The sequence below is a fragment of the Prevotella pectinovora genome, assembly GCF_041323955.1.
Lineage (GTDB): Bacteria > Bacteroidota > Bacteroidia > Bacteroidales > Bacteroidaceae > Prevotella > Prevotella pectinovora.
In genome coordinates, this window is the sequence record NZ_JBGLIV010000001.1 from 1,268,771 (window position 1) to 1,326,441 (window position 57,671).

Annotated in this window: 49 protein-coding genes, 3 tRNA genes and 1 other RNA gene (1 of these 53 cut by a window edge); 37 read left to right on the forward strand and 16 right to left on the reverse strand. The window is 45.3% G+C overall.

Translation table 11 applies throughout. The annotated features are described in order from the left end of the window. Nucleotides 1–87: 87 nt before the first annotated feature. Nucleotides 88–1,275 (forward strand): class I SAM-dependent rRNA methyltransferase, encoded by a 1,188-nt coding sequence (locus ACDC99_RS04985; RefSeq protein WP_044064885.1) that lies wholly within the window; start codon nucleotides 88–90, stop codon nucleotides 1,273–1,275. A gap of 96 nt (nucleotides 1,276–1,371) precedes the next feature. Next, nucleotides 1,372–2,727: a tRNA lysidine(34) synthetase TilS gene (tilS, locus tag ACDC99_RS04990; RefSeq protein ID WP_370756041.1), complete on the forward strand. Its 1,356-nt coding sequence runs from the start codon at nucleotides 1,372–1,374 to the stop codon at nucleotides 2,725–2,727. A 180-nt stretch (nucleotides 2,728–2,907) separates the two neighbouring features. On the opposite strand, the gene nth is transcribed toward tilS, so the two are convergent. The 6 genes from nth to nusB form a co-directional block, all read right to left on the reverse strand. After that, a complete protein-coding gene (gene nth / locus ACDC99_RS04995) occupies nucleotides 2,908–3,555 on the reverse strand; it encodes an endonuclease III (protein ID WP_370756043.1) in 648 nt (215 codons plus the stop codon). A 202-nt stretch (nucleotides 3,556–3,757) separates the two neighbouring features. Continuing rightward, nucleotides 3,758–4,201 (reverse strand): DUF5606 family protein, encoded by a 444-nt coding sequence (locus tag ACDC99_RS05000; protein ID WP_042517531.1) that lies wholly within the window; start codon nucleotides 4,199–4,201, stop codon nucleotides 3,758–3,760. A 91-nt stretch (nucleotides 4,202–4,292) separates the two neighbouring features. Beyond that, entirely contained in the window at nucleotides 4,293–4,853 is a 561-nt protein-coding gene (gene coaE / locus ACDC99_RS05005) for a dephospho-CoA kinase (protein ID WP_370756045.1), read from the reverse strand. A gap of 136 nt (nucleotides 4,854–4,989) precedes the next feature. Next, complete coding sequence (locus ACDC99_RS05010; RefSeq protein WP_042517535.1) at nucleotides 4,990–5,970, reverse strand: CdaR family protein; 981 nt, start codon at nucleotides 5,968–5,970, stop codon at nucleotides 4,990–4,992. Then, the gene (gene yajC, locus ACDC99_RS05015; protein WP_370756047.1) at nucleotides 5,970–6,299 is read right to left on the reverse strand and encodes a preprotein translocase subunit YajC; all 330 of its coding nucleotides are present in this window, start codon (nucleotides 6,297–6,299) and stop codon (nucleotides 5,970–5,972) included. The genes ACDC99_RS05010 and yajC overlap by 1 nt, the downstream gene beginning before the upstream one ends. 150 nt (nucleotides 6,300–6,449) lie before the next feature. After that, nucleotides 6,450–7,385: a transcription antitermination factor NusB gene (gene nusB / locus ACDC99_RS05020; RefSeq protein ID WP_022316351.1), complete on the reverse strand. Its 936-nt coding sequence runs from the start codon at nucleotides 7,383–7,385 to the stop codon at nucleotides 6,450–6,452. A 234-nt stretch (nucleotides 7,386–7,619) separates the two neighbouring features. On the opposite strand from nusB, the gene ACDC99_RS05025 reads away from it, so the two are divergent. The 12 genes from ACDC99_RS05025 (at nucleotide 7,620) to ACDC99_RS05080 (ending at nucleotide 20,827) form a co-directional block, all read left to right on the forward strand. Beyond that, nucleotides 7,620–8,213 carry a 50S ribosomal protein L25/general stress protein Ctc gene (locus ACDC99_RS05025; protein ID WP_044079705.1) on the forward strand — a complete coding sequence of 198 codons (594 nt, stop codon included), beginning with the start codon at nucleotides 7,620–7,622 and terminating at the stop codon, nucleotides 8,211–8,213. 280 nt (nucleotides 8,214–8,493) lie between these two features. Beyond that, on the forward strand, nucleotides 8,494–9,063 hold the full coding sequence (pth, locus tag ACDC99_RS05030; protein ID WP_044072314.1) for an aminoacyl-tRNA hydrolase: 570 nt from the start codon (nucleotides 8,494–8,496) through the stop codon (nucleotides 9,061–9,063). Nucleotides 9,064–9,069: 6 nt separating this feature from the next. Continuing rightward, nucleotides 9,070–9,489: an RNA-binding S4 domain-containing protein gene (locus ACDC99_RS05035; protein ID WP_022316348.1), complete on the forward strand. Its 420-nt coding sequence runs from the start codon at nucleotides 9,070–9,072 to the stop codon at nucleotides 9,487–9,489. 112 nt (nucleotides 9,490–9,601) lie between these two features. Continuing rightward, nucleotides 9,602–10,168: a phosphoribosylglycinamide formyltransferase gene (gene purN, locus ACDC99_RS05040; RefSeq protein ID WP_044072311.1), complete on the forward strand. Its 567-nt coding sequence runs from the start codon at nucleotides 9,602–9,604 to the stop codon at nucleotides 10,166–10,168. An 81-nt stretch (nucleotides 10,169–10,249) separates the two neighbouring features. Further along, a complete protein-coding gene (locus ACDC99_RS05045) occupies nucleotides 10,250–11,512 on the forward strand; it encodes a type IX secretion system plug protein (RefSeq protein ID WP_370756050.1) in 1,263 nt (420 codons plus the stop codon). 442 nt (nucleotides 11,513–11,954) lie between these two features. Then, entirely contained in the window at nucleotides 11,955–12,980 is a 1,026-nt protein-coding gene (locus ACDC99_RS05050; protein WP_042517114.1) for an IS110 family RNA-guided transposase, read from the forward strand. A gap of 239 nt (nucleotides 12,981–13,219) precedes the next feature. Continuing rightward, entirely contained in the window at nucleotides 13,220–14,326 is a 1,107-nt protein-coding gene (locus ACDC99_RS05055; RefSeq protein ID WP_022316550.1) for an MORN repeat-containing protein, read from the forward strand. Nucleotides 14,327–14,535: 209 nt separating this feature from the next. Further along, nucleotides 14,536–14,979, forward strand: coding sequence for a NanQ anomerase/TabA/YiaL family protein (locus ACDC99_RS05060; RefSeq protein ID WP_022316551.1), 444 nt, complete (start codon nucleotides 14,536–14,538; stop codon nucleotides 14,977–14,979). Nucleotides 14,980–15,046: 67 nt separating this feature from the next. Continuing rightward, on the forward strand, nucleotides 15,047–17,113 hold the full coding sequence (locus ACDC99_RS05065) for an alpha amylase C-terminal domain-containing protein (protein WP_278840310.1): 2,067 nt from the start codon (nucleotides 15,047–15,049) through the stop codon (nucleotides 17,111–17,113). A 1-nt stretch (nucleotide 17,114) separates the two neighbouring features. Further along, nucleotides 17,115–18,269, forward strand: a complete 1,155-nt coding sequence (locus ACDC99_RS05070; protein WP_370756053.1) for a DUF6057 family protein — start codon at nucleotides 17,115–17,117, stop codon at nucleotides 18,267–18,269. Between the two features lie 170 nt (nucleotides 18,270–18,439). Further along, the gene (locus tag ACDC99_RS05075) at nucleotides 18,440–19,006 is read left to right on the forward strand and encodes an L-threonylcarbamoyladenylate synthase (RefSeq protein WP_022316554.1); all 567 of its coding nucleotides are present in this window, start codon (nucleotides 18,440–18,442) and stop codon (nucleotides 19,004–19,006) included. A 27-nt stretch (nucleotides 19,007–19,033) separates the two neighbouring features. Continuing rightward, on the forward strand, nucleotides 19,034–20,827 hold the full coding sequence (locus ACDC99_RS05080; protein WP_044072304.1) for a chloride channel protein: 1,794 nt from the start codon (nucleotides 19,034–19,036) through the stop codon (nucleotides 20,825–20,827). A gap of 241 nt (nucleotides 20,828–21,068) precedes the next feature. Here the strand turns inward: ACDC99_RS05080 and fmt are convergent, their stop codons facing one another. From fmt to rfbA, 6 genes are all read right to left on the reverse strand, one after another. Next, the gene (gene fmt / locus ACDC99_RS05085; RefSeq protein ID WP_370756055.1) at nucleotides 21,069–22,046 is read right to left on the reverse strand and encodes a methionyl-tRNA formyltransferase; all 978 of its coding nucleotides are present in this window, start codon (nucleotides 22,044–22,046) and stop codon (nucleotides 21,069–21,071) included. A gap of 4 nt (nucleotides 22,047–22,050) precedes the next feature. Beyond that, nucleotides 22,051–23,901, reverse strand: a complete 1,851-nt coding sequence (gene glmS, locus ACDC99_RS05090) for a glutamine--fructose-6-phosphate transaminase (isomerizing) (RefSeq protein ID WP_288762073.1) — start codon at nucleotides 23,899–23,901, stop codon at nucleotides 22,051–22,053. A 170-nt stretch (nucleotides 23,902–24,071) separates the two neighbouring features. After that, nucleotides 24,072–24,470 (reverse strand): GtrA family protein, encoded by a 399-nt coding sequence (locus ACDC99_RS05095; RefSeq protein WP_316931643.1) that lies wholly within the window; start codon nucleotides 24,468–24,470, stop codon nucleotides 24,072–24,074. A 75-nt stretch (nucleotides 24,471–24,545) separates the two neighbouring features. Beyond that, nucleotides 24,546–24,980, reverse strand: a complete 435-nt coding sequence (locus tag ACDC99_RS05100; protein WP_022316559.1) for a BT0820 family HAD-type phosphatase — start codon at nucleotides 24,978–24,980, stop codon at nucleotides 24,546–24,548. Continuing rightward, nucleotides 24,980–27,490: a GumC family protein gene (locus ACDC99_RS05105; RefSeq protein WP_370756057.1), complete on the reverse strand. Its 2,511-nt coding sequence runs from the start codon at nucleotides 27,488–27,490 to the stop codon at nucleotides 24,980–24,982. Before ACDC99_RS05105 ends, ACDC99_RS05100 begins: the two co-directional genes overlap by 1 nt. A gap of 7 nt (nucleotides 27,491–27,497) precedes the next feature. Continuing rightward, nucleotides 27,498–28,379, reverse strand: a complete 882-nt coding sequence (gene rfbA, locus ACDC99_RS05110; protein WP_042517623.1) for a glucose-1-phosphate thymidylyltransferase RfbA — start codon at nucleotides 28,377–28,379, stop codon at nucleotides 27,498–27,500. Between the two features lie 204 nt (nucleotides 28,380–28,583). Between rfbA and ACDC99_RS05115 the strand changes: the two genes are divergently transcribed. The 9 genes from ACDC99_RS05115 to ACDC99_RS05155 all read left to right on the forward strand — a co-directional run bounded on the left by ACDC99_RS05115 (nucleotide 28,584) and on the right by ACDC99_RS05155 (nucleotide 39,698). Beyond that, a complete protein-coding gene (locus ACDC99_RS05115; protein ID WP_022316562.1) occupies nucleotides 28,584–29,207 on the forward strand; it encodes a hypothetical protein in 624 nt (207 codons plus the stop codon). A gap of 72 nt (nucleotides 29,208–29,279) precedes the next feature. After that, nucleotides 29,280–29,573, forward strand: a complete 294-nt coding sequence (locus ACDC99_RS05120) for a hypothetical protein (RefSeq protein WP_022316563.1) — start codon at nucleotides 29,280–29,282, stop codon at nucleotides 29,571–29,573. 8 nt (nucleotides 29,574–29,581) lie between these two features. Then, nucleotides 29,582–29,878: a cell division protein ZapA gene (locus tag ACDC99_RS05125; RefSeq protein WP_303222501.1), complete on the forward strand. Its 297-nt coding sequence runs from the start codon at nucleotides 29,582–29,584 to the stop codon at nucleotides 29,876–29,878. A gap of 64 nt (nucleotides 29,879–29,942) precedes the next feature. Next, on the forward strand, nucleotides 29,943–31,475 hold the full coding sequence (gene rny / locus ACDC99_RS05130; RefSeq protein ID WP_044073471.1) for a ribonuclease Y: 1,533 nt from the start codon (nucleotides 29,943–29,945) through the stop codon (nucleotides 31,473–31,475). Between the two features lie 181 nt (nucleotides 31,476–31,656). Beyond that, entirely contained in the window at nucleotides 31,657–32,943 is a 1,287-nt protein-coding gene (locus ACDC99_RS05135) for an IS1380-like element ISBf11 family transposase (protein WP_346712761.1), read from the forward strand. 385 nt (nucleotides 32,944–33,328) lie between these two features. After that, nucleotides 33,329–34,246 carry a homoserine O-acetyltransferase MetA gene (gene metA / locus ACDC99_RS05140; RefSeq protein ID WP_302749350.1) on the forward strand — a complete coding sequence of 306 codons (918 nt, stop codon included), beginning with the start codon at nucleotides 33,329–33,331 and terminating at the stop codon, nucleotides 34,244–34,246. Nucleotides 34,247–34,255: 9 nt separating this feature from the next. After that, nucleotides 34,256–36,118, forward strand: a complete 1,863-nt coding sequence (locus ACDC99_RS05145) for a peptidase U32 family protein (RefSeq protein ID WP_370756061.1) — start codon at nucleotides 34,256–34,258, stop codon at nucleotides 36,116–36,118. Next, on the forward strand, nucleotides 36,111–37,139 hold the full coding sequence (locus ACDC99_RS05150) for a hypothetical protein (RefSeq protein WP_022316568.1): 1,029 nt from the start codon (nucleotides 36,111–36,113) through the stop codon (nucleotides 37,137–37,139). The genes ACDC99_RS05145 and ACDC99_RS05150 overlap by 8 nt, the downstream gene beginning before the upstream one ends. 120 nt (nucleotides 37,140–37,259) lie before the next feature. Further along, nucleotides 37,260–39,698 carry a TonB-dependent receptor gene (locus tag ACDC99_RS05155; RefSeq protein WP_370756063.1) on the forward strand — a complete coding sequence of 813 codons (2,439 nt, stop codon included), beginning with the start codon at nucleotides 37,260–37,262 and terminating at the stop codon, nucleotides 39,696–39,698. 115 nt (nucleotides 39,699–39,813) lie between these two features. Here ACDC99_RS05155 and ACDC99_RS05160 read toward each other — a convergent pair whose 3' ends face one another. Both ACDC99_RS05160 and thrA read right to left on the reverse strand, forming a co-directional pair. After that, nucleotides 39,814–41,091 carry a cofactor-independent phosphoglycerate mutase gene (locus ACDC99_RS05160; RefSeq protein WP_370756065.1) on the reverse strand — a complete coding sequence of 426 codons (1,278 nt, stop codon included), beginning with the start codon at nucleotides 41,089–41,091 and terminating at the stop codon, nucleotides 39,814–39,816. A 59-nt stretch (nucleotides 41,092–41,150) separates the two neighbouring features. After that, entirely contained in the window at nucleotides 41,151–43,580 is a 2,430-nt protein-coding gene (gene thrA, locus ACDC99_RS05165) for a bifunctional aspartate kinase/homoserine dehydrogenase I (RefSeq protein WP_044079904.1), read from the reverse strand. A gap of 265 nt (nucleotides 43,581–43,845) precedes the next feature. On the opposite strand from thrA, the gene ACDC99_RS05170 reads away from it, so the two are divergent. The 12 genes from ACDC99_RS05170 (at nucleotide 43,846) to ACDC99_RS05225 (ending at nucleotide 52,268) form a co-directional block, all read left to right on the forward strand. Beyond that, the gene (locus tag ACDC99_RS05170) at nucleotides 43,846–44,220 is read left to right on the forward strand and encodes a RidA family protein (RefSeq protein WP_022316572.1); all 375 of its coding nucleotides are present in this window, start codon (nucleotides 43,846–43,848) and stop codon (nucleotides 44,218–44,220) included. A gap of 2 nt (nucleotides 44,221–44,222) precedes the next feature. Continuing rightward, the gene (gene queC, locus ACDC99_RS05175; RefSeq protein WP_370756067.1) at nucleotides 44,223–44,876 is read left to right on the forward strand and encodes a 7-cyano-7-deazaguanine synthase QueC; all 654 of its coding nucleotides are present in this window, start codon (nucleotides 44,223–44,225) and stop codon (nucleotides 44,874–44,876) included. A gap of 633 nt (nucleotides 44,877–45,509) precedes the next feature. Further along, nucleotides 45,510–46,820 carry an MFS transporter gene (locus tag ACDC99_RS05180; RefSeq protein WP_278840288.1) on the forward strand — a complete coding sequence of 437 codons (1,311 nt, stop codon included), beginning with the start codon at nucleotides 45,510–45,512 and terminating at the stop codon, nucleotides 46,818–46,820. Nucleotides 46,821–46,871: 51 nt separating this feature from the next. After that, nucleotides 46,872–47,420, forward strand: a complete 549-nt coding sequence (locus ACDC99_RS05185) for a bifunctional nuclease family protein (RefSeq protein WP_022316575.1) — start codon at nucleotides 46,872–46,874, stop codon at nucleotides 47,418–47,420. 12 nt (nucleotides 47,421–47,432) lie between these two features. Then, nucleotides 47,433–48,167, forward strand: a complete 735-nt coding sequence (locus ACDC99_RS05190) for a 16S rRNA (uracil(1498)-N(3))-methyltransferase (RefSeq protein ID WP_370756068.1) — start codon at nucleotides 47,433–47,435, stop codon at nucleotides 48,165–48,167. A gap of 101 nt (nucleotides 48,168–48,268) precedes the next feature. Beyond that, nucleotides 48,269–49,582 carry a DUF4836 family protein gene (locus ACDC99_RS05195; protein ID WP_370756070.1) on the forward strand — a complete coding sequence of 438 codons (1,314 nt, stop codon included), beginning with the start codon at nucleotides 48,269–48,271 and terminating at the stop codon, nucleotides 49,580–49,582. Between the two features lie 19 nt (nucleotides 49,583–49,601). Next, nucleotides 49,602–50,246 (forward strand): ATP-binding cassette domain-containing protein, encoded by a 645-nt coding sequence (locus tag ACDC99_RS05200; protein ID WP_370756072.1) that lies wholly within the window; start codon nucleotides 49,602–49,604, stop codon nucleotides 50,244–50,246. Beyond that, nucleotides 50,243–51,442, forward strand: a complete 1,200-nt coding sequence (locus ACDC99_RS05205; RefSeq protein ID WP_370756074.1) for a cell division FtsX domain-containing protein — start codon at nucleotides 50,243–50,245, stop codon at nucleotides 51,440–51,442. The genes ACDC99_RS05200 and ACDC99_RS05205 overlap by 4 nt, the downstream gene beginning before the upstream one ends. Before the next feature lie 53 nt (nucleotides 51,443–51,495). Next, the gene (locus ACDC99_RS05210) at nucleotides 51,496–51,831 is read left to right on the forward strand and encodes a cupin domain-containing protein (RefSeq protein WP_022316580.1); all 336 of its coding nucleotides are present in this window, start codon (nucleotides 51,496–51,498) and stop codon (nucleotides 51,829–51,831) included. 144 nt (nucleotides 51,832–51,975) lie between these two features. Beyond that, nucleotides 51,976–52,063 (forward strand) — tRNA-Ser (locus ACDC99_RS05215). 15 nt (nucleotides 52,064–52,078) lie between these two features. Further along, nucleotides 52,079–52,150, forward strand: a tRNA-Glu gene (locus ACDC99_RS05220). 43 nt (nucleotides 52,151–52,193) lie between these two features. Next, nucleotides 52,194–52,268: transfer RNA gene (locus ACDC99_RS05225), tRNA-Glu, on the forward strand. 133 nt (nucleotides 52,269–52,401) lie between these two features. On the opposite strand, the gene ACDC99_RS05230 is transcribed toward ACDC99_RS05225, so the two are convergent. Continuing rightward, nucleotides 52,402–53,739, reverse strand: coding sequence for a DEAD/DEAH box helicase (locus ACDC99_RS05230; RefSeq protein ID WP_370756076.1), 1,338 nt, complete (start codon nucleotides 53,737–53,739; stop codon nucleotides 52,402–52,404). 123 nt (nucleotides 53,740–53,862) lie between these two features. Next, on the reverse strand, nucleotides 53,863–55,374 hold the full coding sequence (dnaB, locus tag ACDC99_RS05235) for a replicative DNA helicase (protein ID WP_022316582.1): 1,512 nt from the start codon (nucleotides 55,372–55,374) through the stop codon (nucleotides 53,863–53,865). A 436-nt stretch (nucleotides 55,375–55,810) separates the two neighbouring features. Here dnaB and rnpB point away from each other — a divergent pair. Then, an RNA gene (gene rnpB / locus ACDC99_RS05240) (RNase P RNA component class A) lies at nucleotides 55,811–56,238 on the forward strand. Nucleotides 56,239–56,413: 175 nt separating this feature from the next. Beyond that, nucleotides 56,414–57,671 carry the 5' portion of a YihY/virulence factor BrkB family protein gene (locus tag ACDC99_RS05245; RefSeq protein WP_370756078.1) on the forward strand. The gene runs 53 nt beyond the window's last position, so only the first 1,258 of its 1,311 coding nucleotides appear in the window; the start codon lies at nucleotides 56,414–56,416; its stop codon lies off the right edge, out of view.

Sequence of the window (57,671 nt, forward strand, 5' to 3'; positions counted from 1 at the left end):
GCATGATGACAGTCAGTGGGAGTAACTGACTGATGACCGTTTGTGGGATTAACATAAAAATAATATAATATAGAATTCGATTATAGTATGACTCAATACAAGTCTGTTTATTTGAAAAGAGGGAAAGAAGAAAGCTTGAAACGCTTCCACCCTTGGGTTTTCTCTGGTGCCATAGCAAAGATGGACGAAAGTATAGAAGACGGCGACACGGTGAACGTGTACACGTCGGAAGATAAATTCATAGCCGTAGGCCACTACCAGATAGGAAGTATTGCCGTGAGAGTGTTGTCGTTTGAGGAGCGCTCCATCGACAAGAACTTCTGGGAAGAGCGCCTCTCAGAGGCTCTGAAGATGAGACTGGCAATCGGAATTGCCGACAACTATGAGAACAACACCTACAGACTTGTTCATGGCGAGGGAGACAGCCTGCCGGGACTGGTGATAGACTGCTACGGAAAGACTGCCGTGATGCAGGCCCACAGCGTTGGCATGCACATCAACAGGACTGACATTGCCGAAGCATTGGTGAAGGTGATGGACGGAAGAATAGAGAACGTGTTCTACAAGAGCGAGACCACCCTACCCTACAAGGCAGACCTCGGACAGGAAAACGGCTTCATCATCGGAGGCTGTACCGACAATACGGCAGTGGAAAACGGACTGAAATTCCATGTTGACTGGCTGAAAGGACAGAAGACAGGATTCTTCGTTGACCAGAGAGAGAACCGCAGTCTGCTTGAGAAATACGCAAAGGGGAAGAACGTGCTCAACATGTTCTGCTACACAGGAGGCTTCTCCTTCTATGCCATGAGAGGAGGAGCAAACCTCGTACACTCCGTTGACAGCAGCGCCAAGGCAATAGACCTGACCAACGCCAACGTGGAACTCAACTTCCCTGGCGATGAGAGGCATCAGGCTTATTGTGAAGACGCATTCAAATTCCTTGACAACGCAGAGGATTTCTACGACCTCATAGTGCTCGACCCACCGGCTTTTGCCAAACACAGAGCCGCCCTACACAATGCCCTGAAAGGCTATACACGACTGAACGTAAAGGCTTTTGAGCGTATCAAGCATGGCGGAATACTGTTCACATTCAGCTGCTCACAGGTAGTGACGAAAGACAATTTCAGAAATGCCGTGTTCACTGCAGCTGCCATATCAGGACGAAACGTGAGGATACTGCATCAGCTGCACCAGCCGGCTGACCATCCTATCAACATCTACCACCCGGAGGGAGAATACCTCAAGGGTCTCGTGTTGTATGTGGAATAATTAGTTGCATGGTGAACAATATGTTGCATGTGGATTTATTGCTGTATGTGATTAATTGCAGCATGTGGAATAACATATAGAAAAGACAACCGTATCTTGAAAAGTTTTCTAAATAGCGTCAGCAGATTCATAAAGGAAGAAAAGCTGATGGAGGCAGACAGACTATACCTTGTCGCGCTGTCGGGAGGAGCCGACAGCGTGGCACTATTGCTATGTCTGAAAGATCTGGGATACAGAGTGGAGGCCGTACATTGCAACTTCAGGCTCAGAGGAGAAGAGTCTGACCGGGACGAAGATTTCTGCAAGAGGCTTTGCGAGAAAGAGAATGTCATGCTCCACATCACCCATTACGACACCCGGTCGTATGCCTCGCTCCACGGGATAAGCATAGAGATGGCGGCAAGGAATCTGCGCTACAGCTATTTCAAGCAGCTCAGAGAGGACATGGGGGCGGCAGGCATCTGCGTAGGCCACCACATGGAGGACAGCGTGGAAACCATGTTGCTCAACATAATAAGAGGAACGGGAATAAAGGGCGTGACGGGAATAGCAGCCAAAAACGGACATGTGACAAGACCAATGCTCTGTGTCTCCCGCAACGAGATAGAAGACTATCTGAAGGAAAGGGGGCAGACTTACATCACAGACAGTTCAAACCTCGTGAACGACGTGAAGAGAAACAAGCTCAGACTCGACGTCATGCCTCTGATAAGGGGAATAAACCCTTCGGCAGACAAGAAGATGTTTGAGACTACAAGAAGGGTGACAGAAGCCAACAGGGTGTTTGAACACGCAATAGAAAAGGCTGCGGAGGACTCTACAGCTGTAAAGGACAACTATCTATTCATCAATATAGAGAGGCTCAAGCGCCAGGTGTCTCCCGAATACACACTCTACCACATCCTTTCAAGACACTCGTTCTCGTCGGCTACCATAGACGACATATTCTCAAATCTGGACAATCTGAAGAACGGAAGCATCTTCTCTTCCGACACCCACAGACTCGTTGCAGACCGCGGTTTTCTCGTGATAGAACGGAATGAAGACAAGGACAGCAGAAATGAGAAGCCTTTCATATTGCCCGAAAGCGGCACATACATTATCAACGAGACCACGAAAGTAAGAATCAAGGAGGAAACCACAGAAGAGGGATTCACGCCAAGCCGAAGCCAGTTTACCATAAGCGCAGATGCTTCGAAAGTGAAATTTCCTCTCAAAATACGCCGTTGGACCCAGGGCGACTGGTTCATCCCCTTCGGAATGACAGGAAAGAAGCTTGTCAGCGACTATCTGACAGACAGGAAAATGGCATTCTTCGACAAAGAGAAACAGCTTGTCATGACAGATGCCGAAAACAACATCCTATGGCTTATAGGCCAACGCCTGGACAACAGGTTGAGGATTTCTGGAAACACAAAGAAGATCTTGACAATCGAATTTATTTGCAATTGAAATATTGGTAATTGAATATATTAGACAATTGTACAACCAATTGAAGATTCCATATAAACACAACTTACAACCAACAAGTTATGAACAGGCGTTTCACCGGTTTACAATGCAGAAACGCCCTATACCCAAGCAACAAACTTGCGGTTATTGACGAGCAAACAAGCAGACCGCCTCTGATGACTAATAGCCCTTGAAATCCATGATTTTGGGGCAGAACCCTTTAAAGGGACAGTTCTCGCAATGCGGCTTTCTGCTTGTGCAGACATACCTGCCATGGAGCAAGAGCCAATGATGAGCGTCGGCCAGCAACGCTTCAGGGATGTTTTTCGTCAGACACCGCTCCACCGCCAATGGAGTGGCAGCAGATTTCGGCACAAGCCCCATTCTGTGGCTCACACGATAGACATGGGTGTCGACGGGCATTGCAGCCTTTGAAAAGGCAACGGCAAGCAGCACGTTGGCGGTCTTGCGCCCCACACCCGGCAGACTGGTGAGATCGTCGAGTGCCGAAGGGACCTTCCCTCCGAACTTCTCCTGTATGGCCAACGAGAGTTCCACGAGGTGCTTTGCCTTGGAATTGGGATATGAAATGCTGCTGATAAACGAAAGCACATCTTCAGGATCTGCCTCTGCCATTGCCGCCGCATCAGGATAATGCCTGAACAATTCCGGCGTCACCTGGTTCACCCTCTTGTCTGTGCATTGGGCGCTCAAGACTGTAGCCACAAGCAGTTGGAAGACGCTGCCAAATTCCAGTTCCGTGGTGACGTGTGGGGAAACTTCCGCAAAATGTCTCAAGACAGCTTCATAACGTTCAGAGCGTTTCATATCTCAATTTCAATGAATATCCAGGTCGTTGACTTTAATAGTCGAGGACTAATATGTTAAAAGACTATGTGGTCGAAGCATATTGTTGCCGTAGACTATTATTGTCGTAGACTTTGTTATCGTAGACTATTGTTGTCATAGACTTTGTTGTCGCAGACTATTATAGTCAAAACAATATCGTTTTCGAATACTATATTTTGGTTTACTCAGCCTTCTCAGCAGCTTCTGTAGCCTCTTCTGCATTTTCCTCAGGGTCAACGAAATTCGTCACACCGTTGGAAACCAGGATGTTATACCACTGGAGAAGCTTCTTGATGTCGCTGTCGTGTACTCTGTCGCGGTCGTAGTCAGGAAGAATTTCGGCAAAATAAGCGTGAAGTTCGTCCTTGCCACACTTCTTGTAGTCGAGCGAGCATACCTTTCCGTCCTCCTTGCGGAGCACAGAATCGAGAATATTCATCAATGGAACATCCTCAGCCACTGTATACATGGCGATGTCGGAAAGACTTGTCACTCTGTCGCTTGCGAAGATAGGCAGGCGGCGATGGGTTTCGTCCAAGGCTTCAACGATAAGATTCATCTTTGAACTTGACACAAGCTTATAAAGTCCGGGCTTTCCGGAAACTGACAAAATTGTAAAATCCATTTCAAATATTTGTTTAATAATTAATTAATAAGTTCTCATTATCGTCCCGACGATGTCATAGGGACATGACACATCAGCAGACGTTCAGATTTCAGCGTATTCGCAAAGCCGCCAGCGCGTCGTCAATCTGCGGTTCCAAAGGTTTGCTGCCGTCGTTGAGGATAACGAAATCGCTTTTAGCCTCCATCTCCTCCTGACTCATCTGGCAGTTTATCCATTCTCTTGCCTTCTCTCGCGTTATAGAGTCGCGGGCGATGATTCTGTCCACCCTCACCTCTATCGGTGCCGATACGCAAACCACGCAGTCCACGAGCTTGTCGAATCCGCTCTCGAAGAGGATGGCGCACTCCATGAATTGAAGTCCCGAGGCTTTGAAATCGTCGGCCACAGCGGGATGCACGATGGCGTTAATCCTTTTCTTGTTGTCTTCGGCGTCAAGAAGAAACTTTGAGATGACAGCCTTGTCGGGCTTTCCGTCTGCATAGGCATCCTGTCCTATCAGGTCTGTCAAAGCCTTTCTTACGGATGGCGACTCGCGCATTATGCGTTTGGCTGCGCTGTCGCAGTCGTAGACCTCTATCCCCCTGCTTTTCAACAAGGAGCAGACGTATGATTTTCCGCTTCCTATTCCGCCTGTAATGGCTGCTTTCATAATTGTCTCCATTATTATAGACAGCCACCATCGAGGGGCTATACATGCTCTCTAATAGCCGCTGTCAATATTCTACCTATTTATATAATAGCTGCCAGAAAGGGAGTTCCTGTGGTATTTATGACTTTCTTTTCCGCTACTGTTCTTCAATGAGGTAGTCCACATGTTCTATTTCGGTATGCGCATTCTTCACGCCATGCGGCACGGATGCAATCTTGAGCGTGCATTTGTCAGAAGGCGCTGAGAGAATCTCGTTGTAGTCTACCACCACCTTGAACTTGTTGGTGTTTATGGTTCTGAAGATGCTCGCGCCAACGGTGAATACCACTTTAACCCTCGACGGGAATGTTCTCAACACCTTTCCCTCCGGCATGTTGAGCGCCGAGATGGGAACCTCTGCACTTTCCTCGGTCAGCACATCCGGATAGACAGCCATCCTGACACGGGAGGGCACGCATTTCACTCCTCTGATTTCCATGAGGTCAAGGTCGCGTCTGATGGTGTCCTTGAGGTTTTTGATATTGATCCGCTCTGTGTAGATGTACTTTATGCTGTCGAGCATTTTCTGACTGCCGTAAACATCCACCATATCGGGCGAGAATTCTATCTTCGCCAGATAATAGCTTGCGTCAGCCTGTATGGCTCCCGCCAGTCTTACGGGCAGCCGCTTGTGCATTCCGTAATTGTAGAAGTATTCCAGCTTGTCGGGCTTCACTCCTGTCACCTTCGACGAACTGTATAGTTCGGCATAGATCAGCTTGGTGAGTTCCGACGCAGACACGGAGCCATACCCCTTGTTCTTGATGTATGAAGAGAAGGGTATGTCTATCCTTTTCAGTTTGTCACCATATATATATGTACATAGAGTATAGCCTTTGTCTTTCACAGTCACCTTTATCGTGTCTTCGGTGTCGCTCGTCGGTACCACGTTTTTAGGTATGTTCACGATGCGCACGGGAATCCTGAGTTCTTTCTCATAGGTGTCGTTCAGGGCCAACAACAGCCAGAAGGCTCCGCTCAGGGCGAGGAAGAACAAAAAAATCAGGAACTCCTTGTTCACGATATTGAAAAAGGAGTTTCTGACTATACTGTATATACTTTTCAGGATGCGTTTCATTATTTTTCCTTGCTGACGGTTGCAGAAGCTGCGACATCAGCAAATACAGAACCTTTGTCAACTGTTATAACCACGCCCTTTGCGATTTCGAGCTCGATTTTGCCTGTAGCGATGTCCACTTTCTTGATGGTGCCGTAGATTCCTCCGCCTGTCACCACCTTTGAGCCCTCCTGCAGCGAGTTCTGGAAATTGCGTATTTCCTTCTGCTTTTTCTGCTGCGGACGAATCATGAAGAAATACATGATGGCAAAGATCACCACCATTATTATAAGGAACTGCATGCTGTCTCCACCCTGTGGCTTGGCAGCCAAAAACATTGTTGTGTTCATAATTTACTGTTATGTTTGTTTTAAATGTTAATCGTTTGTCTGTTTTTTGGGCGTCTCGCCTGTTTTAATGCCAGGCACTTTACCTGTTTTAATGCCAGGCGCTTTGCCTGTTTATATGCCAGCCGTTATGCGTGCTGAATTACGGATGCGTCATCTTGTCGGCATCACCTTCATCATCTTGCCTGTGTCGATGAGGTAGCGGGCGATGGCGTCGAGCATTCCGTTGATATATGAACCGCTTCTCGGAGTGCTGTAGAGTTTCGCCAGGTCAACGTATTCGTTGATGGTCACGTTCACCGGTATGTTCGGGAAGTTCATCATCTCTGCAATGGCTATCTGCATTATCACCACGTCCATATAAGCCAGGCGCGAGAAGTCCCAGTTGCGCGAGGTCTCGCTCATGAAGCGCTGATACTGGTCGGCGTTGAGGATTGTGGCGCGGAAGAGCTTCACGGCGAACTCCTTGTCTTCCTCGTCCTTATATTCCGGCAGGAGCTCCTGCAGTTCCTTGTTTGCCGGATCAAAGCGCTTGATGGTCTTGAGCACGAAGGTGTCCACGATTTCCTTGTCGTCGTTCCAGTAGAGACTCTTCTCCTCGAGCATGGCGTCAAGGTTGTCGTTGTCCATGATGATTGCCTTGTAGAGCTTGCGCCACGCCTCGCGGTCGGCTTCATACGAGTCGGTCTCGTCAGCCACATAGTCGGCATAAATCTGGCTCTGCTCTATCTGTGTGAGCAGGTTTCTCACGAACTCCACGCTGTCGTCCCATGTCTGCTTCTGATTCTCGAGATACTCGTTGAGCTGCTTGTTAGCTTCGAGCTGAAGGGCGAACTTGTTGTTTGCAAACTTGCCTGAGGGCAGAGTTGTGCCTTCTCTCTTTGCACGGGAGAGCTCCACTTCATAGCGCAGGCGCGACTCTTTGGAAACAGCTACAATCAGGGACAGCAGACAATTATACAGGTCGTATGCCTTGGAGAGGCTGAACAGCAGCTCCTTCTCGGCATTATCCATGTTGTGGTTACCGTTTTGATAATATGCGTAGGTTAACTGGACAATTTTTATCCTTATCAATTCTCTGTTTATCATCTTATAATATTAAAATGAACGTGTATTTCAAAAAAACCGATGCAAAAATACTTATTTTATACGGTACTTGCAAGAAAACCACGGTGTTTTATCTATTTTTATTTATAATATTTGCGTATTAATCAAAAAAGAAATACCTTTGCACCGCTTTTTCGAGCACTACGTGAATAGAATTCTCGTGTGATGGTGAATTAAGCATTAATTATTAACAACTTAATTTAGAGTAACACAATTATGAAAGAAATTGAAGTAAAAGGCCAGAAGAGAACTAATTTGGGCAAGAAGGCAGCCAAGGCTATGCGTAAGGAAGGTCTGATTCCATGCAACCTCTACGGTGAGGCAAAGAACGCTGACGGCGCTCCTGAAGCATTGTCAATCGCTTGTCCTATGAGCGAGTTGAGAAAGATCGTCTACACTCCACACATCTACGTTATCAAGCTCGTCATCGACGGCGAGGAGCGCACAGCGATTCTCAAGGAGCTTCAGTTCCATCCGGTAACAGACGCCCTCCTTCACGTTGACTTCTACGAGGTTAACGACCAGAAGCCTATCACAGTGGGCATCCCTGTCAAGCTCAACGGTCTGGCACAGGGTGTACGCGACGGTGGACGTATGAACCTCTCTATCCGCAAGATCGACGTTACAGCGAAATACCAGGCTATTCCTGAGCATCTCGACATCGACGTTACTGCCATGACTATCGGCAAGAGCATCAAGGTTGGCGACCTGCACTTCGAGGGTCTTGAGATGGCAACAAGCAAGAACGTTGTGGTTTGCTCAATCAAGGCTACACGTAAGTCTATCGCTGCAAGCCAGGCTGAGGCATAATGCCATAGATTTAGCAAGAAAAGAAATTTATCACGGGGTGGTTCTGAATTTTAATTTGGAATCACCTTTTTTTAGATTCAACCCAAATCGGTCATTAGGGCTTGCTTGGATTTTGATTTCTTAGAAGAGTGGATTTTGTTTGGCTTTTAATCAGTAATAACTAGCTATTGCAAATTAAAAACAAGCAAAAGACGCCTTATAAAGAGCAAAAGGCAACAAGCAGTTATAAAATATCACATTGAACGGCATAATGACCGTTTGGAGTTTAAAGCAATACGTAATGGAAAAATTCTTGATTGTAGGATTGGGAAACCCCGGCAGCGAATATTCGGGAACACGACACAACACGGGATTCATGGTGGTAGACGCCATGGCTGAGGAGGCTGGAGCCTCTTTCGACGACAAGAGATACGGATTCGTGGCTGAGACTTCGGTGAAGGGAAGAAAACTCTTTCTGCTGAAGCCTACCACATTCATGAACCTCAGCGGCAACGCCGTGAGATACTGGATGAACAAGGAAAACATACCCATGGAGCACCTGCTCGTGGTGGTGGACGACCTGTCTCTGCCACTGGGAGCCCTCAGACTGAAAGGCAGCGGAAGCAACGGCGGACACAACGGACTGGGAAACATACAGTCGGTGATGGGCACGCAGAAATACGCACGCCTCAGAGTGGGAATAGGCAACGACTTCCCCAGGGGAATGCAGGTGGAATGGGTGCTCGGCAGATATGATTCAGAGGAAATGGAAACCCTCAAGCCGGCGATAAAGACTTCGTGCGAGATAATAAAGAGCTTCGCCCTTGCCGGCATTGACATAACGATGAACCAGTTTAACCACAAGAAATAAGGAAACATGCAAGAGTCTGCGAGAATAGACAAATGGCTGTGGGCGGCAAGGATCTTCAAGACCAGGTCGCTGGCTGCCGATGCCTGCAAGAACAGCCGCGTCACGATAAACGGAACCAACGTGAAGCCTTCTCACATCGTGAAATGCGGAGAGACGGTGAGCGTGAAAAAACCGCCGATAACCTATTCGTTCAAGATACTCCAATGTATTGAAAAGCGCGTGGGCGCAAAACTCATACAGGACATCTACGAGAACGTGACCGACCCGAAACAGTATGAGATACTGGAAATGAGCAGGATAAGCGGATTCGTGGACAGAGCCCGTGGCACAGGACGCCCCACGAAGAAAGACCGCCGCAGCCTCGACGCCTTCATAGAGCCTGCAATGTTCGGATTCGACGAATACGACGACGACCCGGACGACTGAAACCCAACCGCCCGCAAGGGCAAGCTGCAATGAAAACTAACGGCAGGACGACCGTCTGGACGGTTGCCCAGCCAAACCTAACATAATATAATCATAATAACATTTACCCAATATGAAGAACATAGCCATATTTGCATCCGGCAACGGAACAAACTGCGAGAACATAATCAGATACTTCGAGAACTCGGAAACGGTGTGCGTGGCTCTCGTGGTGTGCAACAACAAGAGCGCACAGGTGATAAAGAGGGCGGAGAAATTCGGAGTGCCCGTGGAAATAGTGAACAAAGAGGGATTCAAAGACAGCTCCAGAGTGCTGCCCCTGCTGGCCGGCCACAACATATCACACATAATCCTCGCAGGATTCATGCTCCTCCTGCCCGACTACCTCACGGAGGCTTACAAGAACAGGATAGTCAACATACACCCGTCGCTGCTGCCGAAATACGGCGGAAAGGGCATGTATGGCGACAACGTGCACAAGGCAGTGAAGGAAAACGGCGAAAAGGAAAGCGGAATAACAATCCATCTCGTGAACAACGAATACGACAAGGGACAGATACTGAAACAGTACACCACCCCACTCTCGCCCGAAGACTCCGCCGACGACATCGCCCGCAAGGTGCACGCACTAGAATACGAACACTACCCGGAAGTGATCGAGCAGCTGCTCAGCCGCTGACAGCAGCCATAATTACTGCCGCAGGATTCCGCCACTCCTCCACACCGGAAACGGCTCCGCCCTATAAAGAATAAAGAAAACATGAAAAGAACAATCCTTCTGGTCCCGCTCCTAGCTCTCAGCCTGGTCTCCCGCGCCCAATACAACGAGATACACAAGGCAGGGATAAAGACGCTGCAAGTGGTGTGCGGCGACAAATGGCTCGCGCTCCCGATAATGAAACTCCGTTCTGACAATCCAAGCCAGAACAGGATAAACATATCATTCGACGACCTGACACACACATACCACCGCTACACCTACAGCATCACCCATTGTGAAGCCGACTGGTCGCCGTCGGAGCAGCTCTTCGCAAGCGACTACATAGAAGGATTTGCCGAAGACAACACAATAGACGACATCACGGAATCCATAAACACAAACGTGGACTACACCCACTACGCCTTCTCCATACCCAACGAGAAATGCAGACTGAAGCTCAGCGGCAACTACAAGGTCACGGTTGCCGACGGAGACACGGGCGAAGAGGTGCTCACGGCATGCTTCATGGTGGTAGACCCGAAAGCGGGAATATCTATGGGCGCCACCACAAATACCGACATCGACACCAACCTCGCCCACCAGCAGATCTCCATGAAGCTGTCGTACAACGCGCTGAGAGTGGCCGACCCCGAGACACAGATAAAGACCGTGGTGATGCAGAACAGGAGATGGGACAACGCCAGGCGCAACGCACAGCCACAATACAAGACACCAAGCGGACTGGAATGGCGGCACAACAGGGAGCTCATCTTCGAGGCGGGAAACGAATACCACAAGTTTGAAACCCTCGCCACATCACACGCCACGATGGGGATAGACGAGATATCGTGGGACGGGGAGAACTACCACGCACACGTGTTCGCCGACGTGCCCAGACCGAACTATCTCTACGACGAAGACGCCAACGGAGCCTTCTATATCCGAAACAGCGACAACATAGAGAACGAGAACACGTGCGACTACATGTACGTGCACTTCACGCTCGACAGCAAGCAAAGATACCCCGGCGACATCTATCTGAACGGCGAATGGACATACAACCGCTTCCTGCCCGAATACAAAATGGAATACAACGAGGAGAAACGGCGCTACGAGGCCGCCATCCTGCTGAAGCAGGGCTACTACTCATACCAATACCTGATGGAGAGCAGCGATGCCACCATGAAGACCTCCCCGTCAGAAGGGAACTTCTATCAGACGGAAAACAAATACCAGGCGCTGGTATATTACAGAGGACAAGGCGACAGGACAGACCAACTCGTTGGCTATCAGGAGATTCAGTTAAACCCAAACGGTCATTAGGCCGTTCAATGTAGCATTTTAATACTGCTAGCAGTCTTTTGTTTTTTTATAAGGCGTCATTTGCCTGTTTTTAATTCGCATCAGTCAGCTATTAGTCATTAAAAGCCAAACAAAATCCACTCTTCTAAAATTCCAAAATCCAAGCAAGCCCTAATGACCTCTAAGTTTGCAGAAGATTGCGACGAAGTCGCATAAACTCCAAAATAATCAAGGTAAAACTATGATTGCTAAAGACAGTTTCGTACCTTTGTTGTAAAAAGGTAGAATCGGTCTGTCGAAGAGGTAAACCAGCTAATGACCCAGCCGTAAAGCTATAAATCGTTTAGGTCCTCATCGACATAGTTGCAAAGACCAGATAGAAAGTTATCGGCTCTGAGCCTTGTTAGAGTGTTAGTCCATACAACTATTGACCAATTCTACACAATATAACTCGTACAAAGTTATGAAGAATTTATTTATCGGAGTTGATTTTTCGAAAGAAAAAGTTGATGTGGCTATCCTTTTTGCAGACGGACTGGCAGAAACCGCTGCTAGAGTGTTCAACGAGTTCAAGACAACCGTGTCTGGCTATAGGCAGTTGGTCAAGTGGGTTGAGCAGAATTCCTGCGGTATCGACTCGTCCTTGTGGCTCTTCTGTGGCGAGAACACGGGCGACTACAGCAAGGGACTGTGCAACTTCCTCTACGGTAAAGGCTACGACATGTGGCTTGAGAACGCAAAGAGCATCAAAGACGCATCTGGTCTTAGACGATTGAAGTCTGACCGTGCTGACGCCTCGATGATTGCAGAATACGCCATGAGGAATTACGATAAAGCCGTTATGTACGAGCCTCTTAGCGAGTCGCTTACACAACTGCGTGAGCTGTTCCTATACCGTCAGATGATCGTAAGACACAGATGCAGTTTCCAGGTGCGTAGAGGCGAAAAGCGACTCACTATGGAGAAGTCGCCAGTCAAGACAATGATTTCGCAGAGCGGACGGCACATCGTCTCTGAACTCAATAAGGAGATAGAGAAGATAGATAAGCGCATTGCCGATCTCATCAAGTCGGACGAGGAACTCACCGAGGTGTTCACCATCGTGACCTCGGTGCCTGGCATAGGAACGCAGAACGCTGTGTGCCTGATGGTGTACACCGACAACTTCCGGCGTTTCAACTACGACTCACGCAAGATTGCCTGCTATTACGGCCTAGCTCCATTTGGCAAAGATTCGGGAACCAGTGTGCATTCCGATCCGCATGTACATTATATGGCTAACCGCCAGATAAAGGCCATGCTGACGCAAGCGGCACTAGCTGCCGTCAACTTCAATCCCATTATGGCGAGGTACTACATGCGCCTCGTAGAACGAGGAAAGAAGAAGCAGGTTGCACTGAACAATGTCAAGAACAAACTTGTACATTTGGTCACAGCCATGGTCAGAAATCGCCAAACATTCACCCCTGAATATAAAATCTCAGCATAAATTGAAAATAATGGTCAAAACATTTGGATATTAACATAGAAAGCGATTTGGGTTAAAAGCCAAACAAGATTCGTCCTTCCACAAGAGGAAGGCTTGTCGCTCCAAACCCCAAAGGCAGTCTGAAGCAAGGAGACGCAGCTCTAGTATCGACAGGACCGGCTATTATGAAAAAAGCTGAAAACATTTGGCTGTCTCGAAAATTATCATTACCTTTGGAGTAAATTTTAAAGCGACCTAAAGTGAAGAAAAAATTATACATACTACTGATATCCCTCATGCCGCTGGCAGGCTTCGCACAGAAGATAACGCTCGGCTCATGCGTGACCAAAGACGGAGGGCAATACAAAGGGGAGATGCTCGCGGGAAAACCCAACGGCAAAGGAAACGCCATATATAAGAACGGGGACACCTATGAAGGCGAATACGTGAAGGGAAGACGCCAGGGATTCGGCGTGTACACATTCTCCGACGGAGAGAAATACGAAGGACAATGGTATCAGGACCAGCAGCACGGCAAGGGAACATACCACTTCATGAACAACAACAAATACGACGGACTCTGGTTCAGAGACTACCAGGAGGGGCATGGAGTGATGTACTACTACAACGGCGACAAATACGACGGAAACTGGTATCACGACAAACGTAACGGAAAAGGACGATACACCTACGCCAGCGGAGCATACTACGACGGACAATGGAAAGACGACAAGAAATGCGGCGAAGGGTTCTTCGACTGGGGTGACGGAACCACATACAAGGGAATGTGGCTCGACAACATGCGCTCGGGAAAGGGAGTGAACAAATACTCCGACGGAGACGTGTATGAAGGTGAATGGCTCGAAGACATGCAGAACGGCAAGGGAATATACAGATTCAGAAACGGAGACGTGTATGAAGGAGACTACCTGCACGGCAAACGCACTGGAGAAGGGATATTCAGATTCGCCAACGGAGACAAATACACAGGACACTTCAACGAAGGGAACATGGAAGGAAACGGCACCTTCGCATGGAAAAACGGAGACGTGTATGTGGGCTCATGGAAGCAAGACAAGCAGAACGGACACGGAAAGCTGACAAAGAAAAACGGCGACGTGTTTGAAGGCGAATTCAAAGACGGACTGCAGAACGGAACGATGATAATCCACTTTGCCGACGGAAGGAAATTCAAAGGAGTATACAAAAACGGAAAACGCAACGGAAACTCAATAGAAGTGGACAAAGACGGCAAAAGGACCGAAGGAGAATACAAGGACGACCTGAAAGACGGAAAGTTCATCATAAAAGACCGAAACGGAAACATCACCGCACAGGAGATGTACAGGATGGGCAGAAAGTCCTGACAATCAAAGAGCTGTAACAAAAAGGCACGGAAAACCGACTGCCGAAAGACTGAGTGACCAATGGCTGAAAGGAACAGGAAACCCAATGACTGAAAGGCAAAGAGGCCGCCTGCCCGGAATGACGCAGCGCAAACGGAAAACGAACAACAACGGAGCCCCAAACACGGAGCGACGGACAAACGACAAATCTAACAAAAAAACAAAGCATCATGGTAATTGACACAATCGACAACCTGGAGAAGTACGCGACACTCAACCCGCTCTTCAAGGACGTGGTGGAATTCATCAAAGCAAACGACCTCAACACTCTCGAGGAAGGAAAGCACTTCATCAAGGACAAAGACCTCTTCGTCAACATACAGACCGCAAAGGGCAAGACAAAACAAGAGGCAAAGCTGGAGACACACAAGAGGATGATCGACATACAGATTCCGCTCTCGGCAGAAGAGACATTCGGATACACACCACTATGCAACCTGCCAGAAGAGGAATACAACGAAGAGAAAGATATCACGAAATACGCTATCCTCGCCGACACATATTTCACATGCAAGCCTGGGGAATTCGCAATATTCTTCCCGCAAGACGGCCATGCACCATGCGTGTCGGAAGAACCTCAGTTCAAGAAGGCTATATTCAAAGTGCTGGCATGACGCCTGCATACAGCGGAACAATGAGAGGAGGATAAACATCAACTAACGAAACAACTATCAGTAAATCATGGCAAGCAGAACAACGAAAGCCGATTCGCGGAAAACGGCAACGGCGAAAAAGGACCGGCCCAGACATATAGGCATCGTGCAGAAAGACCCGTATCTCGAACCATACGAAGACGCCATACGTGGCAGACACGAGCATGCGGAATGGAAAAAGAACCAGCTGACAAACAACGGAAAGAAGACGCTTGCCGCATTCGCCAGCGGACACGACTACTACGGACTACACAAGATGAAGCGCGGATGGGTGTTCAGAGAGTGGGCGCCGAACGCAACCGACATCTATCTCGTGGGCGACTTCAACAACTGGACGGAGGACGAAAGATACAGAGCCAGAAGAATAGAGGGAACGGGAAACTGGGAACTCAAACTCTCTGAAAAGGCGATGAAACACGGTGACCTCTACAAGATGCACGTGTATTGGCAAGGAGGCGACGGAGAGAGAATACCGGCATGGGCACAAAGAGTGGTGCAGGACGAAGAAACCAAGATATTCTCGGCACAGGTGTGGACCCCCGAACCTTATGTGTGGAAGAAAAACAAATTCGCCCCATGCAAATCGCCGCTACTCATATACGAATGCCACATCGGAATGGCACAGGACGCCGAAAAGGTGGGCACATACACGGAATTCAGAGACAACGTGCTGCCCAGAATACAGAAAGACGGATACAACTGCATTCAGATAATGGCAATACAGGAGCACCCGTATTACGGATCCTTCGGCTACCACGTGAGCAGTTTCTTCGCACCGTCGAGCCGTTTCGGAACACCCGAAGAACTAAAGTCGCTCATCGACACGGCACACGGGATGGGAATTGCTGTGATAATGGACATCGTGCACAGCCACGCCGTGAAAAACGAGACCGAAGGGCTGGGAAACCTGGCTGGAGACCCCTGCCAATACTTCTACGGAGGCGACAGAAGGGAACACCCTGCATGGGACAGTCTGTGCTTCGACTACGGAAAAGACGACGTGGTGCACTTTCTGCTCAGCAACTGCAAATACTGGATGCAGGAATTCCGATTCGACGGATTCCGGTTCGACGGAGTGACCTCGATGCTGTACTACAGCCACGGACTGGGAGAGGCGTTCTGCAACTACGGCGACTACTACAATGGTCATGAAGACGACAACGCCATCTGCTATCTCACACTCGCCAACGAACTCATACACGAAATCAACCCCAAGGCTATAACAATAGCCGAAGAGGTGAGCGGAATGCCAGGACTGGCTGCCAAGGTAAAAGACGGAGGAATAGGATTCGACTACAGAATGGCGATGAACATCCCCGACTACTGGATAAAGACGATAAAGGAGAAAAGAGACGAAGACTGGAAGCCGAGCAGCATCTTCTGGGAGGTGAAGAACAGAAGGTCCGACGAGAAGACTATCAGCTACTGCGAAAGCCACGACCAGGCTCTCGTAGGCGACAAGACGATAATATTCAGACTCATCGACTCCGACATGTACTGGCACTTCAAGAAGGGCGACGAGAACGGAACCGTGGAAAGAGGAATAGCCCTGCACAAGATGATAAGACTCGTCACGGCAACGACCATAAACGGAGGATATCTCAACTTCATGGGCAACGAGTTCGGACACCCGGAATGGATTGACTTCCCACGCGAAGGCAACGGATGGAGCTATAAATACGCACGCAGACAATGGAACCTCGTAGACAACAAGGAACTGGACTACCACTATCTGGGCGACTTCGACAAGAGGATGCTCGAGACGATGAAGATGGTGAAGAACTTCCAGAACACCAGACTGCAGGAAATCTGGCACAACGACGACGACCAGATACTGGCATACATGAGGGGTGACCTGCTCTTCGTGTTCAACTTCAACCCAGTGAAATCGTTCACAGGATACGGATTCCTCGTGCCGACAGGCTCCTACGACGTGGTGCTCAATACAGATGCAAAGGAATATGGTGGATTCGGGTTTGCTGACGACAGCATCACCCACCTCACAAATTACGACCAACTGTATGTGGACCAGCATAAAGAATGGCTGAAACTATACATTCCGGCAAGATCTGCAGTAGTATTGAAGAAGAATTAAAATGACCAAAAGTATATTCACAAACAGAGGCAATGACACATGGATTGCAGAAATTGCATGTGCCATTGTCTTTTGCATTTTCACATTCGCCTACCTGTTTTTTTATCAGGCAGACCTCCTGACAATGGAGCAGCACGTATTGTCTGACGGACTGACAAAATACAACCGCACCATAGGAGCTGTCATCATCACGTCAATCCTGCTGCTGCTTCAGCAGGGAGTGGACGCGGCAACGAAGAGGACAATCAAGATGCCGGCACTCACCTACTTTCCCCCGGCGATGCTGCTGGCGATGCTCACCGACATCAGTCCGAGCATAGACCACGGCTACTCTATTGGCAAATGGGCATGGCTCGCCCCCCTGCTGCTCACGGCTTGGGGAGGAGCGGCGTATGTTTCGGCAAGACATAAAGACAGCGACAGCCCGAAGCAGAAAACCATAGTGCAGACTATATGGGAAAACATTCTGGCAATGACCGCCCTATATATTTTCATAGGCGCCACGGCAAACACAGACAGAGTGTTCCACGAGAGGATGAAAATGGAAGTGATGGTGGCTGAAGGCAAATACAAGGATGCGCTCAACGTGAAGACAAGCAAGGCTGACAAAGACTCCACAATCACGATGCTCAGAGCCTACGCCCTGGCAAGAGAGGGCAAGATGGGCGAAAGACTGTTTGAATACAGAGTGTATGGAGGGTCGGAAGCACTGCTGCCAAACGGCACTACGGTGAAGAGTCTGCTACTGCCTAGATATGAAATATTCCGCTTCGTGGCAAAGCCGGCAGTAGAGAAGATGGGGGTGACACAGTATCTGAAATGGATGAAAAAACACAGATACGCCAAAAAGCCGCTCAGGGACTATCTGCTCTGCGCCTATCTTATGGACAGGAAGATTGACCTCTTCGTGAAAGAGCTCGTGGACGACAAGGAAACGGAATTCGAAAAACTGCCGAAACACTACAGAGAGGCTCTGATATTATACAACCACATCAGGTCGAACCCCATGGTTTCTTACCACAACGACATCATGGACACCGACTACACAGACATGCAGAACATTCTGAGAAGCGTGACGAACAAGAAAGAGGCAATGTCGATGGCTGGAAAATCATACGGCAACACATACTGGTATTATTATTTCTCAGGAAAGTGAAGTGGAAAGACTGCATTTTCTTGAACAAAAATTTCAAGCATAAATAAATTTAGCTTAATTTTGCATATCTGCATCAGTAATGAATGTGTAGAGAAGAATGTTTAAACAACTAAGGAAGAACTGAAATATATAACGGAGGAAGGAAAGTAAAATATAACGGAGAAAAGACAATGAAAACGGAAGATGACATAAAGAAAGCAGTAGAAGTGATGAGAAACGGCGGGATTATATTATACCCCACCGACACGATATGGGGCATAGGCTGCGACGCCACAAACAGAGACGCCGTGGAAAGGATCTACAAGCTGAAGCGACGCGACGACCACAAGGCAATGATCTGCCTCGTGGACTCTGACGCAAGGCTGCAAAGATACGTGAGAAACGTGCCGGAAGTGGCATGGGACCTGCTTGAGCTGGCTGAAAAACCGACAACCGTGATATTGGACAATGCCGTAAACCTGGCAGACAACCTGATAGCCGACGACGGAAGCATAGCGATGAGAATTACCAAAGAACCGTTCTCCAAAGAATTATGCTACAGATTCCAGAAGCCGATAGTATCCACAAGCGCAAACATCAGCGGAGAACCCGCCGCACAGAATTACATGGACATCAGTGAAGAGATACTGAATGGCGTGGACTATGTGTGCTGGTCGAGAAGACAGGAGCACAAGCCCCACAATCCATCAAGCATCATAAAGCTGTCGGAGAACGGCGAGGTGAAAATCATCAGATAGAAAAGAGAAAGACTTGAGGAACAAATCATGCACGAAAAAATATCAGCGCTGCTGAACCAGTTCATTGAATGGCGCACAAGACACATTAACAACAAGCAGTTCACATTGATACTGAGCCTGGCTGTCGGTTTCCTTGCTGCAGTAGCAGCAAGCATACTACACACGCTCATCAAGCAGATACAGCATCTGCTCACGGTGGGATTCGACATCGACGGATTCAACTGGCTATATCTCATATATCCGGTGATAGGAATCTTCCTCACGTCGCTATTCGTAAGATACATCGTGAGAGACAACATCAGCCACGGAATAACACGCATCCTATACGCCATCAGCAGCAAGAAAAACAGACTTAAAGCCCACAACTGCTGGAGCTCCGTGATAGCGTCTGCCATCACCATCGGATGCGGAGGAAGCGTGGGAGCCGAGGCGCCTATCGTGCTAACTGGCTCAGCGATAGGAAGCAACCTGGGAAGGCTGTTCAAGATGGACAACCACACGCTGATGCTGCTCGTGGGATGTGGCGCGGCAGCTGCCATCGCAGGAATCTTCAAGGCGCCGATAGCCGGACTGGTATTCACGCTCGAGGTATTGATGATAGACCTGACGATGGCTTCACTCCTGCCAATACTCATAGCCAGCGTGACGGCAGCATGCTTCACATACATATTCTCGTCGGACGGAGTGCTATTCGATTTCCATGTTGACGGAACGTGGACTCTCTCAAGAGTGCCCGCATATATACTGATGGGAGTGGCTGGCGGAATAATAAGCCTGTATTTCATGCGCACGATGACAGCATGCGAGGGCGTGTTCGGAAAACTCAAGAACCATCCATACATAAAGCTGGCTCTCGGAGGAGCTATGCTAAGCACACTCATTGCCTTGTTCCCCGTGCTCTATGGCGAAGGATACCACAGCATCAACATTCTACTCAACGGAAGGACTCCGCAGGACTGGGACCAAATCCTCAACAACTCTCTCTTCTACGGACACAGCAACCTGCTCGTGGTGTATGTACTGCTTGTAATACTCACCAAAGTGTTTGCCACATCAGCTACCAACGGAGGAGGAGGATGCGGAGGAACATTCGCACCGTCATTGTTCATCGGAGCCTATGTGGGATTCTTGTTCGCAAGACTCTGGAACATGTATGAAATCGGAATTTACGTGCCTGAAAAGAATTTCGTGCTCCTGGGAATGGCTGCCGTAATGGCGGGAGTAATGCATGCTCCGCTCACAGGAATATTCCTTATAGCCGAAATAACCGGAGGCTACCAGATGTTCATTCCGCTGATGATTGTCAGCATCTGCTCATATCTTACCATCATCATCTTCGAACCGCACAGCATATACGGCATGCGACTGGCAAGGCAGGGAAAACTCATCACCCATCACACAGACAAGGCAATCCTCACGCTCATGAACATAGACAGCGTGATTGACAAGAACATCAGCCACGTGCCTGAGGACATGGACCTCGGAGCTCTCGTACACGCCATAAGCAGAAGCCACACCACCATCCTGCCCGTTCTAGACGAGGGCGGGAAGTTCATGGGAGAAATCGATATGTCGAAGCTCAGGCACATAATATTCAGGACGGAACTTTACCACCACTTCAAGGTGAAGCAGCTAATATCCCAACCGCCATGTGTGCTCAGCGTGAACGACCCTATGGAGACAGTGATGAAGAATTTCGACCAGACAGACGCCGGAATGCTGCCTGTACTTGAAACCGACGGCACGTTGAGAGGCTACGTAAGCCGCTCGCATCTATATTCCACTTACAGGAAAATGGTGGCAGACATGTCGGCAGAATAACCGCAGAAACACACCTATAAGACAATAAAACCGCCGAATTGCTAACGCAAAACAAGCGACAAGCATACTACAAACAAGCGGTTGTCAGATGACAAACAACGATAAAAGCAAGCTAACGAGGAGACAAAACTTCTCTTAGCTTGCTTTTATCATTAAGACAAAATGCGTTTATCCCAAATCGGTCATTAGGGCTTGCTATATATTACCAATCAGAGTCTACAGCATAACCTTATAGACTGGTCTACAATTTCACTTTCCAGCCCGAAACATCCTTACCATTAAGGAAATCGCGCGCCTCCATCCTCTTCTTGCCGCTAAGCTGGATGACTTCAAGCTGCAGCTTATAATCCGAAGCATTGACAAGCAGACGACCCTGGTCTACGGTAAACAGTCCTACCCCACCGTCGGAAGGGATTTCCGTCTTGGCAGCCTTATATATCTTGAGCACATATTCCTTGCCCTTGTCGTCGAGCACGGCAGTCCATGCTCCTGGCACTGGTGAAAGACCACGAATGAAGTCATAAACCTTCTTTACAGGCTGATTCCAAGAAATATTACACGTATCCTTGAAAATCTTTGGGGCTGAATGCAAATCTGACGATGAAGCCACCATGTCGCTTTGAGCCATAGACTCAACATGGCCGTCGCCTTCCAACATCTTGTCGATAGTCTTCAGAGCGAGATTTGCTCCCAACTCCATCAGACCGTCATAAACATTCTCCACGTTGTAGTCGTCGTGGATGTCGAAGGTGTCTTGCATTATAATCCTGCCTGTGTCAATGTCGTGGTCGAGGAAGAAAGTGGTGACTCCTGTCTGTACCTCACCATTGATGACTGCCCAGTTTATAGGTGCTGCGCCACGATATTGCGGCAGCAAGGCGGCATGAACATTGAATGTGCCGAAACGCGGCATAGACCATATCACCTCCGGAAGCATGCGGAACGCCACTACCACCTGGAGGTCGGCATCATAGGCACGCAAGGCTTCAACAAACTCCGGGTCTTTCATCCTGACGGGCTGCAGAACCGGGATTTTCTTGCTCATCGCATATTGCTTTACAAGCGAGGGCTGGAGCGTGTCTTGATGACGGCCCACGGGTTTGTCGGGCTGGGTCACCACGGCAACGACGTTATAGCCACCCTCCACGAGTTTGCTCAACGTACCGACGGCAAACTCCGGAGTACCCATGAACACTATACGTAAATCTTTCTTTTCCATTTGATTATTCAACAGTAACTGATTTTGCGAGGTTTCTTGGCTGGTCCACATTAAGGCCCTTGAACACAGCTACATGATAGGCTATCAGCTGCAACGGCAAGACAGAGAGCAATGGTGCCACTACAGGCAAAGTGGCAGGAATCTCAATTGTGGCCTCGGCAATGTTTTTCACCGCTTCATCGCCTTCTGTGACAATTGCGATGATTCTGCCATTACGGGCTTTCACCTCCTGGATGTTGCTCAATATCTTCTTGTATAGCTGATGGTGGGTGGCGACGAAAACCACTGGCATATTCTCATCAACCAACGCAATCGGGCCATGCTTCATCTCTGCTGCCGGATAGCCCTCAGCATGGATATAACTGATTTCCTTAAGTTTCAGAGCTCCCTCAAGAGCTACAGGATAGTTGAAGCCACGACCCATATAAAGAGCATTGCGGGCATAGGTCAGAGTGCGCGAAATGTCTTTTGTCAAAGCATCCTGCTCCAACACCTTCTTCATCTTCTCTGGTATGAGAGACAACTCTGTAACGTATTTCTCAAACTCCATCTGGGAAATGCTGCCCAGTTCATGACCCAGAGCCAGGGCAAAGAGGGTAAGAACCATCACCTGACCGGTAAACGCCTTGGTTGAAGCAACACCAATCTCCGGACCGACATGAGTATAAATACCTGTATCGGAGGCACGGGCTATACTTGAACCTACTACATTCACGATACCGAAACACAGGGCACCTCTTTCTTTTGCCAATTCAAAGGCGGCAAGAGTATCTGCAGTCTCTCCACTCTGGGAAATGGCTATGACGACATCTCCTGGCTGAATGACAGGCTTGCGGTATCTGAACTCTGAGGCATACTCCACATCAACGGGAATCTTCGCCCATTGCTCTATCATCTGCTTGCCAATCAGACCAGCATGCCATGAAGTGCCACAGGCTACGATAATGAAACGGCTGGCACGCAAAAGCCTGTCGCGATGCTGGTTTATCGCACTGAGCACAATCTTCTTCTCATCTGCCAGCAATCTTCCTCTGATACAATCGGAGATACAGCGTGGCTGGTCATAAATCTCTTTGAGCATGAAATGTTCATAACCTCCCTTCTCAAGAGTATCGAGATTTACGTCCACTTCCTTGATCTTAGGGTCTACATCCTCATTGTCAAGTGTATGGATCTCCATTTTCTGTCCTACCTTCAGCAGAGCCACCTCTCCATCATTCAAATATACCATCTGCTTGGTGTATTCCACGATAGGCAGAGCGTCTGAAGCAAGGAAAAATTCCTTGTGGTCTTCACCAATTCCGACTACAAGCGGACTTGACTTTCTTGCCACTACGATTTTGTCTGGGTTCTCCTTGTCAACCACAGCAATGGCATATGCTCCCGTTACTCGACGCAAAGCCGAAACTACGGCACCTTCCAGATCCCTGCCGTACTCATCCTGTATGAACTGAATCAACTGAACAAGCACTTCGGTATCTGTAGAACTCTTGAAGGTAAAACCCTTGCCCTCAAGAAAAGTCTTCAGATTGGAGTAGTTCTCGATAATGCCGTTATGAACAAGGGCCAGTCTGCCATTTTGTGAGACGTGGGGATGAGCATTCAATGTAGAAGGCTCTCCATGTGTAGCCCAACGAGTATGGGCAATGCCGATATGGCCGGATATGTCTTTAGAGGCAGCAGACTCTTCCAGATTGCTGACCTTACCCTTAGACTTATAAATGTTCATCTTATGGTCGCCGGCAAGAAGAGCAACGCCTGCCGAGTCATAACCACGATATTCCAGACGATGCAAACCTTTTATCAAAATCGGATAAGCATCTCTATATCCTATATATCCTACTATACCACACATAATTTATCTAATTAAAAATTGTTGTTAAAAAACTAATCCGTATCGAATGATATTTGTACGCAAAGGTAACAAATAAAAATAAAACAATAGAAGATTTTCTATCTTTTATGTAATTGAGAACCAAGACTGGATTCCTCTTCAATACATAATACCCAATGAAAGCAAGGACGTCATTTCACCTTATTGAACACGAACCTTACGATGATGAAATTGACTGGAATTGATATTGCATACGCAGGAATCGGCGCCAGAGCTTTATGAATCCCTAACCAGGCAAAAAAATTGAGCAGGCTTACTTGCAGCATGAAATTTATACAATGAGCAATTATAAAGCCCATGCCATTACGCTTCGTGGTCTTCTTCTTGAACGTGAAATACGCCGACATCAAATAATTGAACACGAAACTCAAAAAATAGCCGACGGCAAAAGCCAATGACATATTGACCGACAGCAAAAGCAGTACAAAATATATACCATAATGCAACGCTGTAGCCAACCCGCCTGTTATTATAAAGCGGAAAACCTCTGATTGGGTGAACGATCTGATATTTGCCATTAAAATATTCATCACAAGAAATGTATCAAAAAGCCGGCCTCCCAAAAGGAAGACCGACTTCTTAAGAAATTGATCAGGATATTAAAATCATTTTCTTGACCACCAATGCTTTTTCTTTGGAGGTTCCTGATTCAAATCTGTCAACATACTCTCCTTCAACACTCTGCGGTAACTCTTGCCGCTACATATCATCTGATATATCAGCCCCCATTCCGGTAGACCGCCGATGTTTCTGTCATCAATGAATATATCAGCCTTGATTTTCCTGCTGAAATGGTTGTTGTTCTGAGCGCCGTTCTCTTCGGGATAATCCTTGTTTACTGCCCAGAATTCCACGCCCCTTTCCCTGCACCACTCCACGGCTTCATCCAGAAGTTTGCCTTCTCTTACTGACCATAAGATCAATTTATGCCTGTCAGCAATGAGTTGTTTGAGGGTGTCGGTGGCAAAAGGTATTTCTTCACCGATCTCAGGATAACGATGTTCTACAATCGTTCCGTCAAAATCAACTGCTATCGTCATTATTTCAACTTCAGAGAGTTATCGTTTTCATTGCCATACTTGTTGCCATAGGTGCCGTAGGTTCCATATCTAGAAGAGCCGTATTTGCCATAGCTTCCATATTTGCCATAAGAACCATAATAGCGGTATTTACCGTATTTGCCTACACCGTAATAATAGCCGTATTTCTTCTTCGACATGTCGATGCCATTAAGTACAATAGACATGTTTGGAAGTTTCTTCTCGGCATTCAACTGGTTGATGAGGCCGAATGCAGACTTAGGAGTATAGTCGGCACGACACATGAAGACAGTAGCGTCTGAGACCTTTCCAACCTGGAGAGTGTCTGTGACCAGACCTACTGGAGTAGTATCGATAAGTATGTAATCGTAATGCTCCTTAAGCTGATCGATAACGGTGTAGAGGGAAGGACGTGTCACGATTTCTCCTGGGTTTGGAGGAATAGGACCAGCCATAAGCAAGTCAAGATTAGGATTAATCTCAGAGGGGAGTATTTCCTTTTCCACATCAGTCCAAGTAGGGTTGTCCTTCATCAGCAACTTGGTTATACCGTTATGATGGTTGTCTATCTCGAACAGCTCAGCCAATCTTGGCTTACGGATGTCAAGACCTACGAGGATTACTTTCTTTTCAAGCAAGGCGAAACTTATTGCCAGGTTTGCAGCATTGAAGGTCTTGCCCTCACCTGATGTTGAAGAGGTGAACATAATAACCTTTTGTCCCTCCTTAAGCATAAACTGAAGGTTTGTTCGCATAGAACGGAAAATCTCTTCCATCTGGTTGTTCTGGTTTTCATGCACAACGATATCCGCACGTGTCTTCACAGCGTCGTTGGCTACGGCAACGTCAGCGATAATAGGAAGATCGGTAAGCGATTCAACATCATCATGACCTTCAATACGATAACGGAAGAACTGGATAACATACAGAATTCCGGCAGGGATACACAGACCGAGAACAAAGCCAATAAGCATAATCATAATGCTCTTTGGACTGATTACACCGGCAAACTGAGGCAACTCGATAAGTTTACCCTTATCTGCCGTAGCTGCCAGTGAAATGGAGTTTTCCTCTCTCTTCTGCAGCAACATCAGATACAGGCCGGACTTAACCTCCTGCTGACGTCCTATCTGTGTCAGTATCCTTTCTTGCTCTGGAGTTCTTGCCACTTCACTGTTATACTGACCATATTGTGAAGCCACAGCATCGCGCTGGATTTCAAGATTACGTTTCGCCTGTCCGAGCGCCATCTTGATGCTCACGCTGATGTCATTAAGCTGAGAGGTCAGCTCCTCTACTACAGGAGAGCTTTCGGATGCAGTGCGCAGGAGTCGGTTTCTCTCCAATGCCACCTTATTATAATCATTGATCAATGAAGTGGAGGCAGCATCCTGCAGACCGACGTTTGAAGGAATTACCTGATACTTATTGCCAGGACGCTCCACGAACTGTATCAAACTGTTCAAGAGAGAGATTTGGGTTCCGGCATCTTTAAGTTTCTGCTCATAAGAAGAGAGGTTAGTAACGCTATTGCTGGCACCTGTCTTGATGTCAACGAGTCTGTTGCTTCTCTTATAGTCCTCGAGAGCCCCCTCAGTAGTACTCAATTCGGCATTGATCTTCTCAAGTCGTTCATTGACGAATGCTTCAGTACGCCTTGCTATCTCATTCTTGTCTTCGTTAGCCTGTCTGTTATAACAGATAGCCAACTGGCTCAGATAATCAATACCGCGCTGGATATTCTGGTCATTGAGCTGGAGATTCAACGTTGAAGAAGAAGCACTGGTCTGGGAAACGGCAAGCGAACCACTGTATTTGCCAGCCATAGCCATAGGAGAACAGATTGAAACGATTTCTTCATCACCGTCATTCATCACACGTGTGGCGTTTCTTGTAAGATAAATCGTGCCTGCCTTGGTACGAATTGTAGCAGGCAGCATCTTTACTGTCGTGTTTATCTCATATGGTCCTGAATACATGTTCTCACCAAGCGAAACGAAATATGTTCCATTAACAACATAACTGTCTCCATCTCTCTTGATAGTCATGTTTACAGGCTGGTTCAACTTCTCTACATGAGCAGGATCCATATCAACGTTTACTGCCTGGTCTTTATAAAGGATGTTGTTCTTGAAACGGCCCTTGTTCCAATATGATACATAGAGCTTAAGATCTCTCACAGCCTCGGCTGCAAGGGTCCTCGTCTGAAGAATTTCCATCTCATTCTCCAAGCCATAGTTGTTGGAGATAATACCAAGGTTCGCCATCTCACTAAGTCTTCCACGTCTTCCATTATCACCATCATCTTTGACAAGCAACTTGGCAACAGTGGAATATACAGGCGTAGAATATCTAAGATACAGATATGACGCACCAATACAGATGATAAGTGATAGTACAAACCATTTCCAATTCAGAAGGAACAAAGTGAATATTTTCTGAAAATCGAAAGAAGATTTTTCGTTTTCTTCATCGATAGAATAAAGATTTTTTTGTTGTTCAACCACCATATGATATTTAATTTTTATTGTTTACTAAATTATAGAGATACTGCCCATAATTATTCTTCATCATAGGCTTGGCTGTTTCAAGAAGCTGAGCATCCGTTATCCATCCTTGTTTATATGCGATTTCTTCAAGACAAGCCACTTTCAGTCCCTGGCGTTTTTCTATCACCTCTATAAAGGTACTGGCCTCCGACAAGCTGTCATGGGTTCCTGTATCGAGCCATGCGAAACCTCGCTGAAGAGTCTTTACTTTCAAATCGCCACGTTTCAGATATTCCTGGTTGACGGTGGTTATTTCAAGCTCGCCCCTTGCGCTTGGTTTAATGGTCTTGGCTATACGGACGACATCATTGGGATAGAAATACAATCCGACTACAGCATAATTGCTTTTTGGGCATTCCGGCTTTTCTTCAATACTCAGGCAGTTGCCTTCTGCATCAAATTCCGCCACGCCATATCTTTCAGGATCATTGACATAATATCCGAAGACTGTTGCCTTTTTCTCTTTCTCTGCAGTCTTCACACTATCTTTAAGCAGACCGGTAAAACCGGATCCATAAAATATGTTGTCACCAAGCACAAGACACACGTCATCATTTCCGACAAAATCTTCACCGATTATAAAAGCCTGTGCCAACCCATCGGGGGATGGCTGTTCCGCATACTGGAAGCTTACACCGAAATCCGATCCGTCACCCAGGAGCCTTTTGAAACCAGGCAAATCATAAGGAGTAGAAATTATAAGAATTTCCCTTATGCCAGCCAACATCAGAACTGATATCGGATAATAAATCATTGGCTTGTCGAAAATAGGTATAAGCTGTTTGCTGATACCTTTTGTTATAGGATAGAGGCGTGTTCCGGACCCACCTGCCAAAACGATTCCTTTCATTTTAGTGCCGTTTAAATAATTAAATTCTAATTTAATCGCAATCTCATATTGACATAAGAATATCTTATTATGGACTGCAAAGGTAATAATAAAAATTACATTATTCAATTTTTATTTTGATTTTTGCTGAAAATCAAGTACATTTGCATAAACTTTTAATTCGACATAACAACTTTATCATATAAAACATTAAAATCAATCATAATGAGCATATTCAGCAAGTTATTTGGACACAAAGATAATGAAGAGCAAAAGATAGGCGGAATGGAAGACTACATGACCCTGATCAGAGTATATTTCCAGGCAGCTATCGCAGAACGAGTCGGCATCACAAACCTTAACGCCCTACCCGACCTCAGACAGTTCAAGACTTCACTCCACATACCTACAGTCAACAATAAATTAGGTATAGGAGAAAAATCACACTGCAAAAAAATGCTGCGTGACATATATGGCACCGAAGACTATTTCTTCAAAGAAATCGACCAAAGCATCAGAAAAGGATGTTCGAAGATGCAAGACGTGCAGGTTTACCTTTTGCAGTTCCAGAATTTCACACAGAATCTCATGATGCTTACCGGCAACTTGATGAAATTCAAATTGAGACTTCCTTCTATATTCAAGAAGGCATTATATTCTATGACGGAAAAAACCATTTCCGACATCTTCAACAAGAATAATTATACGGACCAAAGCGTACTGAAAGCGGTTGTTGAAGTAAGACAATACGACAAACGTTTGGGATTCAGCCAAAAATGGACAACAGACTTTGTATATCAGGTAGTCATGCTGGCAAAAAAGGAGAAAAAGCCTCAAAACGAAGAATAAGACAAGGCTTTTGTACGAAAAATTTGTACGATAAAACAAAAAACATTAAATTTGTAGGCAAAATAGTATCTGATGGCTGACAATGATAAAATCATAACACTTTTTACAACGCGCATAAGGCAGATGATTCTCCAATATAAAGAAACCAAGAAAGAGAATGAAGAGCTTTATGAAATGGTTGATGCCAAAGAGGCAGAAATCAAGCAGTTGAAATTAGAGTTGGAGCAGGCACAGAACAACTACAAAAGCTTGAAGACAGCCAGAATGCTGGAAGTTGCTGATGGAGACATCGAAGAATCAAAGAAAAAGATAGCTTCCATGATCAGGGATGTCAACAAGTGTATCACACTGTTAAGCGGAAAATAACCAGAGTGATGACAGGAGAAGAAGAAAAACTACATATAAGATTGCATATCTACGATACAGACATGCCGGTCGTGATTGACCGTGCAGATGAGTTTACGTATCGGGAAGCGGCAAAAGATATCAACAAGGCCATAAACGCTTATTCTGAAATTTTCAAAGGAAAGAAAAGCGATAAGGAGATTTTGTATATGGCACTTATTGATATCACTTATAATTATGAGGTGGAGAAAATGAAAAATGACACCACCCCCATAAATGACATTCTCTCTAAAATCACGACTGAAATAGAGGATGCACTCAAATAGCAGCATCTGTTTCGCCAACAGTAACAATCTGAAAGAGAGAATAATAACTTAAAGTAATAAATAAATGATAACAGCAGCAATAGTAGTGGCCGCCCTTTTTGTGGGTGGACTATGCGGATATTTTGTTTTCCGTTACATAATAAATGGAAAATACAAAGAATTGATGGACACCGCACAAAAGGATGCGGAAGTTTTGAAAGAAAAGAAAATGCTTGAGGTAAAGGAGAAATTCCTGAACAAAAAAGCAGAACTTGAAAAAGAAATCCAGTCAAGAAACCAGAAAATCCAGCAAAGCGAAAACAAACTCAAGCAAAGAGAAATAAGCCTCAACCAAAGACAGGAGGACATGGCTCGCCGCAAGCAGGACGTTGAGCAGCAACAGCAGCGTATCGACAACGAAAAGAAACTTCTCCAGATCAAAGCTGACGATCTTGAGAAGATGCAACAGCAAGAGCGCGAGAAACTGGAGGAACTTTCCGGTCTGAGTGCAGAAGAAGCGAAAACGCGATTGGTTGAAAGCATGAAAGACGAAGCTCGCACAGCAGCTGCAAGCTATATTAATGAGATAATGGACGAAGCCAAACTTAACGCCAACTCACAAGCAAAGAAAATCGTCATACAGACAATACAGCGAGTAGCCACTGAAACAGCCATAGAGAATTCCGTCAGCGTATTCCATATCGACAACGACGAAGTGAAAGGCCGTATCATCGGACGTGAAGGAAGAAACATCAGAGCTCTTGAAGCTGCTACAGGTGTAGAAATCGTTGTTGACGATACTCCTGAAGCAATTGTCATCTCTGCCTTCGACCCTATTCGTCGCGAAGTCTGCAGATTGGCACTACACCAGTTGGTGGCTGACGGCCGTATCCACCCGGCACGCATTGAGGAAGTTGTGGCAAAAGTCAAGAAGCAACTTGACAATGAAGTTATCGAGACCGGTAAACGCACAGCCATAGACTTGGGCATCCATGGTCTGCACCCTGAATTGATCAGGATTGTCGGTAAGATGAAATACCGTTCTTCATATGGTCAGAACTTGCTCCAACATGCAAGAGAGACTGCTAATCTCTGTGCCGTTATGGCTTCAGAGCTTGGACTTAACCCAAAGAAGGCGAAGAGAGCTGGTTTGCTACACGACATTGGAAAGGTGCCAGATGAGGAAAGCGAACTGCCACACGCTCTTTATGGTGCCAAGATTGCTGAAAAATACAAAGAAAAGCCAGACATCTGCAATGCTATCGGTGCCCATCACGACGAAATGGAAATGAACACGCTGCTTGCACCAATTGTCCAGGTATGTGATGCGATATCGGGAGCACGTCCAGGTGCACGCCGTGAGATTGTTGAGGCATACATCAAGCGTCTGAACGACCTTGAGGCTATTGCCATGAGCTATCCAGGCGTTACAAAGACATACGCTATTCAAGCTGGACGTGAGCTACGCGTCATCGTCGGTGCTGACAAGATGGACGACAAGGAGTCTGAGTCATTGTCAAGCGAGATAGCAACAAAGATACAAAACGAGATGACTTACCCTGGACAGGTCAAGATTACCGTCATAAGAGAAACTCGTTCAATTGCTTACGCTAAATAAAGGAAAAAACTTTCCACATAAACCGAGACCAATCATTTACTTAAACCTTAATTCCGCAACACTTTGATTTAACTTTATTTATAAGTACCTGAGCAACAAAAAGTTGCTCAGGATTTTGCCATGTCAGATTTTTCACCTATCTTAGTGTTGCAAATCAAAATATGTATCAAACCCGACAGACATGGCAAAGGTAGCAATAAAATCTGAGAAACTCTCTCCTTTTGGAGGTATTTTTCCAATAATGGAGCAATTTGATTCCAAGCTCTCATCTGTAATCGACTCAACCCTCGGTATGAGATGCAGGCTGTATGGTTATCAATACAGCGAAATCATCCGTTCGCTTATGAGCGTTTATTTCTGTGGCGGCTCATGCATCGAGGATGTCACCACTCATCTGATGTATCACCTCTCGCTTCATCCGACACTTCGCACATGCAGTGCCGACACGATTCTCAGAGCCATAAAGGAACTGACCCAGGATAACATTTCCTACACATCCGACACTGGCAAGACCTACGACTTCAACACGGCAGACAAGCTGAATACACTGCTCCTCAATTGCCTATTGTCCACAGGGCAGCTGAAAGAGGGCGAGGGGTATGACGTTGACTTCGACCACCAGTTCATAGAGGCTGAGAAGTATGATGCGAAGCCTACATACAAGAAGTTCCTTGGTTATCGCCCTGGCGTGGCAGTTATTGGCGACTTGATTGTCGGCATTGAGAACAGCGACGGCAACACAAATGTCCGTTTCCACCAGAAGGACACGCTGAAGAGGTTCTTTGAAAGGTTTGAACAGAACAAGCTTATTATCAACCGTTTCAGAGCTGATTGCGGCTCGTGTTCTGAAGAGATAGTGGAAGAGATTGCTAAACACTGCAAGACCTTCTATATCCGTGCCAACCGATGCAGTTCGCTCTACAATGACATCTTTGCCCTCAGAGGTTGGAAGAAAGTGAAATTGGGCGGTATTGAGTTTGAGCTGGCCTCCATTCTCATCGAGAAATGGAAAGGGAAGGCATACCGTCTTGTGATTCAAAGACAGAAGCGGATAGACGGCGAACTCGACCTGTGGGAAGGAGAATACACCTACCGCTGCATCCTTACAAATGACTACGAGTCTTCCGAGAAAGAGATTGTCGAATTCTATAACCTCCGTGGAGGGAAGGAACGCATCTTCGATGACATGAATAACGGATTCGGCTGGAACAGGCTTCCAAAATCCTTCATGGGAGAAAACACGGTGTTTCTTCTGCTTACGGCACTCATACGCAACTTCTATAAATTCATCATGGCGAGGCTTGACGTGAAGAGGTTCGGACTCAAAGCAACAAGCCGCATCAAGGCGTTTGTCTTCAAGTTCATCTCTGTGCCAGCAAAATGGGTCAGGACATCAAGGCAGTATGTGCTGAATATCTATTCATGCAACAACGCTTATGCTGATGTGTTCCAGAATGACTTTGGATAACACCGGCAACTTATGGTCGTGATTTTGCGTATTGCCTCAAGTCGTATGGTGGGGTAAGGGGCATTTATATGTCTTTATGGTGACATTCGATGCACTGTGCCCCCTTTTTACTAACGATGCAGATTATTTTCGCTTCTGTATCATATTAGGCGCGTAGTTGCGGATTTGAGGTTAAACTGTAATGGTTGGTCTTTTTCTTATATACCGTTCACCAAATCATCCGACAATGCTTTTAACCACAATCGGACATTAAGATTATCTGAAATTATAATTTCCACATTCCTAATCTAGAATAGAAATACGCCTGGCAATACTTAAATGACATCCAATTATTTGGTCGTAAAAGCTAAAAATGGTAATTTTGCAACAGTAAAAATCATTAGATATGCCACTAAAAATTCCAGATACCCTACCAGCTGTTGACATCCTGAAAAAAGAGAACATCTTCGTGATGGATGACACAAGGGCTCATACGCAGGATATTCGTCCTCTGAAAATAGTAATATTAAACCTGATGCCCCTGAAAATAACCACGGAGACAGATTTAATAAGACTATTGTCGAATACTCCTTTACAGATTGACATCACCTTCATGAAACTCAAGAGCCATACGCCCAAGAATACTCCAATTGAACATATGATGATGTTTTACAAGGACTTCGACAAGATAGAAAAAGAAAAATTCGACGGGATGATTATCACGGGAGCCCCTGTAGAGAATTACGAATATGAAGAAGTGACTTATTGGGATGAAATCAAACGGATATTCGAATGGTCGAAATCCCATGTGACGAGTACGCTATATATATGCTGGGCAGCTCAAGCTGGATTATACTACCACTACGGAATACCTAAATATCACCTGAAAAAGAAGATGTTCGGAATTTTCGAGCAATACTGTTTAGATGTGAAACTACCCATTTTCAGAGGGTTTGACGACATCTTCTTCATGCCACACAGCAGGCATACGGAAATAAGGAAACAAGATATTCTGAATGACAACAGGCTGAGCCTCATTGCTGAATCCCAAGAGAGCGGCGTCAGTATCGTGATGGCAAACAATGGCAGAGAATTCTTCATTACCGGACATTTAGAGTACGCCCCTTATACACTTGACCAGGAATATAAAAGAGATTTGGGGAAACGAGATGATGTTGATATGCCAAAGAACTATTATAAGGACAATGATCCAGAGCTTCCACCGGTAGTGCGCTGGCGAGCTCACGGCAATCTGTTCTTCACAAACTGGATAAACTATTATGTTTATCAGGAGACACCATTCGATATAAGTGAAATTAAATAAAGATAGAAAATGAGGAAGCTGGAACTTCTCGCTCCTGCAAAGGATTTAAAATGCGGAATTGCCGCAATAGACTGTGGTGCTGACGCCGTTTACATCGGTGCTGCCAGATTCGGAGCCCGACAGGCAGTAGGCAACAGTATTGATGACATAAATGAATTATGTGAATATGCTCACAAATTTGGCTGCAAAGTATATGTCACGGTCAACACTATAATCTATGACAACGAGCTAGAGGACACGCAAAAACTCCTCAATGAGCTTGGAAGGATCGGCGTTGACGCAATACTCGTACAAGACATGGGAATCACCAAGCTGCAGCTTCCTCAAAATGTAGCCCTCCATGCAAGTACGCAAACAGACAACCGCTCCGCAGAGAAAGTGGAATGGCTGGCTCGGCACAACTTCGACCGGGTTGTTCTTGCTCGCGAACTTTCACTTGAAGAAATAAGAAACATACACCGGAGAGTGCCACAGACAGAATTGGAAGTATTCGTTCATGGCGCACTTTGCGTAAGCTATTCCGGCGTTTGCTATGCATCTGAATACTGTTTTGGGAGAAGTGCCAATCGTGGTGCTTGCGCACAATTCTGCAGGATGAAATTTGACCTGACCGACAAAGACGGCAATGAGATCATCAACCAGGCACATCTTCTTTCACTTAAAGACATGTGCAGGATAGATTCATTGGAGCAATTGGCAGATGCCGGCGTGACATCCTTCAAGATTGAAGGCAGGCTGAAAGACATCAACTATGTGCGCAACGTCACAGCGGCATACAACAAGCAGCTGAATGAAATAATATCGAGAAGAGGTTCAGAATACGAGAGAGCTTCTTCTGGTGTATGCGATATCAGATTTACACCCAACTTGAACAAGACATTCAACAGAGGATTTACAGACTATTTCCTGAATGGAAGGACTAGCGACCTTGCTTCATTCTACACGCCAAAGGCGATGGGAGAATATGTGGGAAAAGTGAAAGAAATCAGAGGAAACTCTTTCAACGTGGCTGGAACCACTTCATTTGCCAACGGAGATGGCCTTTGCTTCATAAACAGCAACAACGAACTTGAGGGATTCAGGATAAACAGAGCCGAGGGCAACAGATTATTTCCATTGAGAATGCCACGAGGTTTAAGAAAGGGGATCGCTCTATACAGAAACAGTGACCAGCTGTTTGAAAAGGAGCTCAACGGAGATAACGGACAAAGGAAGTTAGGCATACGGATTAACATAAAAGCGTCTGCAGAGGGATTGCATATAGAAGCCAAGACTTGCGATGAGAAACTGCACATCAATCTTCAAAAGGACATTTCTCTTGAGAAAGCACAGAAATCCCAAGTAGACAACATCAAAAGACAGATTTCAAAATTCGGCAATACAATATTTACAGTAGAAGACGTAATTGTAGAGCCGACGGACTTCCCTTGGTTCATACCGAACAGTATCTTGGCAGAAATAAGACGCCAGGCTGCAGACGAACTAATGAGCAGACTGTCAGAGAACCATATAGATATCCGAACCAAGGATCATGCACGACAAATCCCCGAAAAAGGGAAAGTCTCGTTCCATAGCATATCGTCCTATCAGCAGCCCTATATGTACAACATTGCGAACAGACTTGCGCATTCATTCTATGAGCAAGAAGGCATGTCAGACATAACTCCTGCATTTGAAATCAAGAAGCCCTCTTCGCCGCTTGTCATGCAATGCCGCTATTGTTTGAGACACGAATTGGGACAATGCAAAAAGAGTCATAAACAAAGCGGACTATTAAAAGAACCCCTACATCTGAGACTTGCAGACGGGCGAACATTCAGACTTGAATTCGACTGCAAGAAATGCCAAATGAATATATATGCCGATGAATAAAAAAGATTCTAAGAAACATAAAGGTATCAGTAATGTCATAATTTTATTATTGACAGCAGTTATCGTGCTCTCTGGATGCTACCACAGGAAGACATTCAGCGGCAAAAGACACATTGCCACAACTGAACTCACCCAGGAGCAACAAGACTCTTTGAATTTTGTACACACTCACCATTATTCCCAAAATTTCAACTTCATTGTAAAACAAGACTCAATTGTACTTCTGAAAGGACAACCAGAAGAAATTATAAGCAATCTTCCTACAGATTCTATAATCGTCAAAAAGGGAGAACGCATCGCTGTGGCTGAAATAAGGATGATGAGTTCAGATTCCACCGACTCCGTATGGGTGCAACTTGCTCGTGACCAATACACATTCGGATGGACAAGAGAAAAAACTCTTCTGCAGGCAGTAGTACCCGACGATCCTATATCACAATTCATATCAACATTCTCTGACACACACATTCTCATATCACTCATAATAATAAGTATCATCTCGATGGCTTATCTCTTGAGGAAACTATTCAGGAACAATGCAAACATCGTGTTGTTCAACGACATAAACACGTTCTACCCTACCCTTCTGACACTAACAGTTTCAGCGTCAGCCACATTCTATTCAAGCATACAACTGTTTGCTGCAGACATATGGCAGAATTTCTACTTCCATCCCACATTGAACCCGTTCTCTGTAACTCCAATACTATCCATATTCCTTTTCTCCGTATGGTTCATGGTAATCTTAATGGTGGCTGTAATCGATGAAGTGAGGAAACAGCTTCCCTTCAGTGACGCTATTCTTTATCTATGTAGCTTGTGTGGAATATGCGCCATTTGCTATATCGTTTTCAGTATCACTACATTATATTATATCGGCTACCCTTTATTGATAGCCTTCTACATCTATGCGCTGCGGAAATTCTACAATTCATCCCGTGCTCCTTTTATTTGTGGAAACTGCGGAGAACTAATAAGACACAAAGGCAAATGCCCTAAATGCGGAGCGATGAACATATAACAACAAATAACTTCAGATTCAAGAGGCATATTCATTCTGACAAAAAGTACAACCGTTTCAGCATAAAATCATAACATATTAGGATTGCACAATGCAAAGACATGAGGTAACTTTGCACCCATGAAATATATAAAAACAGTATTTACAACAGTATGTTGTGCCATTGTATATCATTCTGAAGCAAAAGGAATATACACAAGTGAGAATTCAGACAAAGAAAGTATCTACGTCAACAATGCTGACTCATCTAGAATCCACGACCTAGACGAGATAATCGTAGTATCGCAGCCCAAAGAAAGCACATTGCTACGATATCAGCCTATGGCTTCGAGCATGTTTTCATCTACCGAAACTGAAAAGCTCGGCATTCATGACATCAGCGAACTGTCAAATTATGTTCCTGGCTTCCAAATGCCATCATATGGTTCAAGGCTAACATCCTCTTTCTACATACGAGGAATAGGCTCAAGAATCAACAATCCGGCTATCGGTGTTTATTTGGATGGAATGCCATTACTAACCAAAAGCGCCTTCAACCAGCATATATATCAGATAGACAGGATAGACGTATTAAGAGGACCGCAAGGAACTTTGTATGGAATGAACACCGAAGGCGGACTCGTTAGGATTTATTCCAAAAACCCATTGGCGTATGACGGTACCGATGTCAAAATCGGAATCGGCAGCAGACTATACCGCAACTTCGAAATTACAAACTATCTGAAGTTGTCTGACAATTCAGCAATTTCATTTTCCGGGTTCTACAATGGGAATAACGGTTTCATACGCAACCAGACCACAGGGAAAAGAGCTGACGACATCAATGAAGCAGGTGGCAAGATCAGAATTGTAAACCAATATTCTCCAAGACTCACCTATGATTTCATTGCCGACTATCAATACGTGAACCAGGCAGGATTCCCCTATGGCGAGCTTGATCTGCAAAACGGTCACACCGCATCGCCTACAATGAACAGAGACTGCAGCTATCTAAGAAACATACTGAACTCCGCATTGAATATAAGATACACATCTGGAGACATAACATTCAACTCCACTACAAGCTACCAATTCCTTGCCGACAGGATGAACATGGACCAGGACTATACGGCAGCCGATATGATGCATCTCTCACAGAAACAGCTACAAAACGGCATAACACAAGAATTCGCACTAAAAGGACGAATAAAGAAGAACTGGAAGTACACTACAGGACTGTTCGGCACATACCAATGGCTACGAACAGAAACACCGGTTTATTTCGACAAGGATTTCACCACAATGATGGCAAGCAACATACAGTCTGCCATATATAATGCCATAACAGAATCCATGTCTGGCAAATTCATGTCAATACCAGGAATGACCGAAGAAAGAGCAAAAGAAATGGCTCAAGCCACAATAAACAAGGCTGGAGGCATAGAGGTTTCAGGTCTGTCAATGTCTGTACCCGGAATGTTCCACACGCCACAATTCAACCTTGGCGTTTTCCATGAATCACAAATCGACCTGAACAAATGCCTGACGATGACCATCGGACTGCGTTATGATTACAGTCTCGTAAAAGTGAAATACGAGACAAGTGCCATCATGGCAATGAATGCAAGTGTAATGGGAATAACGGCATCAAGAAGACTAAGTTCAATTCTCACCAACACCAAAAGCAACAGCTTCAACCAAGTGTTGCCGAAATTGGGATTCACATGGCGAGTCAACGACAATGGCAGCAACATCTACGCATTGGTAAACAAAGGCTACCGCTCTGGAGGATATAACATACAGATGTTCTCTGACATACTCCAGACTGAACTGATGGCTAACAGCAAGGAAGCCATGAAATCCGATTATGACATCCAGCATACTGATGAGGATTATGCAAAGATAAACAACACTATTTCATACAAGCCGGAATTCAGCTGGAACTATGAACTCGGTAGCCATATCAACCTTTTTGACGGTTCTCTTCAGACTGACATCTCAGTTTATTACATGAAAATCAGGAACCAGCAACTTTCAGTGATGGCAGGCACATACGGTTTCGGCAGAATGATGATAAATGCAGGAAGGAGTCACTCATGCGGCATAGAAGCCTCAATGCGCGGAAAAGCAATTGACAACAGATTGTCATGGAGCGCAACATACAGTTTCACGAATTCAAGATTTGACAACTATAAAGAGGAGAGCAATGGCATCACGACAGACTATAAGGGTAAGCACATACCCTATATTCCGCTACACACAATGAGCGGCATGGTAGACTGGACGATGCCGATCAAAGGACACTGGGCAAAAAGCGTAACTATAGGAGCAAACGCAAACGCTCAAGGGAAGACTTATTGGGATGAAGGAAATACCTATAGTCAAAAGCTGTACTGCATCCTTGGCTGCCATGCAGACATCATGTCTGATTTCCTCAAAATATCAATATGGGGCAGGAATCTTACTTCCACGAATTATAACACCTTCGCCCTGAAAAGCTCAGCTACAGGCAAGCCGCTATACCTGTCGCAGAGAGGAGCCCCATTCCAATGCGGCATAGACTTATCCTTCCACATATAAAAACAGAGCCGGTCATTAGAACGTAAAACAAATCATCAAGTAATCAAGTAATTACGTTCTAATGACCGATTGGGGTTAAAGGAAAACGAGCCATCGGAAATCCCAACGAACATCATCATTTTATCTTCATTATCTCTTCCATAAACTCCTGCAATCGCAGAAGACCGTAACTCCCTGAAATACAACTCTGCTCGTCGTAACAAGAAACCGAATCCGGCTTTATCCCGGGATAATAGACCAAGAACGGAACAGGCTCATCTACATGAGTCCTCAGCTCTACAGGTGTAGGATGATCTGGCAGCAGGGCGATGCAGACCGGTTCCTTCCAATCGGAAAGTTCTGAACATATCGTCCCCATTACGCGAAGATCAATATCTTCAATCGTCTTCAACTTCAACTGTAAATCTCCATCATGGCCGGCCTCATCACTCGCCTCTATATGAAGGAACACAAAATCATCAGTCCGCAAAGCATCGATTGCCGCTTTTGCCTTGCCTTCATAATTGGTATCCGCAAACCCTGTAGCACCATCAACATCGACAACTTTCAATCCGGCATATTGTCCAATACCCCGAATAAGATTGTCTGCAGAAACCACAGCGCCGCTTCTTACTTCAGGATATTTCTCACTTAATGTCAACATAGACGGACGATACCCTCCACCCCATGGCCATATAAGATTTGCAGGTGGCAAACCACAGGAGCGTCTGTTTATGTTGACTTTATGTTTTCCCAACAATCCTTGAGATTTGAGAATCAAGTCGTTCAGGATGTCCGAAGTTTCCTCCGGACTCAAACGGTTGTGCTTCACCCCCAAACTGTCAAAATAGCAATCATCGCCAGAATGTTCATAACCTTCTTTTGGCCTTACCAACAGGCCATGCCAATCTTTGTTGATGGAATCATGAGGCAACGCGCATTCTATATGTTTGTTGCCACCTTTTATCACAAGCAGATGCCGGTATTGCGAACCTGTATGGAAATGTAATCTCTCGTCAGCAAGTTCTGCATTGAGACAATCAATAAGCTGAAAGGACTCTTGTGTAGTAACATGTCCTCCATGATGATTTACTATTCGTCCACGTTCGTCTACAGAAATCAGACTGACTCGAAGCGCCAAATCACCGGGCCTCATTTCATATCCTATGCTTGCAGCTTCGAGAGGACCACGCCCTTCATAAACTTTCTCCTGGTCATATCCGAGAATCACGCTATTGGCAACATCACTCCCCGGACTGAAACCATCAGGTATCGTTACCAACCGACCAGTACGCCCATTACAGGCAAGCGCATCCATATTGGGCACATCGGCAAACTGCAAGAGAGTCTTGCCTCCGAGCCTTTCAACTGGATGATCAGCCATTCCGTCGGCTACGATTACCAGATGTTTCATTCCAAATTCAGATTATAGCTTTCCTATATGTCATCTTTTTGCCAGTTTATGAAAAAGAATCATATATTGGCAATAGACATGATGTTTGCAAACACGCCAGCCGCCGTCACACCTGCTCCAGCTCCATATCCTTTTATCTGCATCGGATATTCATGATATCTTTCTGTAGTAAGGAGTACGACATTGTTTGAACCTTCAAGCATATAGAACGGATGCTGCTGGCCAACTGCCTCAAGAGAGACGCTCGTCTTGCCATGGTTCATCTTTGCCACAAAGCGCCAACGCTTGCCTTCGTTCTGAAGTTCCTCACGTTTCTTCTCGAAGCCGGCATCCAACGTCGGGAGATTCTTCCAGAATTCTTCAACTGTACCATTGAAAAAGCCGGACGGAATGAAAAGGTTCTTCTCCACATCCTCTTGCTCAACCTTATATCCTGCCTCACGTGTCAGGATGACAAGTTTGCGTATTACATCCTTGCCGCTCAAGTCGATGCGTGGATCCGGCTCACTATAGCCTTCCTCTTTTGCTCTTCTCACAGTTTCGGAGAAAGGAACGTCTGCTGATATTTCATTAAATATAAAGTTTAACGTACCGCTGAGAACTGCCTCTATCTTAAGTATCTTATCTCCAGAATTACACAAGTCCTTTATCGTGCCCAATATTGGCAATCCTGCTCCGACATTCGTTTCATAAAGGAATTTCACTCCACGACGCAAAGCCGTCGCCTTAAGTTTCAGATAGCTGTCATAATCACCCGAAGCTGCCACCTTGTTTGCAGCCACTACGGAAACGTTATGTTCGAGAAGCTCCTGATATAGCGCCGCCACGTCGGCACTAGCCGTACAATCCACGAAAACGCTGTTGAAGGTATTCATGCTTATGATCTCATTCTTCAGCTTCTGAGTGTCGCTTTCTGCTGATTCTTTCAGCAAAGCCTGATAGTTGTCCAGGTCAATGCCGTTGTGGTCAAAGATTGCCTTATGGCTTGAAGCGATACCCACGACATTAAGCTTCAGCCGCTGCTTTTCCATAAGCTCCGTGTACTGCGATTTTATCTGTCCTATCAGGTTTCCGCCCACCGTGCCGACTCCACAGATGAAGAGGTTCAGCACCTTGTACTCGCTGAGGAAGAAAGAGTCGTGAATTACGTTCAATGCCTTATACAATGATTTCCCGTCCACCACGAATGAGATGTTTGTCTCTGAAGCACCCTGTGCACACGAAATGACACTTATACCGCTTCTTCCGAGAGTGCCGAAGAGCTTACCGGCAACTCCTGGCGTATGCTTCATGTTCTCGCCTACGATGGCCACTGTTGCCAGTCCGCTTTCAGCATGCATCGGGAACATGGCTCCTGTCCTGATTTCCTTTGAGAATTCATTGTTGAGCACAGCTACAGCTTCCTCCGCATCCACGTCTCTGACACCGATAGAAGTGGAATTCTCTGATGAAGCCTGTGACACCATGAATACGGAAATGCCATTCTCTGCCAAAGCCGTGAATATTCGGCGGTTGACACCAATGACACCAACCATCGAAAGTCCTGCAACGGTAATCAGTGTCGTTCCCTTGATACTCGAGATACCCTTGATTGGCTTTGAATCATTCTCCACATGGCTCAGAATCGTTGTTCCCGCACTATCGGGATTAAAGGTGTTCTTCACCTTTATAGGTATGTTCTTGACACATACCGGATAGATAGTAGGAGGATACACTACTTTTGCACCGAAATTACAAAGCTCCATAGCCTCAACATAACTGAGCTCGTTGATAGTATATGCAGTATGTATCACCTTAGGATCGGCCGTCATGAATCCGTCGACATCAGTCCATATCTCCAAGACTTCGGCATCCAATGCTGCGGCGATGATAGAAGCCGTATAGTCGCTTCCTCCTCTGCCGAGATTAGTAATTTCTCCAGTATTTCTGTCTGTGCTGATGAATCCTGGCACAACAGACTTCTGTGTCCTGTTTCTGAACGTTTCCTTCACGGCGTCGGCGGTAACCTCGCTGTCGAGCACGTTCTTGCCATGTTTCTTGATAGTCTTTATGAAGTCCAGAGAGTTGTACCTCTTTGCGCCATTTACCAGCGTCGCCACGATATGGCTGCTAAGTCTCTCTCCGTAACTCACGATTGCGGCCTGGATTTTGGGACTCAGGTCGTGTATCAGATATACTCCATAGTAAATGGACTTAAGTTCTTCAAACAATCTATCTATGGTATGGAGAAGTCCGCTCTTTTTTTCTTCATCATCAATTATTGCGTCAACCATTTCATAATGACGCTTCTGCATGAATTCAAACTCTGCCTTATACGATTCATCTCCACCAAGGGCCAACTTAGAAGTGGCTATGAGTTTGTCAGTGATGCCGCCGAGAGCGCTTACAACAACGATAACGTCATCATTCTCCCCCTCCACGATTTTCTTCAAGCTCAAAATACTTTCAACAGAACCGACTGAGGTTCCGCCAAACTTCAATACTTTCATACCTTAATTTCTGATATCTATTGTTATGCTATATTTCTTAAGACTGCAAAAGTAATAATAATTGTTTTGGTACACAATATATCAGGTATCAAAAAGAGAATCTACGACTACAATATCCCGTATAAATCCGGACAAATATTTGTGCAATGAAAAAAAATACGTAAATTTGCATCGTAAATAAGATTTCTAACGCCGTCTGCAACCACAGAAGGCGCAATGAGACTTAAAGCAAAATTATTATCATACAACTTAAAACTTTAAATTTATGAAAGCATTAAAAACAGACAAGGCTCCTGCAGCCATCGGTCCTTACAGCCAGGCAATTGAAGTAAACGGTTTCGTATTCGCTTCCGGTCAGATTCCTCTCAACCCAGCAACAGGTGAATTCGTTGAGGGTGGCATCAAGGAGCAGACCCGTCAGGCTTTGAACAACGCTCGCGAAATCCTCCGCTCTGCTGGTCTCGACCTCAGCAACGTTGTCAAGACATCTGTAATGCTTGCCGACATCAAGTATTTCGGCGAGATGAACGAAGTATACGCCGAGTTCTTCAACGAGCCATTCCCTGCACGCTCTGCATTCGCAGTGAAGGACCTTCCAAAGGGTGCCCTTGTTGAAGTTGAGTGCATAGCTGCAAAATAAGAATGAAAGACAGCATAATCATCGTGAGCGGCGGAATGGACAGCATTACGCTGCTCTACGATTATAAAGACCGCATAGCGCTCGGCATCTCCTTTGACTACGGCAGCAACCATAACGCCAAAGAGATTCCATTCGCAGAGATGCATTGTCAGAGACTTCGCATCCCACACATAACGATTCCTCTAGATTTCATACACAAATATTTCAAGAGCAGCCTCCTGGAGGGAGCAGAAGCCATACCCGAAGGCCACTACGAGAATGAGAACATGAAGTCTACAGTAGTACCTTTCAGAAATGGAATCATGCTCTCCATTGCCGCAGGAATAGCCGAAAGCTGGGGCCTGGACAACGTCTTCATAGCCAATCACGGCGGAGACCACGCCATATACCCAGACTGCAGGCCTGAATTCATCTCTGCCATGTGTGAAGCGACTAAAGCCGGTTCATACAACAACGTGAAGATTTCGGCACCTTATACCAACATCACGAAGGCAGACATCGCAAGAAAGGGAAAAGAACTCGGCATCGACTACACCGAAACCTGGTCTTGCTACAAGGGCGGAGAGAAGCATTGCGGCAAATGCGGGACTTGTGTCGAGAGAAAGGAAGCCCTTAAAGACGCAGGAATCACAGACAATACCCAATACGAAGAATAGGGGCAATTCTTCTCAAATACGCATTTCAGAATATTAATTCCAAGGGAATAATATCAAAGTATCATTCTCACAAGAAAAACCAATGACAATCCACTGAAAGTCAACAACTTGTGAGAATGATACTTTTTAGATTATTTTACATAAAAGTATCACGGAAGTATCACAGAAGTATCATTGGCATCTTTTGAATAATGAACTGTGCCACCCTCCAATATTCCACAATTCAGACAAAACTTGGGCGGTATCTTAAAAAACACCGCAGCAGCCATATTCACCCTGCGGTTTGCGCATGACAAACCACCGTGTTTCAAGACAAAACCCTATAGGTTAACAAAGCCAAACAGCCAATTTACACATCCACAAACACCTATAAGACAACATTTCTTTCCTCAGAAAAGCATTACCATAGAATGATAAAAACAAAGATAATCAAGAAATTGATTATTTATCTTTGCCAGTTGGCTTTTTTATCCTATCTTTGCATATTAAGATAAGCAGCAGCCCGGCATGACATTCACACAGGCTTGATCTTGTGCATTCGGTCTGTATCATCTATCTCCCACGAACCGGCTGAAGCCGGAAATCTGGATGTTTGAGACAAAAGGAATATAAAACAACTAAAATGTAAATACGATGAACTTGAAAGTGCGTCTGGCGATAATGAACTTCCTGGAATTTGCGGTCTGGGGAGCATACTTGACCTCTATGGGCCAATATCTTGGCAAAGCAGGAATGGGAACAGAAATATCATGGTTTTATGCCATCCAGGGCATAGTGTCCATATTCATGCCCACATTGATGGGAATCGTTGCCGACAAATACATACAGCCACAAAGGCTGCTCGGACTTTGTCATCTGGCAGCAGGATTAGGCATGGTGGCATTATGCATGATTGGAGAGTTCAACCCAATGCCAGACAAGGTAGTCTTCATGACCGTATACACATTGAGCGTGGCTTTCTACATGCCTACCCTGGCATTGTCTAACACCGTAGCATTCAAGATTCTACAAAACCATGGACTTGACACCGTGAAGGACTTCCCCCCTATCAGAGTGTTGGGAACAGTAGGGTTCATAATCACCATGTGGTTTGTGAATTGTGCCGCGATAAACGATGGAGCATTCACTCTGACTATCGCCGAAAACAGCAGCAAATTCCAATACACCCATCTGCAGTTCCTCGTGTCGGGCATTCTAAGCATCGTCCTCTTTGCATACTGTTTCTCACTGCCCCAATGCAAAATCGAGAAGCACCAAGACAACAAAGGCAAGAAGTCGATGGCAGAAATCCTCGGACTCGATGCTTTCAAGCTGTTCAAGTCAAGAAGAATGGCAATGTTCTTCATATTCTCAGGCCTTCTCGGAATGTCGTTGCAGGTGACAAACGGTTTTGCCACTCCTTTCATCACACATTTCAAGGCAGATCCGGCACTTGCCGATACATTCGCGGCAAACAACGCCACCCTGCTCGTATCGATTTCTCAAGTAGCTGAGGCATTCTGCATTCTTCTGATACCTTTCTTCCTGAAACGCTACGGAATAAAGAACGTGATGCTCTTGGCTATGCTCGCCTGGGTACTGAGATTCGGATTCTTCGGTCTCGGTGGTCCTGCATTCCCTGGAGTGACGCTCCTGATTCTTTCGTGCATAGTATACGGCATGGCTTTCGACTTCTTCAACGTTTCCGGCGGACTATTCGTCAATGCGGAATGCGACAAAGAGCTACAGGCATCAGCACAAGGACTGTTCATGCTAATGACTAACGGACTCGGTGCTACAATCGGCACTATACTTGCCGGTATGATTGTGAACCACTACTGCCATTGGACAGAAGACGGATTCCTTGTAGGTGAATGGCAGACATGCTGGTTCATTTTCGCAGGATTCGCTCTTGCCGTAGGTATAGGCTTCGCCTTGCTGTTCAAGGAGAGAGAAACGAAATGATACAAATAGCTATCGGCTAAACAAACGGTAAAAACAAACTTGAAAGCTGATATGGACAAAACAAGACTTATATTCGACAATGCGACAGAAATAGCCGGCAACAAGGAAATTGGCATCTTGTCACTTACAGACCTTGACAAGACACGCCAATTATCCATAGTCTGTGAGCGTAACGTGGCTTTGGAAATAGACAAGAGAAAGTCGCCAGAACCTGTAAATGACAATTTACTGCCTGAGGTTCTCGTGAAACTGCTGACAAAAAACACGAACAGCATTTTCGAAATCCTCATCACAGACATCGTTGACGGACAATACAAAGTCTACGTGTTCAACGCCGACACCCTCGACTACACGCCAATAAGAGCGAGCGACGCTGTGTTGCTCTCAATGGTTGCCGACATTCCGATATTCATCTCTGAAACACTCATGAGACAACAGTCTGTAGAATATACAGGAAAAAAGACAGGAGTTACGGTACCCATCAACGCCATAAGCATACCAATGCTCGAAGAGTCCTTGAAAAAAGCAATAGACTCGGAGAATTACGAAATGGCGTCGAAACTGAGAGACGAGATTAACAAAAGAAAAAAAGACTCATAAAGCTTTACTTACATGAAAGAGGCAAGATACTTTTTTGTTCCAGATGCAGAATCATCCACCGAACTGCCTGCTGAAGAGGCTATGCACGCATTAAGAGTTTTGCGGCTGAAAAGCGGCGACGATATGTTTCTGATGGACGGCAACGGCAATTTCTTCAAAGCGAAGGTGACTCTGGCTGCGACAAAACACTGCATGTATGAAATCACAGAAAAGATGCCACAGGAAAAGACATGGAACGGAAACATCTGCATTGCCGTTGCTCCTACCAAGATGATGGACCGTATAGAATGGTTTGCAGAAAAAGCCACCGAGGTAGGCATCGACGAACTTGTTTTCCTGAACTGCCAGTTTTCTGAAAGAAAGGTATTGAAGACACTACGTCTGGGCAAAATCATAATATCAGCAGTAAAACAAAGCCGCAAACCATACAGGCCACAACTCACACCACTCACACGCTTCAATGATTTCATAAAAAAAGAAAGAGCCGGACTGAAATTCATAGCCCATTGTTATGAAGAAATACCAAGCGTAGACTTCTTCGACACGGCAAGCAAAGAGAAAGAACAGGCTTCGAGCGATGGCATCACGGTACTTATCGGACCAGAAGGCGACTTCTCTATCGACGAAGTGAGAGAAGCGATGAAATACGGTTTTACACCCATATCGCTTGGCAAAAGCAGACTACGCACAGAAACAGCAGCCTTGTATGCCGCGATGTGCGCCCAACTGATTTGCAGAAAAGATTAAAGAAACATAGTTCAATAGGTAAATAAATTACTGGTAAAATGAAACTGACAGGAAAATCATTTATGCATTTACTCGTTTTAATGTCGTGTATTTGCATCAACTTGTCTTGCTCAAACGATGACTATACAAATGCCATCCCGGCAAACAGCAAAGCGATAATATCAATAGATGCCGGAGAAATGGAGCCAACAGACGGCAATGACGGCAAAGGTATTATATCGGCACTTTTCAAAGACTGCGGGATAGATGAAAGCGGACTGGACTTGACAAGCAGGATATATCTCTTCGAAACGGCAGAAGGCAATCTTGGAGCCTGCATGAAGGTGGACGACAGCGACGACCTCAACACCTGCTTTGAAAAGCTGAAGGAAAAGGGGATATGCGACAAAGTCATTAAAAAGCGCGATTTCAATTTCACTCTGCTCAAAGGCTCATGGGCTATCGGCTACAACGACAAGGCCATGCTGATACAAGGACCGATACTTCCCGCCCAACAAGCTGATGCAATCAGAGCAATCGGAAGGTGGCTGAAACAAGAAGATGACGATGGTATAAAGAGTTCACCCCTATTCGAAAAGCTGAACAGCATCGAAGGCTCTATGACAATGGTGGCACAAGCTGACGCACTTCCAGAAAAACTCTCCATACCATTCACCATAGGACAGCCAAAAGGCTCTGACGCTTCACAAATACTCATAGCAGCCTCGATGACTGCGACAAAAGACGGATGCCTGTTGATAAACGGAAATACGTTCTCGCTAAACAAACAGGTGGATGAAGAACTACAGAAATCAACTGGGAAATTAAGGAAAATAAACGGCAGATACACCAACAATATATCAGGGAAATCGCTCTGCAGCATATTCATGAATGTCAACGGACCGGATTTCGTTGATATAGCACACAACAATCCTGCACTCGGAGCACTTCTGGCTGGAGCAAATACCGCAATCGACATGGATAATATCCTAAGATGCGTAAACGGGGATTTTGCAATCAGCATCGGATCATACGACGAAAACGACATGAAAATTTCGATGGTCGCACAACTGGCAAACAGGAATTTCCTCAAAGACGTGGATTATTGGAAAAAATCATGCCCTGCAGGAACACAGATTGAAGATTGCGGCAAAGACTATTTCCACCTTAAAGGCAGTGAGACATCGCTCTGGTTTGGAGCATCAGACAGCAACGAATTCTTTGCAAGTTCAGACAACGACATTGCCACAAACATACTGAAGCCAAGCCTTCACCCAATACCGCGATCTATCACTAAACACATACAAGGCAACCGATTGTGCATGATTCTGAACATATCAGAAGGTTTTGGTGACAACAAGGCGCTTTCAAACGCTGCCGACATCATCAAGCCGATATTCGGAGACATCAAGACTATAATATATACTCTGAAATAAAGTCACAAGACAATATAAAATGAAGACAATAACTTTTGACAAAATCATTCCCAACGTATTTTCCAGCCAACGAGACATCGACTCTGAAATATGGAATTGCAAAGCCGAATTTGAAAAGGGCAAGCTGTATCTTGTTGAAGCCGAAAGCGGAAAAGGCAAAAGCACATTCTGCAGTTACATCCTCGGCTACAGACATGACTACGAGGGAACAGTAAGATTCGACAATGCCATCACTTCAGAATTCAAAGTGAAAGACTGGACTGAAATACGCAAGAAGCATATCGCATTTCTATTCCAGGAACTCAGACTATTCCCAGAGCTGACCGCATGGGAAAACGTGCAGATAAAAAACGACATAACCAAATTCAAGACAGAAAAAGAAATTAAAGAATGGTTTGAAAAATTGGGAATATCAGACAAGCTTGAGAGCAAAGCCGGAAGGATGTCATTCGGCCAGCAGCAGAGAGTGGCAATGATCAGAGCTCTTGTACAGCCATTCGACTTCATTTTAGCCGACGAACCCATCAGCCACCTCGACGACAAGAACTCTGAAGCAATGGCAGAAATAATGATGAATGAAGCCCGAAGACAGGGAGCCGGCATAATCGTAACAAGCATCGGCAAGCACATGGAATTAAATTACGATAAAACATACAGATTATGAAACTCGTTTGGAAACTTCTAAGACAACATATCAGCATCCCACAATTCATCGGATTCTTCTTTGCAAACCTTTTCGGAATGTTCATAGTATTGTTGGGATTCCAATTCTACAATGATGTTCTGCCGGTCTTCACGTCACAAGACAGTTTCATGAAGGCTGACTATCTGATAATAAGCAAGAAAATCGGAGCTGGCAGCACTCTGTCTTCATCATCAAACACATTCAGCAATTCAGAAATTGAAGAACTAAAGGAACAAAGTTTCACAAAGAAAACAGCAGCCTTTACATCTACTGAATACAAAGTAGACGCGAATATGGGCATAAACGGACAAACGATTCTGAACTCAGAACTTTTCTTTGAGAGCGTTCCTGACGGCTTTGTAGACGTGTCGCTACAAGACTGGACATACACGGAAGGCAGTCACGAAGTGCCGATAATACTACCACGCACATATATTAATATGTATAACTTCGGATTTGCCCAGTCGCACTCTCTTCCCAAAATAAGCGAAGGGTTGATGGGAATGATAGATTTCAAGATCTTCATACACGGCAATGGACACAAAGATGAATACAAAGGAAAAGTGATCGGATTCTCAAGCAGACTGAACACGATACTCGTTCCGCAGAAGTTCATGGACTGGAGCAACAAGCTCTACGCTCCTGAACAACACTCAGAACCATCCAGACTGATAGCAGAAGTGGGAAATCCTGCAGATGAAAACATCTCTCAATACTTGGACAAAAAAGGCTATGAAGTGGATACGGACAAGCTGCAAGCAGAAAAGACAACATATTTCCTCAGAATGATAGTGACGCTCGTCATGGGTATCGGATTGATAATAAGCGCTCTGAGTTTCTATATACTCATGCTCAGCATATACCTTCTGGTTCAAAAGAACTCTACGAAGCTAGAGAACCTGCTCCTTATAGGATACAGCCCACGCAAAGTTGCCCTGCCCTACCAGATACTTACGATAGTACTCAACATCACGGTATTGGCAATAACATGGACGATACTATACTTCGTGCGCAACTATTATATGGGCATTATAGAAACACTTTTCCCGCAGATTGAAGACACGACGATGATAAAGTCTATAACACTCGGAATAATACTTCTGGTGTTCGTTTCTGCAATCAACCAAATCGCCATCCACAGGAAAGTGATGAATATTTGGAAAAGGAAAGAATAAGGACAAGCGAAAATACAAGATAACATTCATATTTAAAATTAAACAAAAACATTATGGTAATTGATTTTGATAAAATAGGAAAAAACTCCATCCTTAACTTCAAAGGGGGAGAAGGCGAACTGATAACCCGAAATTTTGTTGACGACGACAACAAAATCATGTTCAGCATCCTTAAACCTGGAGCATCAACAGGATACCACCTACATGACGGCAACTGTGAGATTATTTATATAGTAGAAGGAGAAGCCACCTTCAATTACGACGGAGAAACTGAAATCGTAAAAGCAGGAAAAGTGCATTACTGCCCAAACGGACATTCGCATTCCATGAAAAACAATACTGATAAAGATATGGTCTATTTTGCAGTTGTCACGGCATTAGCAAGATAAATAATGGCAAAAACAGCGTAAATCTGTATAGAAAAAGCAAAAAAACAAGCATTTTGGAAAATTATACGCAAAAAAGTTTGGTATTAAAAAATAAAACGCTACCTTTGCACCGCATTAAGAGAAATGCTGATAAATAAATTGCTTGGAAGTTTGGGTGAGTGGCTGAAACCAGCAGTTTGCTAAACTGCCGTACGTGTTTAACGTACCGGGGGTTCGAATCCCCCAGCTTCCGCAATTTAAACATGATGGTGGATTCATCTAATGGTTAGGATACAAGATTCTCAATCTTGGCATAGGGGTTCGATTCCCCTATCCACTACAGAATGTTCTTATCAACAATCTCTTCAAAGCAATCATAAGATGGTGGATTCATCTAATGGTTAGGATACAAGATTCTCAATCTTGGCATAGGGGTTCGATTCCCCTATCCACTACCAGAATAGAGTTACAGAAATGTAACTCTATTTTTTTTTCCACACCTATAAACTCTATGGAATATTCAGTGGGCGAATTTGAAAATGGTCTACGCCTCAAGAGACGCAGACCATTATATATTACAAGAAAACAAAATCATCTGTTACTATTGCCCTTAAGCTTGAACTCCGTTTTCACGCCTTTAATCTTCTCACCATTTGCCAACTTAAGCACCTGCTTTGCCTTATTGCGAGCAACGGCGACATAGCAATAACGGTCTGCCACGTCAATACGACCTATCTGATTTGAAGTGAGACTGCATTTCTTACACAAGAAGCCCAACACGTCACTCTTTGAAATCTTGTCTTTCTTGCCCTTTCCGATATATATAGTAGCCATGCGAGGCTGTGGAATATCTCCCAAATCATCAGGAATGACATATTCAGGAAGTTCCTGGTCAACAAATTCCGGCAATTTCTCTTCAGGCCCTAAAAGAACAAAGGCACGGCCGACAGCATCCCAACGGGCAGTTCGACCTACTCTATGAGTATATTCCGCCTCACCCTGCGGCAAATGATAATGGATTATATTATCAACATCCGGAATATCCAAGCCACGAGAAGCGAGGTCGGTGCTGACAAGAACCGTAGACGAGCCGTTACTGAACACATAAAGGTTGTCCTCCCTGTCCTTTTGTTCAAGACCACCATGATAAGTGCTCGTCACAAAACCCTGTTCGGAGAGATATTTAGCAGTTCGCTCCACACTATCCCTATAGTTCAGGAAAACGATGCTGCTTGAGTTTCCGAAACTACGCAACAGTCTCGACAACGTTTCCAACTTATCCTTCTGCGGACTTCTGACTACAAAGTTTGATATACGGTCGGAAACGCTAATTCCGGAATCCGGTTCGGTATAGTCTATTTCACTCACCTTATCGATATTTACGAAAAGCGGAATTTCTTTAGAACGTGTTGCCGACAACAAGATTCTTCTTTCCAACAGCGGAAGACTCTTGAACACCTGCTTCATCTCTTCCTCGAAACCCATCTCCAGACACTTGTCGAATTCATCAAGCACAAGGAACCTCACGCTTCTCGGATTGATATTCCCTTTTGACACATGGTCATTGAATCGACCAGGAGTGGAAAACACGACATGCGGCAGCACTTTCTTGATTTCCTTATGCTCTTCCATCGCTGTTCTACCACCATAAAGGGCAAGGCCGCGCAACGGAACACCCATTGAACGCAGGACTTCAACAGACTGTTTTGCAAGTTCTCTACTCGGAACAATAACTACCGCCTGAAGAAAATCCACGGTTGTGTTGAGTTTGAAAACAAGCGGCAAGAGATACGCCAACGTCTTACCACTACCCGTAGGAGAAAGGATAACGACATCATCTGATGTTGTACTCATCGCCTTCGCAACATCAAGCTGCATTTTATTGAGCGACTCTATATGCAGTTTCTCAAGAATGGAATCAATATTCATAATTATATAGGATATTTGTTAAACGAGATAATATATCATGTCGGACAAGCGACACGCCAAAACCTCTGTCTTTTTATTTAATGGTATTTTTACCTTACCGCTTAATCCCCAAAGGAAAGACAATCAGAATGGCGGTTCAGAGACAGGTATCACCCCCGGATCAATAAATGGAGGGGGCACATCGTCACCGCCATTCAGGCGGCTACCCACAATCTCCCCGCCGATATCTCCGGCATTTGACATGCGGCTCTCATCGGGATTCTCAAATCGCGTGAATGCACCCTTGAAAGTAAGCGTGACATCTCCTGTGGCGCCCTTACGATGCTTTGCGATAATCACCTGTGCCATACCTCTCAAATCATTGCCATGATCATCCTGATAAATATGATAATACTCTGGACGATGCACAAAGAGTACCATATCGGCATCCTGCTCAATGGCTCCAGACTCACGCAAGTCGCTCAACTGAGGACGCTTGCCGTCAAGTCCATCTCTGTTTTCCACAGTACGGTTGAGCTGTGAAAGGGCAAGGATAGGGATGTTCAATTCCTTTGCAAGACCTTTCAGCGAACGGCTGATAGTAGACACCTCCTCCTGACGGCTTCCGAAACGTGCACCATTGGCATTCATAAGCTGCAAGTAGTCGATCATTATCACCTTGACCCCTTTCTCTCTCACAAGGCGTCGCGCCTTGGTACGCAACTCAAAGATTGACATACCGGCAGTATCATCTACATATATCGGCGAATTCTGCAATTTTCCTACGTTAGCATCAAGTCGTTTCCACTCCTCATCATCCAGCTGGCCATTAAGGATTTTGCGTCCCTCCACCTCACATACATTCGAGATAAGACGGTTGACCAGCTGCACATTGTTCATCTCAAGAGAGAAAAAGGCAATCGGTATATTGTAGTCTACCGCTATATTCTTTGCCAGAGAGAGGGCAAATGCGGTCTTACCCATGGCCGGACGACCGGCTATGATTACAAGGTCACTCGCTTGCCAACCAGCCGTTATCTCGTCCAACTTGCGGTAACCCGTCGGCACACCGGTAAGTTCACCTTTGTTTTCAGCAGCTTTCTGCAGAATTTTGATAGCCTCCTTCACAACAGGATCTACTTGAGTATAATCCTGGCGAAGGTTCTTTTGAGAAAGTTCAAAAAGACTCGACTCGGTTTCCTGCATCAGCTCATCCACGTCTACGGTATCATCAAACGCCTTTGTCTCTACAACGCTGGCGAAAGAAATCAGCTGCCGGGCCATATATTTCTGAGCCAGAATATGAGCATGATACTCAATGTGTGCAGAAGATGCCACATGTGAACTCAGTTCTATGACATAAGCCTCTCCTCCCACTTCTTCGAGAGTGCCTTCATGTTTCAGTTCCTCTATGACAGTAAGGATGTCTACAGGTCGCTCGTCAATATTAAGCTTTTGTATTGCGCTATAAATCTTCTGATTACGTGGTTCGTAAAAAGTTTCGGGATGCAATATCTCACCAACTATGGTGAAAGCATCTTTATCTATCATCAAAGCTCCAAGAACAATCTTCTCAATATCCGGAGCCTGAGGCTGCAAATGACCATAATTATTATCTATCGGTCTATGTTGCGGACGTTTCGGTTGATTAGCCATATTTTGAATTTAATGAAATGTTTGCTATGATAATGCAAAGGTACAATAAACTTTCACTCCAACAAAATTTCATTTAATACAGAAGATTACAATACTTTTCATTAAGAAATATCTATATAAAGCCAACAAATCGCAATAAATACTAAATAATAATGTAATATTGATAGTACAACATTGATGAATTAAACTATTTTTAATTATTTTCCTTAATTATTTTACAGATTGAAACTAATCTATCTCCTTTGTAAACATACGTACAAAACAAGAGTTGTAAACACACAAATAATCATACAATAAAATGATGTCAACATAATTATCAGGAACAAAAAGTAAGAAAATCTTATCGTCAATGCCAAAAAGACAAGCATATTTCAAATTATGGAATACAAATCCAACATATTCCAATTTTTATTTGTAACTTTGCATTGAAAAGAATGCAGCGTCCCGGCTCTGCCGCTGGTAGCATCTGGCTACGAGAGGAAAGTCCGGGCAGCATAGGGTGCTCCGCTTCTGAAAATGGAAGCTATTGGCAACAGTAGGATACGACAGAAGAAAACAACCGCCATCCTTTGATAATAATGTGAGGATTCGATTCTTCACTATATTATCCAAAACAAAAGAAGGATGGTAAGGGTGAGAAGGTGGTGTAAGAGACCACCAGTCGCTGGGTGACCAGCGGGCTGTGTCGTCCGGAGGCTGCAAGTTCATGTAAACCATCGTTTGAGGATTGCCCGTCCGACTAACTCCGATGGAGGGTAGAATGCTTGAGACATGGGGTGACTCATGTTCTAGATAAATGGCAGGCGCCGGTATCGTCGAGAGGCTTTACCGGAACAGAACTCGGCTTATAGGGACACTGCTTTCTTTTTCATTTTTATAATTCATCCCAAATCAGCCATCAGGATCTGCTTGAAAAACGAAAAGCAACAATTAAGCAAAAACCGACTAAACAATATGGTGTGTAATGGCTGGTGGAGATTATTGCATCCGATATTTGGCATAATCAATCTTAATCAAAAAAAACGCACAATAGCATCAAATGACAATAAAAGACATAACTGATTTCTACAAAGTAGGAATTTGGCGAGACTACAGCAACAAACCTCAATCACAACGGCTGATCATCGCATCTTTTAGAATGCTGATACTGACCATTGAGAGTTTTACAACAAAAAGAATGATAAACAACGCTGCCGCACTCACCTACTCCACTCTCCTGGCAATAGTCCCTATCCTGGCAGTAGTCTTCGCTATAGCAAGGGGGTTCGGCTACAACAAATACATAGAAGAGTGGTTCAGAAATGTATTGTCGAGCCAGCCACAGGCTGCCGAAACGATAATCGGCTTCGTCAATTCGTATCTGATCCACACCAAGAGTGGAATCATACTCGGTATCGGACTTGTTTTCATGTTATGGACAGTAACGATGCTTATCAGGAACATCGAACTGGCCTTCAACAATATATGGCAGGTGAAGAAACCGAGAAGTTTCTTCAGGACTGTGACCGACTATATGGGAATGTTTATCCTAGCCCCTATCATCATTGTCGTCACATCCGGTATATCAATATTCGTAGCTACGGTGACAAGCCAGACAAAGGGCATGGAATTGTTTGCCCCGATGGTGAGGACATTGTGGGATATCATGCCCTTCGTTTTGATGTCAGCCATTTTCATAGCCCTTTATGTATTCATGCCAAACATAAGGGTAAAACTGAAATGCGCCATTTGGCCGGGAGTTTTGGCAGGTGTTGCCATGCAGGGACTACAGCTATTCTATATCCATTCGCAGATTTGGGTAAGCAGCTATAATGCAATCTATGGTTCATTCGCAGCCTTGCCGCTCTTCATGCTCTGGGTGCAGATATCATGGTCGATATGTCTTTTCGGCGCAGAGCTATGCTATACGAGCCAGAATATGGAAGAGTATGCCTTCCGCACGGAAACATACGAAATCAGTCCGCGATACCGCATGATAATGAGTATGCTGATCATGAGCATGATATGCAAGCGTTTTGAAAAAGGAGAATCACCGTACACGGCCCTTGAACTGAAGCTCAATACGAACATCCCCATACGCATAACACAAAACATACTATATGAGCTCATCGATCTCGGACTCATCAATGAAATATCAGGCGATGAAAAGGGAGATGTCAGCGTATATCAGCCGGCGCAAGACATATCAAGACTCAGCGTAGGGCGACTTATCGACAAATATGAAACAAAGGGGAAATGGGAACTCAAACTGAATTTGTCTGAGGCGAACCATGAAAAATGGAACAAAGTAATTGCTG

What these genes read in the sequence shown, in the direction of transcription:
- ACDC99_RS05025 (WP_044079705.1), top strand. Translation starts at nt 7,620, where the DNA reads ATGAAAGAAATTGAAGTAAAAGGCCAGAAGAGAACTAATTTGGGCAAG.
- dnaB (WP_022316582.1), bottom strand. Translation starts at nt 55,374, where the DNA reads ATGGCTAATCAACCGAAACGTCCGCAACATAGACCGATAGATAATAAT.
- glmS (WP_288762073.1), bottom strand. Translation starts at nt 23,901, where the DNA reads ATGTGTGGTATAGTAGGATATATAGGATATAGAGATGCTTATCCGATT.
- coaE (WP_370756045.1), bottom strand. Translation starts at nt 4,853, where the DNA reads ATGAAAGCAGCCATTACAGGCGGAATAGGAAGCGGAAAATCATACGTC.
- ACDC99_RS05230 (WP_370756076.1), bottom strand. Translation starts at nt 53,739, where the DNA reads ATGAATATTGATTCCATTCTTGAGAAACTGCATATAGAGTCGCTCAAT.
- ACDC99_RS05115 (WP_022316562.1), top strand. Translation starts at nt 28,584, where the DNA reads ATGAGCATATTCAGCAAGTTATTTGGACACAAAGATAATGAAGAGCAA.
- ACDC99_RS05190 (WP_370756068.1), top strand. Translation starts at nt 47,433, where the DNA reads ATGAAAGAGGCAAGATACTTTTTTGTTCCAGATGCAGAATCATCCACC.
- fmt (WP_370756055.1), bottom strand. Translation starts at nt 22,046, where the DNA reads ATGGAAAAGAAAGATTTACGTATAGTGTTCATGGGTACTCCGGAGTTT.
- ACDC99_RS05000 (WP_042517531.1), bottom strand. Translation starts at nt 4,201, where the DNA reads ATGGATTTTACAATTTTGTCAGTTTCCGGAAAGCCCGGACTTTATAAG.
- ACDC99_RS05080 (WP_044072304.1), top strand. Translation starts at nt 19,034, where the DNA reads ATGCACGAAAAAATATCAGCGCTGCTGAACCAGTTCATTGAATGGCGC.
- metA (WP_302749350.1), top strand. Translation starts at nt 33,329, where the DNA reads ATGCCACTAAAAATTCCAGATACCCTACCAGCTGTTGACATCCTGAAA.
- ACDC99_RS05075 (WP_022316554.1), top strand. Translation starts at nt 18,440, where the DNA reads ATGAAAACGGAAGATGACATAAAGAAAGCAGTAGAAGTGATGAGAAAC.
- ACDC99_RS05105 (WP_370756057.1), bottom strand. Translation starts at nt 27,490, where the DNA reads ATGGTGGTTGAACAACAAAAAAATCTTTATTCTATCGATGAAGAAAAC.
- ACDC99_RS05185 (WP_022316575.1), top strand. Translation starts at nt 46,872, where the DNA reads ATGGACAAAACAAGACTTATATTCGACAATGCGACAGAAATAGCCGGC.
- purN (WP_044072311.1), top strand. Translation starts at nt 9,602, where the DNA reads ATGAAGAACATAGCCATATTTGCATCCGGCAACGGAACAAACTGCGAG.
- ACDC99_RS05155 (WP_370756063.1), top strand. Translation starts at nt 37,260, where the DNA reads ATGAAATATATAAAAACAGTATTTACAACAGTATGTTGTGCCATTGTA.
- ACDC99_RS05070 (WP_370756053.1), top strand. Translation starts at nt 17,115, where the DNA reads ATGACCAAAAGTATATTCACAAACAGAGGCAATGACACATGGATTGCA.
- yajC (WP_370756047.1), bottom strand. Translation starts at nt 6,299, where the DNA reads ATGAACACAACAATGTTTTTGGCTGCCAAGCCACAGGGTGGAGACAGC.
- ACDC99_RS05050 (WP_042517114.1), top strand. Translation starts at nt 11,955, where the DNA reads ATGAAGAATTTATTTATCGGAGTTGATTTTTCGAAAGAAAAAGTTGAT.
- ACDC99_RS05205 (WP_370756074.1), top strand. Translation starts at nt 50,243, where the DNA reads ATGAAACTCGTTTGGAAACTTCTAAGACAACATATCAGCATCCCACAA.
- ACDC99_RS05125 (WP_303222501.1), top strand. Translation starts at nt 29,582, where the DNA reads ATGACAGGAGAAGAAGAAAAACTACATATAAGATTGCATATCTACGAT.
- ACDC99_RS05120 (WP_022316563.1), top strand. Translation starts at nt 29,280, where the DNA reads ATGGCTGACAATGATAAAATCATAACACTTTTTACAACGCGCATAAGG.
- ACDC99_RS05045 (WP_370756050.1), top strand. Translation starts at nt 10,250, where the DNA reads ATGAAAAGAACAATCCTTCTGGTCCCGCTCCTAGCTCTCAGCCTGGTC.
- ACDC99_RS05100 (WP_022316559.1), bottom strand. Translation starts at nt 24,980, where the DNA reads ATGACGATAGCAGTTGATTTTGACGGAACGATTGTAGAACATCGTTAT.
- ACDC99_RS05060 (WP_022316551.1), top strand. Translation starts at nt 14,536, where the DNA reads ATGGTAATTGACACAATCGACAACCTGGAGAAGTACGCGACACTCAAC.
- ACDC99_RS04985 (WP_044064885.1), top strand. Translation starts at nt 88, where the DNA reads ATGACTCAATACAAGTCTGTTTATTTGAAAAGAGGGAAAGAAGAAAGC.
- ACDC99_RS05145 (WP_370756061.1), top strand. Translation starts at nt 34,256, where the DNA reads ATGAGGAAGCTGGAACTTCTCGCTCCTGCAAAGGATTTAAAATGCGGA.
- ACDC99_RS05135 (WP_346712761.1), top strand. Translation starts at nt 31,657, where the DNA reads ATGGCAAAGGTAGCAATAAAATCTGAGAAACTCTCTCCTTTTGGAGGT.
- pth (WP_044072314.1), top strand. Translation starts at nt 8,494, where the DNA reads ATGGAAAAATTCTTGATTGTAGGATTGGGAAACCCCGGCAGCGAATAT.
- ACDC99_RS05095 (WP_316931643.1), bottom strand. Translation starts at nt 24,470, where the DNA reads ATGAATATTTTAATGGCAAATATCAGATCGTTCACCCAATCAGAGGTT.
- ACDC99_RS05170 (WP_022316572.1), top strand. Translation starts at nt 43,846, where the DNA reads ATGAAAGCATTAAAAACAGACAAGGCTCCTGCAGCCATCGGTCCTTAC.
- ACDC99_RS05035 (WP_022316348.1), top strand. Translation starts at nt 9,070, where the DNA reads ATGCAAGAGTCTGCGAGAATAGACAAATGGCTGTGGGCGGCAAGGATC.
- rfbA (WP_042517623.1), bottom strand. Translation starts at nt 28,379, where the DNA reads ATGAAAGGAATCGTTTTGGCAGGTGGGTCCGGAACACGCCTCTATCCT.
- ACDC99_RS05200 (WP_370756072.1), top strand. Translation starts at nt 49,602, where the DNA reads ATGAAGACAATAACTTTTGACAAAATCATTCCCAACGTATTTTCCAGC.
- ACDC99_RS05065 (WP_278840310.1), top strand. Translation starts at nt 15,047, where the DNA reads ATGGCAAGCAGAACAACGAAAGCCGATTCGCGGAAAACGGCAACGGCG.
- nth (WP_370756043.1), bottom strand. Translation starts at nt 3,555, where the DNA reads ATGAAACGCTCTGAACGTTATGAAGCTGTCTTGAGACATTTTGCGGAA.
- nusB (WP_022316351.1), bottom strand. Translation starts at nt 7,385, where the DNA reads ATGATAAACAGAGAATTGATAAGGATAAAAATTGTCCAGTTAACCTAC.
- queC (WP_370756067.1), top strand. Translation starts at nt 44,223, where the DNA reads ATGAAAGACAGCATAATCATCGTGAGCGGCGGAATGGACAGCATTACG.
- ACDC99_RS05160 (WP_370756065.1), bottom strand. Translation starts at nt 41,091, where the DNA reads ATGAAACATCTGGTAATCGTAGCCGACGGAATGGCTGATCATCCAGTT.
- ACDC99_RS05210 (WP_022316580.1), top strand. Translation starts at nt 51,496, where the DNA reads ATGGTAATTGATTTTGATAAAATAGGAAAAAACTCCATCCTTAACTTC.
- ACDC99_RS05180 (WP_278840288.1), top strand. Translation starts at nt 45,510, where the DNA reads ATGAACTTGAAAGTGCGTCTGGCGATAATGAACTTCCTGGAATTTGCG.
- ACDC99_RS05150 (WP_022316568.1), top strand. Translation starts at nt 36,111, where the DNA reads ATGAATAAAAAAGATTCTAAGAAACATAAAGGTATCAGTAATGTCATA.
- thrA (WP_044079904.1), bottom strand. Translation starts at nt 43,580, where the DNA reads ATGAAAGTATTGAAGTTTGGCGGAACCTCAGTCGGTTCTGTTGAAAGT.
- rny (WP_044073471.1), top strand. Translation starts at nt 29,943, where the DNA reads ATGATAACAGCAGCAATAGTAGTGGCCGCCCTTTTTGTGGGTGGACTA.
- ACDC99_RS05010 (WP_042517535.1), bottom strand. Translation starts at nt 5,970, where the DNA reads ATGAAACGCATCCTGAAAAGTATATACAGTATAGTCAGAAACTCCTTT.